The organism is Thermoactinomyces daqus (assembly GCF_000763315.1).
GTDB classification, from domain to species: domain Bacteria; phylum Bacillota; class Bacilli; order Thermoactinomycetales; family Thermoactinomycetaceae; genus Thermoactinomyces_A; species Thermoactinomyces_A daqus.
Map to the genome: position 1 here is coordinate 173,015 of NZ_JPST01000014.1, position 56,780 is coordinate 229,794.

General features: G+C 50.4%; 62 protein-coding genes, 1 tRNA gene and 1 other annotated feature (2 of these 64 running past the window's edge). Of the genes, 40 read left to right on the plus strand and 23 right to left on the minus strand.

Going from position 1 to position 56,780, the window contains the following annotated elements:
* The 8 genes from JG50_RS0107440 to JG50_RS0107475 all read right to left on the minus strand — a co-directional run.
* Window positions 1-438, minus strand: the 5' portion of a protein-coding gene (locus tag JG50_RS0107440; RefSeq protein WP_033100470.1) for a DHH family phosphoesterase. Its footprint begins 1,533 nt before the window's first position; 438 of the gene's 1,971 nt are visible here — the first part of the coding sequence; the start codon lies at window positions 436-438; the stop codon falls past the left edge of the window.
* A 132-nt stretch (window positions 439-570) separates the two neighbouring features.
* Entirely contained in the window at window positions 571-1,425 is an 855-nt protein-coding gene (locus tag JG50_RS0107445; RefSeq protein ID WP_152568512.1) for a DUF2232 domain-containing protein, read from the minus strand.
* Between the two features lie 50 nt (window positions 1,426-1,475).
* Complete coding sequence (locus JG50_RS0107450) at window positions 1,476-1,787, minus strand: MazG-like family protein (protein ID WP_033100472.1); 312 nt, start codon at window positions 1,785-1,787, stop codon at window positions 1,476-1,478.
* A 114-nt stretch (window positions 1,788-1,901) separates the two neighbouring features.
* Window positions 1,902-2,129, minus strand: a complete 228-nt coding sequence (gene rpsR / locus JG50_RS0107455) for a 30S ribosomal protein S18 (RefSeq protein ID WP_033100473.1) — start codon at window positions 2,127-2,129, stop codon at window positions 1,902-1,904.
* A gap of 40 nt (window positions 2,130-2,169) precedes the next feature.
* On the minus strand, window positions 2,170-2,634 hold the full coding sequence (gene ssb / locus JG50_RS0107460) for a single-stranded DNA-binding protein (RefSeq protein WP_033100474.1): 465 nt from the start codon (window positions 2,632-2,634) through the stop codon (window positions 2,170-2,172).
* Between the two features lie 54 nt (window positions 2,635-2,688).
* Window positions 2,689-2,982 carry a 30S ribosomal protein S6 gene (rpsF, locus tag JG50_RS0107465; protein WP_033100475.1) on the minus strand — a complete coding sequence of 98 codons (294 nt, stop codon included), beginning with the start codon at window positions 2,980-2,982 and terminating at the stop codon, window positions 2,689-2,691.
* 180 nt (window positions 2,983-3,162) lie between these two features.
* Window positions 3,163-4,263, minus strand: coding sequence for a redox-regulated ATPase YchF (ychF, locus tag JG50_RS0107470; RefSeq protein ID WP_033100476.1), 1,101 nt, complete (start codon window positions 4,261-4,263; stop codon window positions 3,163-3,165).
* 146 nt (window positions 4,264-4,409) lie between these two features.
* Window positions 4,410-4,625 carry a DUF951 domain-containing protein gene (locus tag JG50_RS0107475; protein WP_033100477.1) on the minus strand — a complete coding sequence of 72 codons (216 nt, stop codon included), beginning with the start codon at window positions 4,623-4,625 and terminating at the stop codon, window positions 4,410-4,412.
* 291 nt (window positions 4,626-4,916) lie between these two features.
* On the opposite strand from JG50_RS0107475, the gene yyaC reads away from it, so the two are divergent.
* Window positions 4,917-5,507: a spore protease YyaC gene (gene yyaC / locus JG50_RS0107480; RefSeq protein ID WP_033100478.1), complete on the plus strand. Its 591-nt coding sequence runs from the start codon at window positions 4,917-4,919 to the stop codon at window positions 5,505-5,507.
* 131 nt (window positions 5,508-5,638) lie between these two features.
* Here the strand turns inward: yyaC and JG50_RS0107485 are convergent, their stop codons facing one another.
* From JG50_RS0107485 to noc, 4 genes are all read right to left on the minus strand, one after another.
* Complete coding sequence (locus JG50_RS0107485; protein WP_033100479.1) at window positions 5,639-6,784, minus strand: aminotransferase class V-fold PLP-dependent enzyme; 1,146 nt, start codon at window positions 6,782-6,784, stop codon at window positions 5,639-5,641.
* 136 nt (window positions 6,785-6,920) lie between these two features.
* Window positions 6,921-7,790 (minus strand): ParB/RepB/Spo0J family partition protein, encoded by an 870-nt coding sequence (locus tag JG50_RS0107490; RefSeq protein ID WP_033100480.1) that lies wholly within the window; start codon window positions 7,788-7,790, stop codon window positions 6,921-6,923.
* Window positions 7,783-8,547 carry a ParA family protein gene (locus tag JG50_RS0107495; RefSeq protein ID WP_033100481.1) on the minus strand — a complete coding sequence of 255 codons (765 nt, stop codon included), beginning with the start codon at window positions 8,545-8,547 and terminating at the stop codon, window positions 7,783-7,785. Before JG50_RS0107495 ends, JG50_RS0107490 begins: the two co-directional genes overlap by 8 nt.
* Before the next feature lie 436 nt (window positions 8,548-8,983).
* Window positions 8,984-9,808, minus strand: a complete 825-nt coding sequence (noc, locus tag JG50_RS0107500) for a nucleoid occlusion protein (RefSeq protein ID WP_033100482.1) — start codon at window positions 9,806-9,808, stop codon at window positions 8,984-8,986.
* Between the two features lie 571 nt (window positions 9,809-10,379).
* Between noc and JG50_RS0107505 the strand changes: the two genes are divergently transcribed.
* Window positions 10,380-11,561, plus strand: coding sequence for a ParM/StbA family protein (locus JG50_RS0107505; protein WP_033100483.1), 1,182 nt, complete (start codon window positions 10,380-10,382; stop codon window positions 11,559-11,561).
* 143 nt (window positions 11,562-11,704) lie between these two features.
* The gene (locus JG50_RS0107510) at window positions 11,705-13,150 is read left to right on the plus strand and encodes a hypothetical protein (protein WP_033100484.1); all 1,446 of its coding nucleotides are present in this window, start codon (window positions 11,705-11,707) and stop codon (window positions 13,148-13,150) included.
* Window positions 13,151-13,215: 65 nt separating this feature from the next.
* On the opposite strand, the gene rsmG is transcribed toward JG50_RS0107510, so the two are convergent.
* From rsmG to rpmH, 8 genes are all read right to left on the minus strand, one after another.
* Window positions 13,216-13,938 carry a 16S rRNA (guanine(527)-N(7))-methyltransferase RsmG gene (gene rsmG / locus JG50_RS0107515; RefSeq protein ID WP_181735396.1) on the minus strand — a complete coding sequence of 241 codons (723 nt, stop codon included), beginning with the start codon at window positions 13,936-13,938 and terminating at the stop codon, window positions 13,216-13,218.
* Window positions 13,939-13,955: 17 nt separating this feature from the next.
* Window positions 13,956-15,839: a tRNA uridine-5-carboxymethylaminomethyl(34) synthesis enzyme MnmG gene (gene mnmG / locus JG50_RS0107520; RefSeq protein WP_033100485.1), complete on the minus strand. Its 1,884-nt coding sequence runs from the start codon at window positions 15,837-15,839 to the stop codon at window positions 13,956-13,958.
* 15 nt (window positions 15,840-15,854) lie between these two features.
* Window positions 15,855-17,231, minus strand: coding sequence for a tRNA uridine-5-carboxymethylaminomethyl(34) synthesis GTPase MnmE (gene mnmE / locus JG50_RS0107525; RefSeq protein WP_033100486.1), 1,377 nt, complete (start codon window positions 17,229-17,231; stop codon window positions 15,855-15,857).
* A gap of 160 nt (window positions 17,232-17,391) precedes the next feature.
* The gene (gene jag / locus JG50_RS0107530) at window positions 17,392-18,018 is read right to left on the minus strand and encodes an RNA-binding cell elongation regulator Jag/EloR (protein ID WP_033100487.1); all 627 of its coding nucleotides are present in this window, start codon (window positions 18,016-18,018) and stop codon (window positions 17,392-17,394) included.
* Complete coding sequence (locus JG50_RS0107535) at window positions 18,015-18,719, minus strand: YidC/Oxa1 family membrane protein insertase (RefSeq protein WP_052154118.1); 705 nt, start codon at window positions 18,717-18,719, stop codon at window positions 18,015-18,017. Before JG50_RS0107535 ends, jag begins: the two co-directional genes overlap by 4 nt.
* A gap of 70 nt (window positions 18,720-18,789) precedes the next feature.
* A complete protein-coding gene (gene yidD / locus JG50_RS0107540; protein WP_181735397.1) occupies window positions 18,790-19,050 on the minus strand; it encodes a membrane protein insertion efficiency factor YidD in 261 nt (86 codons plus the stop codon).
* A 22-nt stretch (window positions 19,051-19,072) separates the two neighbouring features.
* A complete protein-coding gene (gene rnpA, locus JG50_RS0107545) occupies window positions 19,073-19,426 on the minus strand; it encodes a ribonuclease P protein component (protein WP_033100489.1) in 354 nt (117 codons plus the stop codon).
* A gap of 124 nt (window positions 19,427-19,550) precedes the next feature.
* The gene (gene rpmH / locus JG50_RS19275) at window positions 19,551-19,685 is read right to left on the minus strand and encodes a 50S ribosomal protein L34 (RefSeq protein ID WP_081943776.1); all 135 of its coding nucleotides are present in this window, start codon (window positions 19,683-19,685) and stop codon (window positions 19,551-19,553) included.
* A gap of 576 nt (window positions 19,686-20,261) precedes the next feature.
* On the opposite strand from rpmH, the gene dnaA reads away from it, so the two are divergent.
* The 7 genes from dnaA (at window position 20,262) to gyrA (ending at window position 29,074) form a co-directional block, all read left to right on the plus strand.
* Window positions 20,262-21,611, plus strand: coding sequence for a chromosomal replication initiator protein DnaA (gene dnaA / locus JG50_RS0107550; RefSeq protein WP_033100490.1), 1,350 nt, complete (start codon window positions 20,262-20,264; stop codon window positions 21,609-21,611).
* Between the two features lie 225 nt (window positions 21,612-21,836).
* Window positions 21,837-22,970, plus strand: a complete 1,134-nt coding sequence (gene dnaN / locus JG50_RS0107555; protein ID WP_033100491.1) for a DNA polymerase III subunit beta — start codon at window positions 21,837-21,839, stop codon at window positions 22,968-22,970.
* 20 nt (window positions 22,971-22,990) lie between these two features.
* Window positions 22,991-23,206, plus strand: a complete 216-nt coding sequence (gene yaaA, locus JG50_RS0107560) for a S4 domain-containing protein YaaA (protein ID WP_033100492.1) — start codon at window positions 22,991-22,993, stop codon at window positions 23,204-23,206.
* A gap of 22 nt (window positions 23,207-23,228) precedes the next feature.
* Window positions 23,229-24,341, plus strand: coding sequence for a DNA replication/repair protein RecF (gene recF / locus JG50_RS0107565; protein WP_309485161.1), 1,113 nt, complete (start codon window positions 23,229-23,231; stop codon window positions 24,339-24,341).
* Window positions 24,342-24,345: 4 nt separating this feature from the next.
* Window positions 24,346-24,597 carry an extracellular matrix regulator RemB gene (gene remB, locus JG50_RS0107570; RefSeq protein WP_033100494.1) on the plus strand — a complete coding sequence of 84 codons (252 nt, stop codon included), beginning with the start codon at window positions 24,346-24,348 and terminating at the stop codon, window positions 24,595-24,597.
* 85 nt (window positions 24,598-24,682) lie between these two features.
* A complete protein-coding gene (gyrB, locus tag JG50_RS0107575) occupies window positions 24,683-26,593 on the plus strand; it encodes a DNA topoisomerase (ATP-hydrolyzing) subunit B (RefSeq protein ID WP_081943785.1) in 1,911 nt (636 codons plus the stop codon).
* Between the two features lie 33 nt (window positions 26,594-26,626).
* Window positions 26,627-29,074 (plus strand): DNA gyrase subunit A, encoded by a 2,448-nt coding sequence (gene gyrA / locus JG50_RS0107580; RefSeq protein ID WP_033100496.1) that lies wholly within the window; start codon window positions 26,627-26,629, stop codon window positions 29,072-29,074.
* On the opposite strand, the gene JG50_RS0107585 is transcribed toward gyrA, so the two are convergent.
* Entirely contained in the window at window positions 29,068-30,135 is a 1,068-nt protein-coding gene (locus JG50_RS0107585; protein WP_033100497.1) for a YaaC family protein, read from the minus strand. The genes gyrA and JG50_RS0107585 overlap by 7 nt on opposite strands.
* Before the next feature lie 97 nt (window positions 30,136-30,232).
* Between JG50_RS0107585 and JG50_RS0107590 the strand changes: the two genes are divergently transcribed.
* The 7 genes from JG50_RS0107590 to JG50_RS0107620 all read left to right on the plus strand — a co-directional run bounded on the left by JG50_RS0107590 (window position 30,233) and on the right by JG50_RS0107620 (window position 37,510).
* Window positions 30,233-31,084 (plus strand): alpha/beta fold hydrolase, encoded by an 852-nt coding sequence (locus tag JG50_RS0107590; protein WP_033100498.1) that lies wholly within the window; start codon window positions 30,233-30,235, stop codon window positions 31,082-31,084.
* A gap of 162 nt (window positions 31,085-31,246) precedes the next feature.
* A complete protein-coding gene (gene guaB / locus JG50_RS0107595) occupies window positions 31,247-32,704 on the plus strand; it encodes an IMP dehydrogenase (protein WP_033100499.1) in 1,458 nt (485 codons plus the stop codon).
* 194 nt (window positions 32,705-32,898) lie between these two features.
* Window positions 32,899-34,134 (plus strand): D-alanyl-D-alanine carboxypeptidase family protein, encoded by a 1,236-nt coding sequence (locus JG50_RS0107600; protein ID WP_052154100.1) that lies wholly within the window; start codon window positions 32,899-32,901, stop codon window positions 34,132-34,134.
* A 108-nt stretch (window positions 34,135-34,242) separates the two neighbouring features.
* Window positions 34,243-35,136 carry a pyridoxal 5'-phosphate synthase lyase subunit PdxS gene (gene pdxS, locus JG50_RS0107605; RefSeq protein WP_033100500.1) on the plus strand — a complete coding sequence of 298 codons (894 nt, stop codon included), beginning with the start codon at window positions 34,243-34,245 and terminating at the stop codon, window positions 35,134-35,136.
* 12 nt (window positions 35,137-35,148) lie between these two features.
* Window positions 35,149-35,739: a pyridoxal 5'-phosphate synthase glutaminase subunit PdxT gene (pdxT, locus tag JG50_RS0107610; protein WP_033100501.1), complete on the plus strand. Its 591-nt coding sequence runs from the start codon at window positions 35,149-35,151 to the stop codon at window positions 35,737-35,739.
* Window positions 35,740-35,765: 26 nt separating this feature from the next.
* Window positions 35,766-35,992: a binding site (T-box leader), on the plus strand.
* 41 nt (window positions 35,993-36,033) lie between these two features.
* Complete coding sequence (gene serS, locus JG50_RS0107615; RefSeq protein ID WP_033100502.1) at window positions 36,034-37,320, plus strand: serine--tRNA ligase; 1,287 nt, start codon at window positions 36,034-36,036, stop codon at window positions 37,318-37,320.
* A 100-nt stretch (window positions 37,321-37,420) separates the two neighbouring features.
* Window positions 37,421-37,510 (plus strand) — tRNA-Ser (locus JG50_RS0107620).
* 54 nt (window positions 37,511-37,564) lie between these two features.
* Here JG50_RS0107620 and JG50_RS0107625 read toward each other — a convergent pair.
* Both JG50_RS0107625 and JG50_RS18760 read right to left on the minus strand, forming a co-directional pair.
* Window positions 37,565-38,713: a site-specific integrase gene (locus tag JG50_RS0107625; RefSeq protein WP_033100565.1), complete on the minus strand. Its 1,149-nt coding sequence runs from the start codon at window positions 38,711-38,713 to the stop codon at window positions 37,565-37,567.
* Window positions 38,714-38,717: 4 nt separating this feature from the next.
* The gene (locus tag JG50_RS18760) at window positions 38,718-39,269 is read right to left on the minus strand and encodes a transcriptional regulator (RefSeq protein ID WP_052154101.1); all 552 of its coding nucleotides are present in this window, start codon (window positions 39,267-39,269) and stop codon (window positions 38,718-38,720) included.
* 280 nt (window positions 39,270-39,549) lie between these two features.
* On the opposite strand from JG50_RS18760, the gene JG50_RS0107635 reads away from it, so the two are divergent.
* The 23 genes from JG50_RS0107635 to JG50_RS18765 form a co-directional block, all read left to right on the plus strand.
* Window positions 39,550-39,759 (plus strand): helix-turn-helix domain-containing protein, encoded by a 210-nt coding sequence (locus JG50_RS0107635; RefSeq protein ID WP_033100503.1) that lies wholly within the window; start codon window positions 39,550-39,552, stop codon window positions 39,757-39,759.
* 13 nt (window positions 39,760-39,772) lie between these two features.
* A complete protein-coding gene (locus JG50_RS0107640) occupies window positions 39,773-40,042 on the plus strand; it encodes a helix-turn-helix domain-containing protein (protein ID WP_052154103.1) in 270 nt (89 codons plus the stop codon).
* A gap of 77 nt (window positions 40,043-40,119) precedes the next feature.
* Window positions 40,120-40,416, plus strand: a complete 297-nt coding sequence (locus JG50_RS0107645; RefSeq protein WP_052154104.1) for a hypothetical protein — start codon at window positions 40,120-40,122, stop codon at window positions 40,414-40,416.
* Window positions 40,416-41,120, plus strand: a complete 705-nt coding sequence (locus tag JG50_RS0107650; protein ID WP_052154105.1) for a DUF2800 domain-containing protein — start codon at window positions 40,416-40,418, stop codon at window positions 41,118-41,120. Before JG50_RS0107645 ends, JG50_RS0107650 begins: the two co-directional genes overlap by 1 nt.
* A gap of 27 nt (window positions 41,121-41,147) precedes the next feature.
* Window positions 41,148-41,705, plus strand: a complete 558-nt coding sequence (locus JG50_RS0107655) for a DUF2815 family protein (protein ID WP_152568518.1) — start codon at window positions 41,148-41,150, stop codon at window positions 41,703-41,705.
* Between the two features lie 60 nt (window positions 41,706-41,765).
* The gene (locus JG50_RS0107660; protein ID WP_033100505.1) at window positions 41,766-41,954 is read left to right on the plus strand and encodes a hypothetical protein; all 189 of its coding nucleotides are present in this window, start codon (window positions 41,766-41,768) and stop codon (window positions 41,952-41,954) included.
* Entirely contained in the window at window positions 41,951-43,864 is a 1,914-nt protein-coding gene (locus JG50_RS0107665) for a DNA polymerase (protein WP_033100506.1), read from the plus strand. The genes JG50_RS0107660 and JG50_RS0107665 overlap by 4 nt, the downstream gene beginning before the upstream one ends.
* Before the next feature lie 5 nt (window positions 43,865-43,869).
* A complete protein-coding gene (locus JG50_RS0107670) occupies window positions 43,870-46,260 on the plus strand; it encodes a virulence-associated E family protein (protein ID WP_052154106.1) in 2,391 nt (796 codons plus the stop codon).
* A gap of 278 nt (window positions 46,261-46,538) precedes the next feature.
* Entirely contained in the window at window positions 46,539-46,826 is a 288-nt protein-coding gene (locus tag JG50_RS0107675; RefSeq protein ID WP_033100507.1) for a VRR-NUC domain-containing protein, read from the plus strand.
* On the plus strand, window positions 46,816-48,165 hold the full coding sequence (locus tag JG50_RS0107680) for a DEAD/DEAH box helicase (protein ID WP_033100508.1): 1,350 nt from the start codon (window positions 46,816-46,818) through the stop codon (window positions 48,163-48,165). Before JG50_RS0107675 ends, JG50_RS0107680 begins: the two co-directional genes overlap by 11 nt.
* Entirely contained in the window at window positions 48,162-48,488 is a 327-nt protein-coding gene (locus JG50_RS0107685) for a nucleoside triphosphate pyrophosphohydrolase family protein (protein ID WP_033100509.1), read from the plus strand. Before JG50_RS0107680 ends, JG50_RS0107685 begins: the two co-directional genes overlap by 4 nt.
* Window positions 48,485-48,718 carry a hypothetical protein gene (locus JG50_RS0107690; RefSeq protein ID WP_033100510.1) on the plus strand — a complete coding sequence of 78 codons (234 nt, stop codon included), beginning with the start codon at window positions 48,485-48,487 and terminating at the stop codon, window positions 48,716-48,718. Before JG50_RS0107685 ends, JG50_RS0107690 begins: the two co-directional genes overlap by 4 nt.
* Before the next feature lie 110 nt (window positions 48,719-48,828).
* Entirely contained in the window at window positions 48,829-49,392 is a 564-nt protein-coding gene (locus tag JG50_RS0107695; protein WP_033100511.1) for a sigma-70 family RNA polymerase sigma factor, read from the plus strand.
* Between the two features lie 10 nt (window positions 49,393-49,402).
* Window positions 49,403-49,801, plus strand: a complete 399-nt coding sequence (locus tag JG50_RS0107700; RefSeq protein WP_033100512.1) for a hypothetical protein — start codon at window positions 49,403-49,405, stop codon at window positions 49,799-49,801.
* Between the two features lie 333 nt (window positions 49,802-50,134).
* Window positions 50,135-50,578: a hypothetical protein gene (locus JG50_RS0107705; protein WP_033100513.1), complete on the plus strand. Its 444-nt coding sequence runs from the start codon at window positions 50,135-50,137 to the stop codon at window positions 50,576-50,578.
* Entirely contained in the window at window positions 50,568-51,794 is a 1,227-nt protein-coding gene (locus JG50_RS0107710; protein WP_052154107.1) for a PBSX family phage terminase large subunit, read from the plus strand. The genes JG50_RS0107705 and JG50_RS0107710 overlap by 11 nt, the downstream gene beginning before the upstream one ends.
* Window positions 51,787-51,978, plus strand: coding sequence for a hypothetical protein (locus JG50_RS0107715; RefSeq protein WP_033100514.1), 192 nt, complete (start codon window positions 51,787-51,789; stop codon window positions 51,976-51,978). Before JG50_RS0107710 ends, JG50_RS0107715 begins: the two co-directional genes overlap by 8 nt.
* A gap of 85 nt (window positions 51,979-52,063) precedes the next feature.
* Window positions 52,064-54,034: a phage portal protein gene (locus JG50_RS0107720; RefSeq protein WP_033100515.1), complete on the plus strand. Its 1,971-nt coding sequence runs from the start codon at window positions 52,064-52,066 to the stop codon at window positions 54,032-54,034.
* On the plus strand, window positions 54,001-54,696 hold the full coding sequence (locus JG50_RS0107725) for an HK97 family phage prohead protease (protein ID WP_033100516.1): 696 nt from the start codon (window positions 54,001-54,003) through the stop codon (window positions 54,694-54,696). Before JG50_RS0107720 ends, JG50_RS0107725 begins: the two co-directional genes overlap by 34 nt.
* Window position 54,697: 1 nt before the next feature.
* On the plus strand, window positions 54,698-55,963 hold the full coding sequence (locus tag JG50_RS0107730) for a phage major capsid protein (protein ID WP_033100517.1): 1,266 nt from the start codon (window positions 54,698-54,700) through the stop codon (window positions 55,961-55,963).
* Window positions 55,964-56,008: 45 nt separating this feature from the next.
* Window positions 56,009-56,197, plus strand: coding sequence for a hypothetical protein (locus tag JG50_RS0107735; RefSeq protein ID WP_033100518.1), 189 nt, complete (start codon window positions 56,009-56,011; stop codon window positions 56,195-56,197).
* Window positions 56,198-56,207: 10 nt separating this feature from the next.
* A complete protein-coding gene (locus JG50_RS0107740; protein ID WP_033100519.1) occupies window positions 56,208-56,777 on the plus strand; it encodes a head-tail connector protein in 570 nt (189 codons plus the stop codon).
* On the plus strand, window positions 56,778-56,780 hold the 5' end (the start) of the coding sequence (locus JG50_RS18765; protein WP_052154108.1) for a phage virion morphogenesis protein. It continues 411 nt past the right edge of the window; the window shows 3 of its 414 coding nt (coding positions 1-3); it begins with the start codon at window positions 56,778-56,780; its stop codon lies off the right edge, out of view. It abuts the gene before it with no gap.

Sequence of the window (56,780 nt, forward strand, 5' to 3'; positions counted from 1 at the left end):
CACTTGGTAAACCTTATCCCCGAGTTGGATCAGAAACGTCTGATCATCCTCCTCTTTCGACCGTTTCAGTTCGGGGAAGATCTCTTCCAGACTCTCCCCCACCAAACGTTCCCGATTCACCATCCGAGGGACAAAAGGGTTGTGCCATTCTATCTGTCCGTCCCTGCCATAAAGGAGTACACCGATCGGCATCTGGTTCATCGCCGCCTGCCCCGCGTTTTTCACACGATTGGACAGCGTTAAGACATATTCGGAAAAGTCCTTGCGAAAAGCGCGTTCCGCCTTGTATAAAACCAGGGCCAGCACGGCGAAAAACACAAGGCCCATAATCCCGTAGATCCAGCGATAGGTGGAAAGCAGAGCAACTAAAATCAAACTGAAACACATGGCAAAAACCATGTGATATCCGTGCCATCGTTGTATAATAAATTTCGGCATATTCGATCCCCTCAAACTAATCCTGCAAAGGCAAATTACAGTCGCATCCAACTTTTATTTTACCCTAGTTCATTTTAAGAGCAACTCCCGCTCCCAAAACAATCTCTTCCATCTCAAATCCCCCACCGCTTGTCATTTGGATAATTTTTGACGCAGCAATGTCGCCGCATCAATCATGCCCAAAAACTGGATCAACAGCGAAATTGGCGTAATGATTGAGACTGGAACCAAAAGGATCAGCCATCCTCCGCTTTTTCCCTTGCGGTGCAACAGAAAATGAATAAATCCAAATCCCTGGATCAGGAACAGCTCATGCAAAATGGTCAAAACGCTGATCCCCCCGTGTAATCCAACCACGGAAGGAAAGAAGTATAAAGCAACAAGGGTTAATAAGTAAAAATAGAAAAACACCTTCGGTAACCGCCACTCATGAAAAGCAGGCAACGTTTTTCTCTGAAATCCCTGACGCGACAACCAGCTTCTGGCGGTATAAAAGGTGATGAGAGCCATAAGACCGATAAGGTTAAAAAACACAGGCGGGACCATGGTTCCATTCGATAAGGCCTCCAACGCCTGTGCCCCTGCTCCCGATTCCTGCAATATCTCTTCCATACGAAGCGATTCTGTCTGCCAAATCGCCTTTACCCAATCGAACAGATGAAATGATTCTCCCACATACAAAAATCCCCAGGAACCAACAGCCCCAGATGCAACCCCGCTCAACACCACATCAGCTCCTGTCGTTGCCGAATGGCGATAGCAATACCCCATGATGCTTCCCATAAACCATGCGAATAAGGCGAGCAGAGCGGAGATTGCGGGGAAAAAGACAAACGCCACGCCCAAGGGGATGAGCGAAATGATCAGCGCTGCCGAAGGCCTTTTCACGCTCAGCAAAAGAAACGGCAGCGGGAGAAGCCAAAAGGTGATCATGGGAATGAAGGAAATACTGAGCGAGGCGAGCAATAAGAGAAAAAGCCCTGACATAAGAAGGCCGTCCTTTATGATCCCTTTCAGATCCTGCGGCAAATTGAATGTCACCTCTTGTTTAAATAATCATCAAGAGAGGACAAATCGCCATACCACTCTTCCAACTGGTGGCCTTCCCTGGCGTGTTCACGCAGCTTCTGCGAAACCGCTTGATCAAGTTCCCGAAAAGAAAATCCCATTCTTCTCGCCAACACGTACACGGAAATAGCCAAACTGGATAAACTATCTATGATCATGTGCTGATTGGCATAATGAATCCCCTTAAAAAGGGTGGCAATCTGGTCCAAAACCTCGGTTTTCAACCAATCAATCACTTTTATGCTTTTGGCGAATTGCACTCCCCGTTCAGGCCGGCTCATATGGTTGCACTCCTCCAAAATACTGCAAGTTTAGGAGAAATTTCCACATAAAAGAGCCGATTTCCTGCTTATTATACAAAAACAGGGGCATCAATCTCACCCCTGTTTTTGCGATCAATCATTGGTGTATGGCAACAGAGCCATTTGACGAGCCCGTTTGATGGCACGGGTCAACTGGCGTTGGTATTTGGAGCTGGTTCCCGTTACACGGCGCGGCAGAATTTTACCACGCTCGCTGATAAACTTGCGCAGCAAGTCTACATCTTTGTAATCGATGTAATCGATTTTATTGACGGTAAAGTAGCAGACTTTGCGGCGTTTGTTTCCGCGGCGACGAGCCATTCTCTTTTCCCCCTTCCTGTTTGCGATTCAGACGTTCAGATTAGAAAGGCAGATCATCATCAGAGATATCAATCGGTTGTCCGTCATCAGCAAAGGGGTCATCCATCGGCTTGTTTCCTTTGTTGTAAGTGCTTCCCCCGCCAAAGGAGCTTCCACCAAAGCCCGGAGCAGAGGATTCACTGCGGTTTTTCGGCTCAAGAAAGCGAACATCATCGGCCACGACATCTGTCGTATAGACCGTACGCCCTTCCTGATTTTCGTATTTCCCGGTCTGCAGACGGCCGTCCACACCGACCAGAGAACCTTTTCTGAGGTAGTTGGCGCAGTTTTCGGCCAGTCCCCGCCAAGTGACGATATTGATAAAATCCGCTTCGCGTTCTCCGTTTTGATTCGTGTAGTTGCGGTTAACCGCAATGCTGAATCTCGCTACGGCCACACCGCTCGACGTATACCGAAGCTCCGGATCACGCGTCAGCCGTCCTACCAGGATGACCCGATTTATCATGGATAACCTCTCCCCTTTGCATGATCAACCTTCATTTATCGAATAAACAGGCGATTATTTTTCATCGATGTTAATGATCATATGACGCATGAAGTTATCATTGATGCGAACCACATGATCAAGTTCTTTCACAACATCGGCAGACGCACGGAATGTATAAACCGTGTAGATCCCTTCACGGTAGGAATCGATCTCGTAAGCGAGACGGCGTTTACCCATGTCATCCGCGTTGATGATTTCCCCGCCGTGTTGCGCGATGGTTGCTTGCACTTTTTCGCGGCACGCTTTCACGGTTTCTTCATCAACGTCAGGACGAACGATGAACATGATTTCATAGTTGTGAGTCATCTTCCACACCTCCTTCTGGACTGTACGGCCCTGCCTGTCGCAGAGCAAGGAGAACATGAATTCTCTCTACATGTACGATTATACATTTTAGCAAACAGCCCGGAATAAATCAATGTTTGAATCGGATTTGCTCTCTAAAAATCGTGCCGACGGCGGGAAGGGATTTTGATTGTCTCCCGCTTACACATTGAATCGGAACGTCATAATATCCCCGTCCCGGACCACATACTCTTTTCCCTCTAAACGCAATAACCCTTTTTCCCGTGCCGCCGCGAGGGAACCGGCATTCAGCAAGTCCTCGTAACCGATCACTTCCGCCCGGATAAACCCTCGTTCAAAGTCGGAATGAATCACTCCGGCCGCTTGCGGGGCTTTTGTGCCCTGGCGAATCGTCCAGGCCCGGACTTCTTTTTCGCCCGCGGTAAAATATGTGATCAGGCCGAGCAAACGGTAAGCGGCTGCTATCAAGCGATCCAGCCCTGAGGAGGAGAGACCCAATTCCTCAAGAAACATGGCCCGTTCTTCCCCTTCAAGTTCGGCGATTTCCGCTTCCACTTGCGCACTGATCGGCACCACTTCGGCTCCTTCCTCCGCAGCAATCCGTTTGACGATCTGAACATACGGATTGGCTTCCGGATTGGCCAGGTCTCCCTCATTGACATTGGCGGCATAGAGAACATTTTTGAGCGTAAGCAGATTTAAACTCTTGATCAGTTTCCTTTCATCCGGATCCAGGCTGACGGTACGGGCCGGTTTCCCTTCGGCCAGCGCTTGCTGCAAACGGGTTAAAATCCCGTGTTCGGCAATCGCCGCTTTATCCCCGCTCTTTTTCTGGCGGGCCACCCGATCAAGCCGCTTTTCCACTGTTTCCAAATCTGCCAGCACCAGCTCGAGGTTAATTGTTTCGATATCGCTGGCCGGATCAACCTTTCCGGCTACGTGCGTAATATTTTCATCTTCAAAACAGCGCACGACATGGATAATCGCATCCACTTCACGGATGTGGGACAGAAATTTGTTTCCCAACCCTTCTCCGCGGCTCGCTCCTTTGACCAGTCCGGCAATATCCACAAATTGAAATGATGTGGGAACAATCCGCTGCGGATTGACGATTTGCGCCAGTTTCATCAAACGTTCATCCGGCACGTCAACCACCCCGACATTGGGGTCAATCGTACAAAAAGGGTAATTGGCCGATTCGGCCCCCGCTTGGGTAATTGCATTAAATAATGTTGATTTTCCTACATTGGGCAAGCCCACGATCCCAGTTGCTAACGCCACTTTTTGCGTTCCTCCTCCATCGTGATCCAATTCCGAATCCCATAATCAAACCCTTGTTCATTATAGCGGAAACCACGATTTTCTTCCATGCATCCCGCCGCCTTCTTTTCCATTCGGCGGTGACCATGTTGATCTCCGCCGGAGGCTTACTCTCGTTCAGCTCGTTCTTGTGCGGCAGAAACCAGAATGCGCTTCAATCGCTTTTCAAAACGGGAACGGGGCAAAAGGACACTGTGCTCACATCCGGTGCATTTCATGCGGATATCTGCACCCATGCGGATGATTTTCCAGGCATTGGTTCCACACGGGTGCGGTTTTTTCATCTCGACAATATCCCCGAGTCCAAATTCCTTTTTTTGCAAATGCGATCCCTCTCTCCTTTTTGATTGCTAACATTATAGAAACTGGCCTGCGCCAATTCAACCATTTTACTCATTCAGGCAGCAGATTCATTATCCGCCCCCGCTGCCGGCATCTCCAATAATGACAACCCGTTTAAGCGGCTCGGGAATGTATTTCCACACCGCCTTTTTTGTTTCAGCAGGGTGTGAGAAAGCCTCGATTCTTTCTTCAGCCGTTTTCATGGGCAAATGTATATTTTTCCGAATACAGCCGTATACTATGAAAGAGTTTTTTGCGGAGGTCAAGAATAAATGAGAGAAATTCCGTCCATTCGGAAGCGGTCTCTGTCTCCTCTCCCATTTCGGGTTGAATATACTGATCCCGCGGCAGACCAGAGGTTCTCAACTCAGTTGGCACTAGCTCTTCACCGGTTTCTGCCCAGCCCGGAAATCGTTTGTGTCTGTATCGGGACAGACCGCTCTACCGGTGATGCCCTCGGACCTTTGGTCGGTACACTCCTCAAACAAAAAATGCCGGGTTCACTCACGGTTTACGGGACATTGGACGAGCCTGTCCATGCGCTCAACCTCGAACAAACCGTGCAAATGCTGCATCAGGAACATCGTACGGCTACTGTTCTGGCCATCGATGCCTGCCTGGGTCAATTGAAAAGCGTCGGACAGATTCAGTTAGGATTGGGGCCGGTCAAACCCGGGGCAGGAGTGCACAAAGAGTTGCCGGAAGTTGGCCAGATCCATATTACAGGAATTGTGAACGTGGCCGGATTTATGGAATATTTCGTTTTACAAAATACCCGCCTGAGCTTGGTCATGAAAATGGCCGAAATTATTTCCAACTCGATCGTCAGGGCGGTAAACCAAACCTCGCTCTCACTTGCATGAGAGCCTCTTTTTTCTTTCAGTCCGTTTCGCGAAAAAAGCCAAAAGATCTTCTCCGATCAACCGTCCGGGAGCGGATGGCCATTGGTTTGACTCCTCTCGCCTCCGGATTTCATCCTCCCGAAATAAATCAGTCACTCGTATTTAAAAGCGGCGGCGATTTCCCGAACCGCATCGATCACGGCTGTGATCTGCTCTTTTGTATTGAAATATCCGGGACTGACCCGAACAGCTCCATGCTCCGTCTTCAGACTTCGGTGTTTCAGCGCAGCGCAATGAAATCCGGCACGTACTGCTATCTGATAATGCTGGTCGAGGATCGTCGCCACCTCAATTCCATCCGCATTTTCCATAGTAAATGAAACAATCGGCAATGCGGGTGCAGCGGAAGTCAGAACCGTGACACCTTCAATCGCTTGCAATCCTTCCCACAGCTGACGGGTCAACTCCTGTTCATGCCGGTAAATCTCTCTCAATCCTGTTTTCATAATAAAATCGATTCCTGCCCCAAGCCCGGCAATCCCGGGGGTATTGGGAGTTCCGCTCTCATATCCGTAAGGACGTTCCAACGGCTGCTCCACTTCTTCCGAGCGATTTCCCGTCCCGCCCTGAAGCAGGGGTTGCAAGGGAACATCCGGTTTTACGTAAAGCCCGCCCGTTCCCTGCGGGCCAAACAAGCTTTTATGTCCGGGAAAAGCAAGCAGGTCGATCGGCATTTCATCCAAATGAAAAGAGAGTAATCCCGCCGTTTGCGCCGCATCAACCAAATAGAGAATGCCATGCTTTTTCGCCATCTCGCCCAGCTCCGCAATCGGTAAAACTTCCCCTGTCACATTGGAGCCGTGAATCGTAATCAGCATCCGTGTTTTCTTGCGAATTTGCTCCTCCAGCAAAGAGGTCCAGTCTGCGCGTTCATCCTTTCCGTCCACAACCGTAACCTCAACCTTTGCTTCTTTTTCCAGCCAATAGACGGGGCGTGCCACCGCATTATGCTCCCATGCCGTGATGATCACATGATCTCCCGGCTTTAAGATGCCCTTAATGGCCATATTCAGAGCATGGGTCGTATTCTGGCAAAAGAGCAGATGATTCGGATCCCGCACCCCAAACAGCCGGGCAAGTTTCTCCCTAGTCTCTTCAATCGTTTGCGCTGCTTTTACCGCCAGCTGGTGGCCTCCCCTCCCCGGATTGGCACCAAACTCATCGATGGCCTTTTTAACAGCATCAGAAACCCCTGGAGGTTTGGGCCATGTGGAAGCAGCATTATCAAGATAAATCAATGTCGGATTCCTCCTTTTCACGATGATGAAAAGTTTAAGATAAAATCATCTCCGGTCTGGTAAAAGACAGAAGGGTCCCTTCAAGGACCCGGTTAAACTCGTATTCATCAATGAAGCCGCTCACTGCCTGCGCCGCCTACCTTCCTCCGACCACTCTTTCTTGATTTAACAATTCAATCAGCCGTTCCAACTCCCGATCGGAATAATACTCGATCTCGATTTTCCCTTTTTTCCGCCCGTGCTTGATGCGAACCGGCGTACTGAAAACTTGCTGCAACAGATCTTCATAGTGTTTAATCTGCGGGTCCAATTTTTCTTTGCTCTTTTTCCGTTCTTTCTTGGGCATTGTCTGATTGAGCTGTTGCACCCATTCCTCCAGCTGGCGTACACTTGGCTTTTCTTTTTTCACCTTCTCCGCCAGCTTGATGAGCAAATCCGCATCTTTTACGCCCAGAAGCGCCCGGGCATGTCCCATTGACAATGTTCCACGTGAAACATCATCTTGAACTTGCGGCGGCAATTGCAGCAAACGCAAAAAATTGGCGACATGGGGACGGCTTTTTCCCACTCGTTCTGCCAATTCTTCCTGGGTAACCGACAAATGCTTCATCAATTTCTGATAGGCGTGGGCCACTTCCATCGGATTGAGATCTTCCCGTTGCAAATTCTCAACAAGCGCAATCTCCATCATCTGATCGTCTGTAAACTCACGAACGACCACCGGAACTTTCGTCAGCCCGGCCGCTTTGGCAGCGCGAAAACGGCGCTCTCCTGCGACAATTTCATAGCCGCGAATGCTTTTTCTCACAACCAATGGTTGGACTATTCCATGCTGTTTAATCGATTCGGTCAATTCCTGCAGCAGTTCATCATCAAAATGTTTGCGCGGCTGATAGGGATTCGGGCGCAAATCCGTTATTTCCGCCTCGTGAACATGATCCTCCTCTGTCGTCACATCCACTTGAAACAAAGCGCCAAGCCCTCGTCCGAGGCCTTTGTTACTCATTTTGCATCACCACTTCTTTCGCCAGTTCGTTATAGCATAAAGCACCACGCGATTTCGGATCATATGTGATGATCGGCTTCCCGTGGCTTGGTGCCTCACTGAGCCGAACGTTTCGCGGGATCACTGTCCGGTAAACCTTTTGCTGAAAGTACTTTTTCACTTCGTCCATCACCTGAACGGACAAATTGGTTCTGCTATCGAACATGGTCAGCAGAACGCCTTCCACTCCCAGGTTTTTGTTTAAGTGTTTTTGCACAATGCGAATCGTATTCAACAGCTGTCCCAATCCTTCCAGAGCATAAAACTCACACTGAATCGGAATGAGGACAGATTCGGCTGCGGTTAACGCATTTAATGTAATAATCCCCAGTGATGGAGGACAATCGATAAAAATATAATCAAAATCCTGTTTCACTGATTGCAATGCCCGTTTCAGCCGCAGTTCCCGTGAGATGGCCTGCGATAATTCAATTTCAACCCCCGCCAGTTGAATAGTCGCCGGAATCACATAGAGATTTTCGACGATCGATGGAATCAGCACTTCCTCGACCGGTGCCTCGTTCATCAAAACATCATAGACACAGCGTTCGACATCGCCCTTATTGATGCCAAGTCCACTGGTCGTATTTCCCTGCGGATCAATATCAACAATTAAAACCCGTTTTCCGAGAGAGGCGATGCCGGCAGACAAATTGATCGACGTCGTCGTTTTTCCGACGCCCCCTTTCTGATTCGCAATCGCAATCACTTTCCCCATTTTTCCACCTCTTTTCCTTTAACCAGACCCCAAACCGCTCTTGCATTCCATCTCCGAGGCGACATCGGAACTGCGGCCTCTTCCTTTTCTGAAAGTTTTTGCAGTCGAGGGCGCAGGGTTCCCCCCCTGACCTTCCCGCGTTTCAAATGGCCATCAGCGAAGCACCAATCCCCTCCTGGTTTTGTCCCATCCAAATCCCGGGGGTGGTGTTTGACAAATGATGCCCTTTTCCCGAACGGATTCATTCAGACACCTGACTCAACAAGAAGAAAATGATCCGCTGAACGGCTCCTCCCCTTCTCCCGAAACAAGCAGGGAGCAGCGCAAAAATAAAGAAAAAGAGGCGTTTTTGCCTCAATATTACATTTCGATCCTTTCTTTATTTTAATGAACGTTTTTCTCCAACGGAAGGAAAAAATCAGACAAGTGAACCAAATTATTTGGGAATACGGATGACAAGTTCCACATAATCCTGATGATCCTTCTCATCAGTCAACACATCCATCCCCGTCTGCTTTACCATATCGATCGATTGGCGAATGGTATTGATGGCAATCCGGAAATCGCGAGAGACGGACTTTCGTTTCCCTTTCTTTTTCGGTGCGGCCGGCTCCTTCTCCAGCAACCGCCGAACCCGTTCCTCGGTCTGTTTCACATTTAAGTCCCGTTCCAAAATCTCTTTCAGCACTTCCAATTGCCGGCTCGGTTCTTTCAAGGCCAACAGGGAGCGGGCATGCCGTTCGGTTATGGTCCGTTTCAGCAATTCCTCCTGAACGGCTTGGGGAAGTTGCAACAAGCGCAACTTGTTCGCAATCGTGGACTGTCCTTTGCCGAGGCGTTGCGCCAGGCTCTCCTGCGTCAATTGGTGCAGCTCAATCAGTTTTTGATAGGCATGAGCCTCTTCAATCGCAGTCAACCCTTCCCGCTGAAGATTTTCAATCAGTGCGGCAGAAGCCGCCTGGCTGTCGGACATATCCCGGATCACTGCGGGCACGGTCGTCATCCCCAACTTTTTAACCGCCCGCAGCCGCCTTTCTCCCGCAATCAATTCATATCCCTGACCCTTGCGGCGAACGACAATCGGCTGAATCACACCATGGACACGAATCGTTTGACAGAGCTCATCTATCCGTTCTTCGTGAAACAATGTGCGAGGCTGATAAGGGCTAGGGACAATTGCCTCCACAGAAATTTGTTTAATCTGGTCGGTTTCCTTCTCAACCAGACCAAACAGTCGCGAAAACGACTCTTTCATCAACACAGCCACCACCTTAGTCTGGAAACCTATTTCAAAACGGGCGTAAATGGATGGCGTAAAACGATGGACGCACGTATTTTCCAGGATTCAAAGACCCAACCTTACCGCCGATGATTTGAATTCCGCACCTTTCTGACGCCGGGCCACTTATTATTACCATTTCGCTGCCGATTACCATCTACCTCCTAATCTCCTGATCAAGATCGAAAATCAAGATATGAACTGTCATCGTTTTGTAAGAATATGCCCATCCGGCTCCCGTTCCTGCATTTGGACTGATCCGCACAACAGAGTTCTTTGTTCCACGTGGAACATTAACCATTCATCTGCGTTCCCCGGCTGAAACGCGTCAAATTTTCGAGGATTGTCACAGACCGGAAACTCGGCAGTTTAAGGGGGATCGCGCCCGGTCTGCAAATACTTTCACAGCCCAAACTTCTTCTCTGATCCGAAAATCGACGATATTTGAAGAACTTTGTCGTTATTGGTCATTCTATGTTGACCCTTGGGCTTCACAATTGATAGAATCGTGGGAAGAAGGGGATTTCATTCACTTGAGGAGGATATCTGAAAAATGAGTGCACCTGTATACATAGGGAATGACCAGGGTTATTACGGAACAAAAGTGGTTACCCGTGCCAACGGAAAGTTTTATAAAATGTTTATCCGTAACATGGTCGTACCAAACCGTGTCGGTGAAATCACTTATAATAATGACCCTCACAATATTATGTACCGCGAGCGCGAAGGGGATCGCGAATGGTTCTGCGGCAAGCTGGCCATCGAGCAAGCCGGCGATGACGAATTGTTCGACTCCCACAAGCGTCGTCTGTTCAGCCCAACCTGGTTCCGTGAACAAGAATATCTGATCATGTTCCGCGTCAGCACCGGCCTCATGCTGCAAGGAAGCACCGAACCGGTTGTATCCGTCGCATTGCCAACCGACAGCTACATCGACTACAAAGATGAGTTGAAACGCCGTCTGGTGGGCAAACACAGTTTTGAAGTGAAACAAGGAAACCTCCCCTGGCGCAAAATCGAATTTGAAATTAAGCGGGAAAATCTCTTCGTAATCAGCCAGCCGATGGCCACCTTGTTCCATATCGCCCTCGACCGTGAAGGCAAACTGTTAAACGAAGATTTGTTCATTCAAAAAGTAAGCATCAACGACCTTGGCTTTGGCACATCCGATATCGAAACATTGCACGGAGAAACGATCATTAAACGCCAAAGCTTCACGTCGCGTCACGCGATGCTGAATGTTTATCACACCCTGGCAAAACGCCTGCTCGATTTTACACGCAATGCAGACCCGGACGGTCACGGGAAGGAATATCCGATCTGGAGCCTGCCGCGCATTGTTCGTTCAGGTGAAATCAGCTTCAAAGGAAAAACGCACGACGTCAGCCCCATCGTCCAGGAATGCATCAGGGAAGTCGGGGAAGCTTTGGTGGAAGAAGTTTGGAACCGGCTCGACTACGGCGATGACATTACCTATATCATCCTGACCGGCGGTGCTTCGATTCCGTTTAAACCTTTCTACCGCGAACGCTTCGGCGACAAGCTCATCTTTGCTGAAGATTATGGCATTGAAGCACAATTTGCCAATGGTTTCGGACTTTGCAAGTTCGCCCAATCCAAAGCGCGAACCGTTCCGACTAAAGAAATGCTTGAAGCAGCTGCTTCGATTCAACAAGAATTCTCCGTCCCAGATGCCCTGGGTGAAAGCAAAAAAGAGGCGAAAGCGAAAAAGTAATCCCTGTTCCCCCCATGGGTGACCCTGGGGGGCTCACTTCTTATCAACCATTCGGGGAAAATTTTGACAAATGAGTGCTGTGCCCCTTCCAATGCAAATGGAACAACAGGCACAGCCGGAGTCAGCAAAAGGAGGGGGAGTGTATGTCACAGTTTGAATCCCGGTATGATTGTATTGTGATCGGTACGGGAAAATCAGGCCAGGCATCAGTCGAAGCCTTGAAGGAAAAGGGGTTGAACCCCCTTTATATTCATTTGACAGCAGAGATGCTGACGACGATGGTCAGCCAGCAAATAGGCCAGCAAACCAGTCCGGACGGCGATTCCTCCTCACAGACCGGCGGCTTTATGCACGCGAATGCGGACGGATGCATTTATTCCCAAAAGCAGACTTTGCAAACGCCTTTTGGTGAAACGACCACTTATACGTTCCAAGTGCAGCAACCCGCCTTGGGAGAATCGGTACAGGAGAGCAAAACCTCCACCCCTGAACCTTTCTCCCCGATCGGTTCACTGTCCGACGGAGAAGATCCGGAAGTGCTGGAAGCACAACAGGTGGAGTATGTATCCCCTTACCCGTTTCTTAATGAACGATCCCGGAGAAAAAAAGCATTCAGACGCCACAAAAACAGATTCTCTTTTCAAGAGCAACCGGAGATGGAAGAAGAATATCCCATCTATCATCTTGAGCGAATCAAGTTAGAGGATGAGGAGAGCAAGGATGAACCCGTTTCCGGTTGGCAAGAAACCCCTTATTACGACGGGAGAAATGGCCTCCAGGAAGATTTTGAACAAAAAGACGAAGTGGTTGATTCAGAGACTCCCCCGGTTTATCGGGAACGGGAATTGAAATTGCGCAAACGGTTGACTGAAAACCATCGCATGCAAGGAGTCAGTGAATCCGACCACGAGGAAGAAGAAGCGGAAGACTCCATTTCCAAAAGCTTCGACAATGATTTCTTCCAAGACTCCGGCTTTTTTCAGGACCCGATGTTCAAGCCGTTTGCCTATCCGGGCGAAAGAAACCAGCCAAACCAAACGGGGCAGCAAACATTTGAATCGCAGCAATATGAACAAAATGGTTATGATCCATCCTTTGAGCCACGCCCGTTTTCAAGCCGGACATCCTTTGATTCCGACTCATACGAATCGGACAAAAATGAACAAGCCAACCAGGAACAAGATGTTTTCCCGCTGGAACCGTTCTCTCCCAGACGGCGTTCCCGCAACCAAAAAAAAGCGCGTCTGCAATCTTTGACTGAGCAAAGGGAAAAAAAAGAACTTAACCGTCCCGCCAGCATTTTTTGGGAAGAGACACCCCAGGAAGAAGATCACAGCCTGTTCCCCAACGGACAGCCTACGATTCAGCCGTTTGGCCGCGAGCCCGAAGATGAACCCGAGAAAGAGGGGGATTCCAGTTTAAAAAGGGACGATATTGAATTCGAGGATGCTTATGGCGGCTATAATTCCTGGGAGGAATTCATGACCCCATTCTCGCAAAACAGCCGCAAACGGCAGGAGATCGACAAGGTCGAAAAAAGGAAAATCGCTTTGCGCGGACTGCACAATCTGATCAATAACCTCGGATAAAAAAGGAAGCCGTCGTCTCTGAACAAAGGGAGATCCGGCTTCCTTTTTTAAAAGCGAATGTGAACTTAAACCAGCGGTTGCTTTGCGGGCGTTCCTGCTTTACGCGGATACGCCTTGGGCGTCTGATCCCGCTTTTTCATGATCAGAATATTCCTCGTCCCCATTCCCTCCGGCAACTGAAACTCTTCTCTCTCCACCGTTGTCTTGCCCAAGATAAACAGCGCCCGTTTGGCTTCCGTTATCTCCTCGCCCACGGAAGGCCCTTTCATCGATACGAAATATCCTCCGACTTTGACAAATGGCAAACAGTACTCCGCCAGAACATTTAATCTGGCCACGGCCCTCGCCGTCACCAAATCAAAAGACTGGCGATACCCCTTCTGTTTTGCCAGGTCTTCCGCACGGCCATGAACGCATTCCACTTCTTTCAGGCCGAGTGCGTCGGCCGTTTCCCGCAAAAACTGAACGCGCTTTTTGAGCGAATCCAACAGCACCAGCCGGAGATGGGGAAATGCGATTTTCAGCGGAATCCCCGGAAAGCCTGCACCGGTCCCCACATCGATCAGCGAATCAACCTCTTTTATATCCAAACTCTTCGCCAACAGCAAAGAATCATAAAAATGCTTGACATAAACCTCCCGCGGTTCAGTGATCGCCGTCAGATTCATCACTTTGTTGGTCTCCACGAGTCGCTCGAAATACTGCGCAAACTGCCTGAGCTGTTGATCCGAAAGGATAAGCCCCCATTCCGAGACCGCCTGCTGCAACCACTCTCCATGTTCCTGCACCGTGTTCCCTCCAAGTTTCACTTCGCATAAGCCTTTCCATTTTGCTCGATATGCACCATCAAAATGGAGATATCCGCAGGGTTGACTCCGGAAATGCGCGACGCTTGCCCCAGCGAGATCGGACGCACTTGTTCCAGCTTTTCCCGCGCCTCAGAGGAAATGCCGGCAATTTTCCCGTAATCCACCCAATCCGGAATCCGCTTTTCCTCCATGCGGCGCATTTTCTCTACCTGTTGCAACGCCTTTTTGATGTAACCTTCGTATTTCAGCTGGATTTCCACCTGTTCCGCCACATCCGGCGCAACCGGTTCCGGTGGCGGAGACATCCGGGCGATTTCCTTGTAGCCGAGCTCCGGCCGTTTGATCAGCATGGCCAGCGGCACGGCATTGTTGATTCTCGAGGTTCCCATCTCTTCCAAAATCGATTGAACCTCTTCGGTCGGACGTACCTTCGTTTCGCGCAAACGGGCAATTTCTTTTTCGATCGCTTCACATTTGGCGGTAAAGCGGCGATACCGTTCCTCAGAAATCAAACCGAGCTCATAGCCGAGATCGGTGAGGCGAAGATCAGCGTTATCATGCCTCAAGAGCAGACGGTACTCCGCCCTTGATGTCAAAAGGCGATAAGGCTCATTGGTCCCTTTGGTGACCAGGTCATCGATCAGGACGCCGATATAGGCCTGGGACCGGTCGAGAATCACCGGATCTTTCCCCTGAACTTTTCTGGCTGCATTGATTCCGGCCATAATGCCTTGCGCAGCTGCCTCTTCATATCCGGACGTGCCGTTGAGCTGCCCGGCGGTAAACAGTCCTTCCACCCGCTTGGTTTCCAGCGATGGCCAAAGCTGCGTGGGAACGATGGCGTCATATTCAATCGCATAACCGGTACGCATCATTTCCGCTTTTTCCAATCCCTTGATGGTGTGGAGCATCTTCAGCTGGACATCTTCCGGCAGACTGGTGGATAAGCCCTGCACATACATCTCTTCGGTCTCCCGGCCCTCCGGTTCGATAAAGATCTGATGGCGGCCCTTGTCGGCGAAGCGCACGATTTTGTCCTCAATCGAAGGGCAGTAGCGGGGGCCGCGACCCTCGATCGTTCCGGAGTACATCGGGGCACGATGGAGATTCTCCTGGATGAGACGATGGGTTTTTTCATTGGTATAGGTCAGCCAACAAGGCAGTTGGTCTGTGATAAACCGGGTCGTCTCATAAGAGAAAGCACGCGGCTCTTCATCGCCGGGCTGAATTTCCATCTGGCTGGTGTCAATCGATTTCCGGTTTACCCGGGGCGGTGTTCCCGTTTTAAACCGCACCATTTCAAATCCCAGCTCTATGAGATGATGGGCCAGATTAACCGACGGCTGCTGGTTATTGGGCCCGCTCTCATACGAGAGATCCCCGATAATCACCTTTCCGCGCAGATAGGTTCCGGTTGTGAGCACCACTGCCTTGGAGGTATAATGGGCGCCGGTGCGCGTCACCACCCCTTTGCAGACCCCGTTTTCCACGATCAGCCTCTCCACCATGCCCTGGATCAGCTCAAGATTTGGCGTGGTTTCCAGCGTTTTTTTCATCTCCCGCTGGTACAAAACTTTATCTGCCTGCGCCCGCAGTGCATAAACGGCCGGTCCTTTTCCCGTATTCAACATGCGCATTTGAATATGGGTTTTATCGATATTTTTCCCCATTTCACCGCCCAGCGCATCGATTTCCCTGACGACATGCCCCTTGGCCGGGCCGCCGATCGACGGATTGCATGGCATATAGGCGATCATGTCGAGGCTGATCGTCAACAGCAAGGTGGAGCACCCCATTCGCGCGGCTGCCAATGCCGCTTCACATCCCGCATGTCCGGCTCCGACCACAATCACATCATAACTCCCCGCATGGTAGGACATCCTTGATTCACCTCTTTATTTACCCAAGCAAAACTGGGAGAAAATCTGATCAATCAAATCTTCGGCCACCGCATCGCCAATCACTTCACCCAGAAACTGCCAGGCGTTTTTCAAGTCTATTTCCACCATATCCAACGGCATGCCGGCATCAATTCCATTCAAAACTTCCCGCACGCTCTCCAGCGCTTTTTTGAGGAGATGGATATGGCGGGCATTGCTGACATAAGTTCCATCCGCCATGTCGACTTTTCCCAACTTAAACAGCCGTGAAATCGCTTCTTCCAAATCTTCGATTCCGCGTTCTTCCTTTAATGAGGTCGTAATGATCGGCAGATCCCCGGACAGCTCCCTTACCTGATCAAGATCCAATTTCCGCGGCAGGTCCGTTTTATTGACAATAACCAGTGCCGTATGATTCCGCACCCATTGGAGCAGCCGGCGATCCTCTTCGTTCAACGGTTCCGCGTAATTGAGAACCAACAGGATCAGGTCGGCCTGTTCCAGCGCCTGCCGGGAACGCTCCACACCGATCCGTTCAACCACATCCTCGGTTTCGCGAATTCCGGCAGTATCCAATAAACGCAGCGGAATTCCCCTGACATTGACATATTCTTCGATCACGTCCCGGGTGGTCCCGGGGATATCGGTTACAATCGCCTTGTTCTCCTGCGTCAGGGCGTTCATGAGCGAAGATTTGCCGACATTGGGTCTGCCCACGATCGCAGTGTGGATTCCTTCACGAATGATTTTGCCCTGGCGCGCGGTACTCAACAGGCGCTCGATCTCCCGTTCGATCTCTTGCGCCCGTTCGCGCAACAGCTTCGCCGTCATTTCCTCGGCATCATATTCGGGATAATCCACATTGACCGCCAGATGAGCCAGCACTTCCAAAATTTCGTTGCGCAGCCGGTTGATCATCCGCGACAGCCTGCCTTCATGCTGGCCCAACGCCATTTTGGCAGCGCGATCCGTTTTGGCCCGAATCAGATCCATCACTGCTTCTGCCTGTGAAAGATCGATTCTCCCGTTTAAAAAGGCCCTTTTTGTAAATTCGCCCGGTTCGGCCAGGCGGGCCCCTGTCGCCAGCAGCGCCTCAAGAGTCCGCTCGACGGGAATCATTCCGCCATGGCAGCTGATTTCCACCACATCTTCCCGGGTAAATGTACGCGGGGCTCTCATCACGGTTACCAAAACCTCATCAATTCTCTCTTTCGATTCCGGGTCAATGATAAAACCGTAATTTACCGTATGGCTCGGCACACTGGCCAAACTCTTCTTTCCCTTATATATTTTATCCGCGATCGACACCGCCTCCGGTCCGCTGACACGGATGACCGCGATGCCCCCTTCGCCCATCGGGGTTGAGATCGCAGCAATCGTATCGGTATCCATAGTGTCACCTCGAATCTAATCTTAGCACACCGCCAACTGCCAGGCAAAAACAGGGTATGAAAAAACTCCCCTGAAACAGGGGAGATACCGGGCCGGATTTACCCGACGTTTGTATCCTGAAGTAAGTGGCAGTCCAGAGACAACCAATTCCTTCATCAGGTTAGTCCTGCCAATAGATCACCACCGAGCGGTTGGGTTCTTCTCCACGGCTCACCGTTTTCAGATTCGGTTCTTTCTTGATCGTCTGGTGAACCCACTTCCGTTCATTGGCCGGCATCGGGGATAACCGGACCTCCTGGCGTGTCTGCCTTGCCTTGGCCGCCATCTTCATCACATACTCAGCCAACGCTTTGCGTCTCCGCTCCCGATAGCCGTCGATATCCAATTCAAATCGCACCGGCTTCTCCTCACGGCGATTGGCTGCGAGGTTGACGAGGAGTTCCATTGCTTCCAGTGTCTGTCCATGCCGGCCGATGAGCGCACCTGTCTGCTCCTCCCGAGCCGTGATGGTGACAAACCCCTTTTTCGCTGAAGTCGTGATTTCCACCGTTGCGTCCGCCCCCATCCGTTGCAGCAACCCCTGCAAAAAGGCACGGGCTTTTTCCGCCGGATCTTCCATCACTTCCACTTCAACTTTAGCCGGGCGACGGCCAAACAACCCCAAAAAACCCCTGCTCGCCTCTTCCACCACCCGAACGCGAAGACGCTCACGAGAAACGCCTAACTGTTTGAGCGCCTGGGCGACGGCTTCTTCAACCGTTCCCGCCTCGACGATCAGTTTGTTCAACGGACGGTTCCTTCCTGGGTCACGTTGCTTTTCTTCATCTTATTGAAAAACAGCAGGTACGTCAGAATCGTAAAGATGTTTCCGCCCACCCAGTACAGGGAAAGCGCTGCAGGGAACTGATAAGCGAGGAAGAAAATCATTACCGGCATCACCCAGACCATTACTTTCATCTGCGGATTGGCACCGGCGCCGGTCGAAATAAATTGCAAATATGTCGTCACGGCGGCGAGCAGCGGCAAAATATAAAAAGGATCCGCTTTGCCCAGCTGCAGATACAAAAAGCTGGAATGGGCGATATGTGCGTTTCCGATGATGGCACGATAAAAAGCCAGCAATACGGGAATCTGGATCAGCAACGGCAAACAACCGGCCATCGGATTCACATTGTGCTTCTGGAACAGCTTCATCGTCTCTTCTTGCAGTTTCTGCTGGTTGTTTTTATATTTCTCCCGCAGTTTGGTCAGCTGCGGCTGCAATTCCTGCATGGCCTTGGCGCTTTTCTGCTGCTTCCACGTCAGCGGGAGAATCACCAGGCGAACCAGAAAGGTTACAACCAGAATGGATAATCCGTAGTTCCCGAGCCAGTCTTTAAACAAATCTAACAAGTCGGATAACGGAATGACCAAGATCTGTTCAAACCAAGATGGATGCGCGCGGTCAATTTTGTATTGTCCCGGGTTCGTCGAACACCCCGACAGCATCACCACAGAAAGCACGAGCAGCAGTACTGCGGCGATCCAACGCCTGCGTTTTAACAAGGGAATTCCCTCCTCATTTTGAGCTTCGATCACTGTGGAATCTATCTGGCCGTTTCTGTCGTTTTTCCGGCACATAATCAAATCCCCCCGGGTGAAAGGGATGACATTTGAGAAGCCGCCTCAGCGTCAACCAACCTCCGTAAACAAAACCATGCCTTTGAATGGCGATCAGCGCATACTCCGAACAAGTGGGCACAAACCGGCATACGGGCGGTTTCAGCGGTGAAAGAAAGCGTCGGTAAAAATGGATGAGACCGAGGGCAATCCATTTCATTGCCATTCCCCCTTGATGCGGTTTACTTCGGGGGTTTCGTGACAAAGCACTTCCCCTTCTGGAAAACGTGAAGGAGGCTCGCTTTCACTTGCTTATAATCCATTTGCGCCGCCGGAATGCGGGCGATAATCACATAATCCGTTTTCGGATGGAGATAAGGGATAAAATGCCGGGTTACTTCCTTGACCAAACGCTTAATGCGATTGCGCACAACCGCTTTCCCCACTTTTTTGCTGACAGAGATCCCGATCCGCGGCGGCCCCTCCGCCTTGCGGCCGAGCATCACAACGACAAACTGCCGATTGGCGACGGATTGCCCCGCTTGAAATACCTTTCTGAAATCGTTTCGTCTTTTCAGACGATATTCCTTTTGCAAAGATCGGCTCCTTCCCTACTAAAAAATACAAGTCCATCAACAATTATAGAGCAAAACCCGGGAGAATAAACTACCAAAATTGCGTATAGGAAAAAAGGCCACATCAGAAAGTGGCCTCGACAAATTAAGCGGATAATACTTTTCTTCCTTTTCTTCTGCGTCTAGCCAGCACTTTACGGCCATTCTTGCTGCTCATGCGAGCGCGGAAACCGTGAACATTTTTGCGTCTGCGGTTGCTGGGTTGATAAGTTCTCTTCATATCGCCACCTGGCCGCCAAATCACCCTGAGAACCATCTGACTCTTCCGGTCCTTTGCAAAGCCGGTCGAACACAGGGGAACGCGTCCAGGAGAAACCTCCCTTCTTGCGTTGAATTTCCGTACGTAAACCCCGACGGACAATCTCTATCATTATATCCGGGATGTTTCCATCATGTCAAGAAAGAGGAAATCCACAGACCTGTTTATCCACATGTGGATATTTTTTTCGTTATCCACCGGTTATCCCGACATTATCCTCCGTTTTTCCACAATATCCACACCTGTGGATAACTGTTTTTCATCTTCCTGTGGATTGTGGATAACTAACTATTTTTCATTGTAAATACTGGTTTGTTTTGATATTCTATTGGTGTTTTCTTGTGGATAAATTTTACGGTTTCATCCGGTTATCCACAGATTGTGGATAACTCCCTCATAAAGAATCCACAGGCTGTGAATAAAAGATATCCACAGGCTGTGGAAATTGTAGATATATGCCTTCATCTGTCAAAGGGCAAGGGAATTCCCTGTGGATAACAATGTTCAAGAATTAGTCAAGGGAAAGGAGGTTCTTTGATGATCCACATCCAAGAATTATGGGCGAAAACGCTGGATTCCATTCAGGACAAAATCAGCAAACCCAGCTTCGAGACATGGCTGAAAACGACGGAAGCCATCCAACTTCGCGAGGACATTCTCGTCGTTTCCACCCCCAACGATTTTGCCCGCGACTGGCTGGAATCGCGTTACGCCGATCTCGTTCGCGATGCCTTGAAGGAAATAACCGGTTCCCCTCTCGGCGTGAAATTTGTCAGCCAAAGTTCTGAAAAAAACCAGGCGGATTCCGAAAAGAAAGCAGACACCGCGGAGGCTGAAGAGGAAACGGAGGAGGAGCCGCCGCGCACACAGCTCAATCCGCGTTACACCTTTGATACATTTGTGATCGGCTCCGGCAACCGCTTTGCCCACGCCGCATCGCTCGCAGTGGCGGAAGCACCGGCCAAAGCCTATAATCCGCTGTTTATCTATGGCGGCGTCGGACTGGGCAAAACGCACCTGATGCATGCGATCGGGCATTATGTCCTCGATCACACGCCCTCCAGCCGCGTGGTCTACATCTCATCGGAAAAATTCACGAATGAATTTATCAATTCGATCCGCGACAACAAGACGATCCAGTTTCGGAACAAGTACCGGTCCGTGGATATCCTGTTAATTGACGATATTCAGTTTCTGGCGGGAAAAGAACAAACCCAGGAAGAATTCTTCCATACATTTAATGCCCTTCATGAGGCCAATAAGCAAATCATCATCTCCAGCGATCGTCCGCCCAAGGAAATCCCGACGCTGGAAGACCGGTTGCGTTCACGATTTGAATGGGGACTGATCACCGATGTGCAACCCCCCGATTTGGAGACGAGGATCGCTATCTTGCGCAAGAAATCAATCGCTGATAACTTAGATGTTCCGAGTGAAGTATTGGCTTTCATCGCCGATCGTGTCGATACCAACATTCGCGAACTGGAAGGGGCGCTGATCCGCGTGGTCGCCTTTTCGGCTCTGATGAATCAGCCCGTCACGCCGGAACTGGCCGCAGAAGCGCTAAAGGACATCATGCCGCAATCGCGCCCCCGGGTGATCAGCATCCATGATATCCAGCAGGCTGTCGCCAATTACTATCGCTTGCGGGTGGAAGATTTAAAAAGCAAGAAACGGACGAAGTCTGTCGCCTTTCCCCGTCAAATCGCCATGTACCTTTGCCGGGAACTCACAGATTTCTCCCTTCCGAAAATCGGGGAAGACTTCGGCGGAAGAGACCACACCACTGTCATCCACGCTCACGAGAAAATCAGCCGCAATCTGAAGCAAGATCCTCAGCTGGAACAAGCAATCAGCCAATTGAAGCAGAGAATCAACCGCGGCTGATTTCATGTTCCTGTGGGTATTGTGGATAACCGGATACAGCTTATGCACATCTTTTCCACAGGCCGGATTGCCCGGCTTGTCCGGGCTCGGACCACTTTTCCACATTATCCACAGCTCTTACTACTACTACTGCTGTCTTCTTTAAAAAAATATATATATGCAAAGCCGTTCCGGTTTATGTCTACTTTTTCATTTGTTTTTTGACTCATACTAAGGAGGATGAATATGAAGTTTCGCGTGATCAAATCAGCGCTGGTGGATGCCGTTTCCCAAGTGTCCAAAGCAGTTTCCTCCAAGACGACCATTCCGATTCTGACCGGAATCAAAGTGACGGCGGATGAAAACGGACTTTTGCTCACCGGCAGCAATTCCGACATCACGATTCAGGTGCGGGTTCCGAAACGGAAAGACGACTTGGAGCAGGTATTTGTGGAAAAGCTGGGAAGTGTCGTTCTCCCCGGACGCATCTTCGGCGATCTGGTAAGAAAACTCCCAGGAAAAGAAGTGGAATGGTTTGCCAATGAGAAGTTTCAAACCACGATCCGCTCGGAAACATCCGAATTTCATCTGAACGGATTTGACCCTGTGGAATATCCGCGTTTGCCGATGTTATCCACAGAACAGCTCTTCAGCGTGTCAGCCGATACCCTGAAAACTTTGATTCGGCAAACCGGATTTGCCGTTGCCACCAATGAGGCGCGCGGCGTTCTGACGGGTGTCCTGATGCAGCTGGAAGGCGGTGTGCTCACATGCGTGGCGACGGACAGCCATCGTCTGTCCAGGCAACAGGCCCATGTGGAAGGATCGGAAGAACTCACTTTGAAAAACGTGATCATTCCCGGCAAAAGTTTGACCGAACTCGCCAAAACGCTGGCAGATTATACGGGAATTGTGGATATTATCGTGGCGGAAAACCAAATACTGGTAAAAACGGATGAGTGGGAATTTTATTCCCGCCTGCTCGAAGGAACGTATCCCGACACCAACCGGGTTATTCCGGACGGCGGGGAAACGGAACTCATCTCTTCGACCAAGGAATTGTTACAATCCGTTGATCGTGCATCACTCATCAGTCGGGATGGACGGGATAATGTGATAAAATGGACTTTGAAAGACGGGAAGGTAGAGGTGAATTCTGCCGCACAGGATATCGGAAGCGTGACGGAGGAAGTCATCGCGAAGGTAAATGGGCCGGAACTCGGCATTTCCTTTAATGCCCGGTATATGATGGAAGCCCTCCGCTCCATTGAAAGCGATGAGATTCGCATTCAATTTACCGGTCCGATGCGGCCTTTTTTGATTCAACCGACCGATCGAGAGGATTCCCTGCACTTAATCGTCCCGATCCGCACCCGCTAATCCCGAAGGAGGGAGCTTTGTTGCAGCAGGTTAAAATCGACGGCCCGTACATCACGCTCGGGCAGTTGCTGAAAAAACTCGATCTCGCTCACAGCGGGGGCTTTGTGAAAATCTTTTTGCAGGAAGTGGAAGTAAGGGTAAATCGGGAGCCGGAATCGAGAAGGGGACGAAAGCTTTATCCACAGGATATTGTGGATATCGCCGGATACGGTTCGGTACAAGTGATCGGGGAGTAAGGGAGGGCCCTCAATCTTGAGAGTGGAAAATTTAAACCTGAAGCAATTCCGCAATATTGCGGAACTCGACCTCCATTGCCCCGAGGAACTCCATCTGTTTGTCGGACCGAATGCCCAGGGAAAAACCAATATTCTCGAATCCCTCTATCTCCTGGCGCTGGGGAAATCCCATCGCACGCGAACGCACAGGGAATTGATCCGCTTCGGCGAGAAAAGGGCTGTTGCCAAAGCCAGCGTCAGAAAAGGGGAACAAAAGCTCCGGCTGGAAGTGCAAATGACGGAAAAAGGGAAAAAGGTGAGTCGAAACGGAATTGAGCAGCCACGGCTCAGCCAGTATATCGGCTCCCTCCCCGCCGTTTTATTCGCTCCGGAAGACCTGGCGCTCGTCAAAGGAAGTCCGCAGATTCGCAGGCGCTTTTTGGATATGGAGATCGGACAGGTCAGCCCCGCTTATGTTCATCATCTTACGCAATTGAACAAGTTATTGACGCAGCGCAACAGTTTGCTAAAACAGTTAGGCCAGAAAGGGACATTCCAGTCCGCACTCTTAAATGTGCTGGATGAGCAGTTCATCCAGTTTTCCATAGATCTGTGGAAGAAACGGCTCGCTTTTCTTTCTTCTCTCAAGAAATGGGCAAGAGGGATTCACCAGGCAATCACGCGCGGCCTGGAAGAGCTGGAGATCGAATACCTCCCGTCTCTGCCGTCGCTGCTCGACACGGATCCGGGGGAATGGCCCCTGCTTTTGCAGAGGGAATTGGAAAAAAAACGCGAAAAAGAGATTAGACGCGGAACCACCCTGATTGGCCCGCAGCGGGACGACTTGCGTTTGACAGCCAACGGACTTGATCTGCACCTGTACGGTTCACAGGGGCAGCAGCGAACGGCCGCTTTATCTCTGAAATTGGCTGAAATTGAACTGATTTATCAGGAGACCGGCTATTATCCTGTTCTATTATTGGATGATGTTTTATCTGAACTTGATGATTCCCGAAAAACGCACCTACTGGAGGCGATTCGCGGCCGTGTGCAAACCTTTGTCACCACGACCAATCTGGAGGGGATTGATCAGGAAACACTGGCGAAGGCGCGGATTTACCAGGTGCGGCAAGGGCGTATAACGGAACTGGGGTGATCAGGTGTTTATTCACCTAGGGGGAAGCCGCACGCTCCGCATTCGCGAGGTGATCGCCATCCTGGATGCGGATGTGCTGGAAGAATCCGGAGACTGCACTTTCCTCGAAATGGCCAGACGAAAGGGGAAGGTGGAACGGATTTCGCCTGAAGCAGTAAAATCTTACGTGATCACAAAGAATGGTGTGTTCGCTTCGCCGATCTCGTCAACCACATTAAAAAAAAGGGCGGATGACAGCCAGATTCCGGGGAAATAAGCGGTTGACCAACCCTGATTGGCCTTGAAGTCAATCGGTTGTTTTTGTTTTACGTTAGTTTTGGATAAGGAAGCAGGTGACCGAATTGTCCGTACAAAATACCAATTACGATGAAACTCAGATTCAGGTACTGGAAGGATTAGAGGCTGTTCGTAAACGCCCGGGAATGTATATCGGGTCCACATCGAGCCGCGGTTTGCACCACCTCGTATGGGAAGTGGTGGATAACAGCATCGATGAAGCATTGGCCGGGCGGTGTGACACGATTGAGGTGATCGTCAACCCGGATAACAGCGTAACGGTCACTGACAACGGAAGCGGGATTCCGGTCGGAATTCATCCGAAAATGGGGCGGCCGGCCGTTGAAGTCGTGATGACGGTTCTCCATGCCGGCGGAAAATTCGGCGGTGATGGCTACAAATTTTCCGGCGGCTTGCACGGAGTGGGCGTGTCGGTGGTGAATGCCCTGTCGGAATGGCTGGAAGTGGAAGTGAGACGGGAAGGAAAAATTCACCGCCAACGTTACACCCGGGGCGTGCCCGATTATGACCTGCAAGTGATCGGGGAAACGGATGAAACAGGAACGAAGGTTACGTTCAAACCCGACCCGGAAATCTTTACCGAAACGACGGAATACGATTATGACATTTTGCAAAACCGCCTGCGTGAGCTCGCTTTCCTGAACAAGGGGATCAAAATCATATTGGAGGATCGGCGCGAAAAAGAGAGAAAGGCGGAATTCCAATATGACGGCGGCATTCGATCCTTTGTGGAATATCTGAACCGCAACCGCGAAGTGCTGCATGAGCCCCCGATCTATATCGAAGGCGAACGGGATTCCATCCCGATTGAAATTTCGCTTCAGTATAATGATTCTTTCTCATCGAACATTTATTCGTATGCCAACAATATTCACACGCATGAGGGCGGAACGCATGAAGCCGGCTTCAAATCGGCGCTTACCCGGGTGATCAACGATTATGCCCGGCGGAACAACCTGTTGAAAGAAAACCAAAGCAACCTGACCGGCGATGATGTGCGGGAAGGGTTGACGGCCATTATCAGTGTGAAAATCGGTGATCCGCAGTTTGAAGGGCAAACGAAAACCAAGCTGGGAAACAGTGAAGCCCGCTCGGCCACGGAACAATTATTTGCCGAGGAGTTCCAGATCTTTCTGGAGGAAAACCCGGCGGTGGCCAAAAAGATCATCGGAAAAGCGGTAATGGCTGCACGCGCAAGGGAGGCTGCCCGCAAAGCCCGGGAATTGACGCGTCGGAAAAATGCACTGGAAGTCAGTTCATTGCCCGGGAAATTGGCGGATTGCACCTCCAAAAACGCTGCCGACAGCGAACTGTTCATCGTTGAAGGGGATTCCGCGGGCGGTACTGCCAAGCAGGGGCGTGACCGCATGTTCCAGGCGATCCTCCCCCTCAAGGGAAAAATTATCAACGTAGAGAAAGCGCGGTTGGACAAGGCACTTTCCAACGATGAAATCCGGACGATCATCACTGCGCTCGGCACGGGGATCGGCGGTGACTTCAATCTCGACAAGGCGCGGTACCACAAGATCATCATCATGACCGATGCCGATGTGGACGGCGCGCATATCCGCACGTTATTGCTGACCTTCTTCTACCGCTATATGCGGCCGCTGATTGAAAACGGCTATGTTTATATCGCGCAGCCTCCGCTTTATAAAGTGACGCAAGGGAAAACGGTTCGCTATGCCTACAATGACCGCATGAAAGAGGAAATTCTCAAGGAACTGGAAGGAAAGGGCAAAGTGGAGATCCAGCGGTACAAAGGGCTGGGAGAAATGAACGCGACCCAGCTCTGGGAAACGACGATGGACCCTGAAAGCCGCACATTGCTGCAAGTTTCCCTTGCCGATGCGATGGATGCTGACGAGGTATTTGAGATGCTGATGGGCGACCGGGTTGAGCCGCGGCGCGTTTTCATCCAGGAATATGCGAACCAGGCTACCTTGGATGTGTAACCGGCAGGCAGTAGGAAGCAGGGAGATGAAACGATGCCAGATATGCAAAGAATTCAAGAAGTGAATATCAGTAAGGAAATGAAGTCTTCGTTTCTGGACTATGCGATGAGCGTAATTGTCAGCCGCGCCCTCCCGGACGTACGCGACGGCCTGAAACCCGTTCATCGCCGGATTTTGTACACTTTGTATGAACTGGGGATGACTCCGGACAAACCGTACAAAAAATCGTCCCGCGTCGTCGGAAACGTTACGGCGAACTATCATCCGCACGGGGATGTGGCGGTATACGATGCGATGGTTCGGATGGCGCAGGATTTCTCTTATCGGTATCCGCTGGTGGACGGACACGGAAACTTCGGGTCAATCGACGGCGATTCGCCCGCGGCCATGCGGTATACCGAAGCGCGGATGGCTCCGATCACGATGGAGTTGTTGCGCGATATCCAGAAGGATACGATCGACTTTGGCCCCAACTATGACGGACAGCAGGAAGAGCCGTTGGTGCTGCCTTCCCGCTTTCCCAATCTGATCGTTAACGGGGCATCCGGGATTGCCGTCGGCATGGCGACCAATATCCCGCCGCATAACCTGTCTGAAGTGATCGACGGAATCCTTCTCCTCCTGGATAATCCAGAGGCGACGATTGAAGATTTGATGCGGATCATCAAGGGTCCTGATTTTCCCACGGGGGGAATCATCCTCGGGCATGACGGGATTCGCAAATCGTACCGCACCGGGCGGGGCAGCATCCGGATCCGGGCGAAAACGCGGATCGAAGAAGCGGGCAGCGGAAAGATGCGCATCGTCGTGGAAGAATTGCCGTACCAAGTGAACAAAGCCAAGCTGGTGGAAAAGATCGCCGAGCTCGTACGCGACAAAAAAATCGACGGAATCACCGACCTGCGCGACGAATCAGACCGGAACGGAATGCGTGTGGTCATTGAACTGCGTCGGGATGTAAACCCAAGGGTCATCCTTAACAATTTGTACAAGCATACCAGCCTGCAATCGAGCTTTGGCGTTAACATGCTGGCGTTGGTTGACGGCCAGCCGCAGGTACTCAACATTAAATCCATTCTTTCCCACTATATCGACCACCAGGTGGAAGTGATCCGCCGGCGCACCCAGTATGATTTGAACAAAGCGGAAGAACGGGCTCACATCCTGGAAGGCTTGCGCATTGCCCTTGACCAGATCGACGAAGTGATCGCCCTCATCCGCGCTTCCGCCACCACTGCCGAAGCTCGTACCGGTTTGATGGAAAAGTTCGGTCTCAGTGAAAAACAAGCCCAGGCGATTCTCGATATGCGTTTGCATCGCCTGACCGGACTGGAACGCGAAAAAATCGAGGCGGAATACGGAGAACTTCAGAAATTGATCGCCAAATTGAAAGACATTCTCGCCGATGAGGCCAAAATCCGCGGCGTCGTGCGGGATGAGCTGAAGGAGATCAAAGAACGGTATGGCGATGAACGCCGCACGATGATTAAAGCCGATGAGGACGAAATTGAGGACGAGGATTTGATCCCCGAAGATGAGGTCGCCATTTTGTTGACCCAGCGTGGATATATCAAGCGGATGCCTTTGTCCACCTACCGGGCGCAACGAAGAGGCGGCAAGGGAATCACGGGGATGGGAACCCGGGAAGACGACTTGGTGCAGCATATGTTTGTCACCCATTCCCATAATCATTTGCTCTTCTTCTCAAACAAGGGGAAAGTGTACCGCCTGAAGGCGTACGAAGTGCCGGAGCTCGGCAGAACCGCGCGCGGGACTCCCGTGATCAACCTGATTCAGATCGACCAGGGCGAGCGCATCGAGGCGGTCATCCCGGTGAAAGAATTCCTGGATAATCAGTTCCTTTTCTTTGCCACGGCTGAAGGCATTGTGAAGAAGACCGCACTCAGCGAATTTGAAAACATTCGCCGCAACGGCCTGTTTGCCATCAATCTTCGTGACGGGGATGAACTGGTTGGCGTCCGCCTGACCGATGGAAATCAGGAAGTCCTGATGGGAACGCGCCAGGGAATGTCGATTCGCTTCCACGAAATGGACGTCAGGGAAATGGGACGTTCGGCCACAGGCGTGAAAGGCATCACGTTAGGTGAAGATGACCGCGTAATCGATATGGATATCGTGATCCCGGACAAATATGTCCTGATCGTCACTCGCAACGGATATGGCAAACGGACGCCGATGGAGGAATACCGCATTCAATCACGCGGCGGTAAAGGGATCAAGACCTTAAGCCTCACAGAGAAAAAAGGAGATGTGGTCGCCCACAAAGTGGTGTCCGAAGATGAAGATCTGATGATCGTGACTCAATCCGGCATTGTCATTCGTCTGAAGATCGCCGAGATTTCCGTGATGGGCCGGTATGCGCAAGGAGTGAAACTGATTTCGCTCGACGAGGACGAAGTATCGGCCGTCGCCCGCGTCCACCGCGAAGAGGAGGAAGACGGAGAAGACGGTAATCAATAAAGGCGAATGATCGATTTTTGACCGTGGAGAAGGTTTAAGACCAGATGGGGGACCTTTCGCGGGATGAGACGGAGCAGTCCGCATACCAGGATTTGCTCTTCTCCGGTGTGATCCAGCATTATCTCCCCCCATAGCGGTGGTTCATAGCGACACAGCATACTCAGCGCAAACAGCAACATGAAATGAACCAGCAATTCATCAACAGGGGTTCCAAGGCAATCATTACCGAACCACAGGTAATGGTTTCCTTTTTTATCTTCATAAAACCAAGGATGGTGAAATCCTTTCTCCCAGTCATTCACATGCCGGACATCGGGATGGCTCCAACGAAGTTGCAGGAGACCGGACCGGATCACCGGAGTGCCAAGGGAGAAGAGTGCCCCTTTGCTGTAATGATTCAGACGGGAAACAAAAGCTTCGGGGGTGAGATGGATCCGGTCGAGAACGGTTTCGGCGATTTCCAGCGGCATCGCCTCGTCTGCATAAAGCGAGGTCTGCCGGCCAACCGTAACCGGAATCAGCGGCGTTTCACCCATAATGCGCTCATAACTGGCGGACAAGTCAGATAGGAAGGAAAACAATGTCTTGAGCCGATATGAGTCTCCCGCATCGGGAGGATTCCCCAATAACCCGGCGACCAGTGGATAAAGCCCTTCTTTTTGTATCCGGACTTCATCCTCGAGCAAACGATAAGATTCACGCTTTCGTTTTCGGGTGGATAACCCATGGCGCAAGACTGAAGTATTTTGCGGATAGTCCGGCACCCGGGTCAGAATCCATGCTTTAATCAAGCTCATCATTCCATAGTAGTCGAGGACAGGCTGCATCCAGATATTTTCTTCCCGTCCCGGCCGGAAAATGGAAAGAGCCTGCCGGATGTAGGCGGAAAACGCTGCCGCATTACGAAAGGCCATCTTTTCCGGTTGCGGGGTTCCGCTTTTTTGGTAAGCGTTCAACAGAAATCTTTGTGCCGACTTTTCGTTGGCAAGCAGGAAATATTGGTCACGGATCCATTCCTCCGGCGATTCGCAATAGATGATGTTTACCGGTTTTGCTTCCAACCCGTTCCCTCCCGTTTTAATCTTCTGCCCTTTATTGTGCTGAAAAGGCGGGAATGATATAACAGAGGTGATTTTTCAGGAGGATCGTAAGGCAGATATGAAAAAGAGATGGATTTGGTGTTTATGCATTCTCCTGTTGTTCGTCTGGGGGACGATTCCTCCGAAGAAGCAAGCACTTCCCGAGAAAAACTCGGATTTGGTTCTTATCCATGGTTTTAACAACCGCCATCAGTGGGGAGAAGCATTTTTAAACACATTGGTCGCTCATTGGAAGTCCGGGCATATTTATGTCCTGTATACCAATCGGTCAGACCGGGTCTGGACGATGCGGATCAATGGAAAGATCGTGACGTTTGCGGGAGAAAATGATCATCAAGCCGGAAACGGCTCAATCGACGCCCAGGCGAAAATTGCCGCGCATAAAATTGATCTCCTGCAAGCAAAATATGGACTTGATCCCCGTTTTGCGGTGATCGCTCACAGCATGGGCGGTCTGGTTGCCCGGGAATTGGTCTACTTGCGGCCGGGCCGGGTGGCGGACCTGGTGACGATTGCCTCACCGCACCATGGAACCCCGCTTGCCAGGGAATACAGTTGGCTGGGGATGTTTGTGCATGGACAAGCGGCTATGGCAGATCTTACTCCTGAGGCGGTGGCGCGGTTTAACCAAAAATATCCCGTACAGGGAAGTTCGTTTGCAAAAGGCGGACACCTTTTTACCATAGCCGGGGATGCGGATGGATGGGGAAACCGCGGATGGCATGGGGAATTGGCGGTCGGATGGACGCTTCTAGCCCTGAAGTACGGTTCGGACAGCGATGGTGTTGTACGTGACGGAGAAGCGACGATCAAAGGGGCCATTCATGTTAAAACGTTCCCGGATGATGACCATCTGCAGCTGATTCAGAAACCAGAGGTAGCGGAAACCATTAGCAGCATCCTTCCCTGAACCGTTGGTTATCCACAGAAAAGTTTAGTTATGCACAAGATCCTGTGGATAACTTGTGAATGATTGTGGACAACTTTTTGGCAAAAAATGAAAAATCTTGACGACTTGGCAAGGATACTGTTACACTTGCTAGAAAAAATTTGGGCCAAAGGGGAAAGCGATATGTGGGATCAGAAGTTTGCCAAGGAAGGTTTTACCTTTGACGATGTTTTATTGGTCCCGGCGAAATCGGAAATTTTGCCGCGAGACGTCGAGACCGGCACCACGCTGACGGATCGGGTGAAACTCAATATTCCGCTGATCAGTGCGGGGATGGATACCGTGACCGAATCAGCCTTGGCCATTGCGATTGCCCGGCAGGGAGGCATCGGTGTCATTCACAAAAACATGAAAGTGGAAGAGCAGGCTGAAGAAGTAGACCGGGTCAAGCGCTCTGAGAGCGGAGTCATCACCAATCCGTTTTACTTGACACCTGAGCACAAAGTTCATGATGCGGAAGAACTGATGGCGAAATACCGGATTTCCGGTGTGCCGATTGTCGATGAAAACCGCCGCCTGATGGGGATTATCACCAACCGTGACCTGCGTTTTGTCCGTGATTATTCCACCCCGATCGCCGAAGTGATGACCAAGGAAAAATTGGTGACGGCACCGGTGGGAACGACCCTGAAAGAGGCGGAAGCGATTCTGCAACAACATAAGATCGAGAAATTGCCTTTGGTCGACGAAGAAGGCATTTTAAAAGGACTCATTACCATCAAGGATATTGAAAAAGCGGAGCTGTTCCCGCAAGCGGCCAAAGATGCCCACGGAAGGTTACTCGTCGGGGCGGCTGTCGGGGTGACCAAGGATACGATGCGCCGGGTGGCGGCATTGGTGGAAGCAGAAGCGGATATGATCGTCGTTGATACTGCTCACGGCCACTCCCAGGGTGTGTTGGACATGGTGCGGGAGATCAGAAGACAGTATCCCGACCTGGTGATCGTTGCCGGTAACGTCGCCACGGGAGAAGGCACCCGCGATTTGATTGAAGCCGGGGCCAGTGTGGTCAAAGTGGGAATCGGTCCGGGCTCGATTTGTACAACCCGTGTCGTTGCAGGAATCGGTGTGCCGCAGATTACAGCCATCTACGACTGTGCCACCGTTGCGCGCCAATATGGCGTTCCGATTATCGCCGATGGCGGCATCCGTTTCTCCGGGGATATTGTCAAAGCGATCGCGGCCGGGGCAGATGCAGTCATGCTGGGCAGCCTTTTCGCCGGAACGGAAGAAGCACCGGGAGAATCGGAGATTTATCAGGGCCGCCGCTTCAAGGTGTACCGCGGGATGGGATCAATCGGTGCGATGCAGGCAGGCAGCAAGGACCGCTATTTCCAAGAAAATGTGCAAAAGTTGGTTCCGGAAGGCATTGAGGGACGCGTTCCGTACAAAGGGCCGCTTGCCGATACCATTTACCAATTGATCGGAGGCCTGCGCGCAGGCATGGGCTATTGCGGAACCAGAACATTGGCCGAATTAAAAGAGAAATCCCGTTTTATTCGCATTTCCAGCGCTTCGCTCAGGGAAAGCCATCCTCATGATGTTCAGATTACCAAAGAAGCTCCAAACTACCATATGTGACCAATTTCTTTCACCGAACAAGCAGAAAAACGCTTCTGCTTGTTCATTTCTTTTTTCCCGTTCCTCTTCTATACTGGATTAAGGGGTCGGGAAATTTCCGACATTTGGCCGGCCGTGGCCCGAACCGGATTTACATAAATATGTCAGTCTTGTCAATGTTTTGCAGCAAATGAGGGAGAATGGAGAATGACCTGATGAAAAACAAAATAAACATCTGCTGTTGTCTTTGTTTGCTTGTCTTCATGAGTTGGATTACGAATCCGGCAATGGCAGCTGCCGCGGGGATGAAACCGGATGTTCAGGCAAAGTCCTATATCCTGATCGATTTTCAGTCCGGGGAGATTCTTGATGAGAAAAATGCCGAAGTGCCGTACCCGCCTGCCAGCATGACCAAAATGATGACCGTGTTCGTTGTACTGGACCAGATTAAAAGCGGGAAGATTCACTGGGATGATCTCGTCACCATAAGCCCGCGGGTGGCTGCGATCAATGAAGCGCAGATCAACCTTACACCCGGAGAAAAAATCACTGTGCGTGAGCTGTTTATCGCCGCTCTGGTCGAATCGGCCAATGATGCGGCTGTGGCCTTGGCAGAATATGTGGGGGGGACGGAAGAAAACTTTGTCGCCATGATGAATCAAAAGGCGAAGGAACTGGGAATGAACCATACACATTTCAATTGCGCGTCCGGCCTTGATTTCCGCCTTTATCCCGACCCGCCGAAAGTTTCCGGGCCAAACGTGATGTCCGCTCATGATACGGCCATCCTGGCGACCAAGCTGATTCAAACGTATCCCGAAATCCTGAAAACGACGTCCATCCCTTACTATACATTTTTTATAGGAACGAAGAAGCAACTGAAGGTGACCAACTGGGATTTGATGCTGCCCGGGCTCAAGTATTCCTACCCGGGAGTGGATGGACTGAAAACGGGGCATACCAACACGGCGGGTTATTGTTTTACGGGGACCGCCCAGCGTGGTGATCTTCGTCTGATTTCCGTTGTCATGGGAACCCGTTCCGACGATCACCGGTTTTTGGAGACGAAAAAGTTGTTTGACTACGGTTTTCAGGAATTCGTCCCGCAAGTGCTGGTGAAAAAGGGAGGTCAGATCCCGGGAACAAAAGAGCTGGCCTTGCCTGACGGAGTGGAACGCACCGTTCCGGTAACCGTGGACAAGGCGGTTAAACTTCCCGTGCATAAAGGGGAGAGTGCCCGTTACCAGGTGAAGGTAACGTTCAAGCCCCGATTGAATGCTCCGCTCAAGCAAGGGGAAGTGGTCGGCACAGCTCAAGTGCTCTATAACGGAAAACCGGTCCAAGGGGTGGAACCGACTCCGGTCGTGACGGCCAAAGCGGTGGAAAAAGCGAGCTGGATTCGCCTGTTTTTCCGGGAAATAGGGGATACCGTAAAGAATTGGTTTAATTAAATTTATTTTTCAAATGGATTTTTTCAACTATAATAAAATGGGGAGGAGAGCAAGGAATTCCGATTGCTCTCCCGGTTTTTAGCTGGTACATCAAGGGGGTTATCCGAAATGAGTGAAGTGCGTAAAGTCGGAACAGATCGCGTCAAACGCGGGATGGCCGAAATGCAAAAAGGCGGCGTCATCATGGACGTTGTCAATGCTGAACAAGCGAAAATTGCGGAACAAGCCGGAGCAGTGGCCGTTATGGCACTGGAACGCGTTCCGTCCGATATTCGTGCAGCCGGCGGTGTCGCCCGCATGGCAGACCCGCGTGTGATCGAGGAAGTGATGGGAGCCGTATCGATTCCGGTTATGGCCAAAGCACGGATCGGTCATTTTGTGGAAGCGCGCCTGCTTGAAGCGATGGGCGTCGATTACATCGATGAAAGTGAAGTTTTGACACCGGCAGATGATCTGTACCATATCGATAAATCGCAATTTACCGTTCCGTTTGTTTGCGGTGCGCGTGACCTCGGGGAAGCATTGCGCCGGATCGGGGAAGGGGCGTCCATGATCCGCACCAAAGGGGAACCGGGCACCGGAAACATCGTTGAAGCGGTTCGCCATATGCGCATGATGCAAAGCCAGATTCGCAAGGTGCAAAGCATGTCCCGCGATGAGCTGATGGCTGAGGCGAAAAAACTGGGGGCTCCGTACGACTTGCTCTTGCAAGTGCATGAAACGGGCAAACTGCCTGTGGTCAACTTTGCCGCCGGCGGTGTGGCAACGCCTGCCGACGCTGCTCTGATGATGCATCTTGGTGCAGACGGTGTCTTTGTCGGCTCCGGGATCTTCAAATCGGAAAATCCGGAGAAATATGCACGCGCCATCGTTCAGGCCACCACGCACTATGAAGATTTCGGCCTGATTGCCGAAGTGTCCAAAGATCTTGGCACACCGATGACCGGAATTGAAATTTCCAAACTGCGTGCGGAAGAACGGATGCAGGAGCGCGGCTGGTAGGAGGTTGGAGCGATGAAAATTGGCGTACTGGCTTTACAAGGAGCGGTGCGCGAACATGTGCGCTTGCTGGAACAGGCTGGAGCCGAGGCAGTAGCGGTGAAACGGGTCGAGCAGCTGAGCGATTTGGATGGCCTGGTGATTCCGGGCGGCGAGTCGACCACCATCAGCAAATTGATGAATGAGTATCAGATGACTGAGCCGATCCGCCAGATGTACCAGAGCGGCAAACCGATCTTTGGCACTTGCGCCGGAATGATCCTGATTGCCAGCCGCATAGAAGGCCGGGACGAGCCACATCTCGGCCTGATGGATATCACGGTGAAGCGAAACGCCTTTGGCCGGCAACGGGAGAGCTTTGAGGCGAGCCTTGATGTCAAAGGGATCGGCGATCAGTTTCAAGCGGTTTTTATCCGTGCACCATACATTGAAGAAGTGGGGCCGGGTGTGGAAATCCTGGCCGAAGTGGATGGGAAAATTGTCGCTGCCCGGCAAGGTCATCTTCTGGCGGCCGCTTTCCATCCTGAACTGACAGATGATGTGCGTTTCCATGCCTATTTTATCGAAATGGTTCGCGAATCGATGGTTACAAATGCAGAAGTTTAGGATATAATATGTAGTAAACTTTTGATATCGACGCGAAGAAGAGGCTAGTAGCTGCCGGCAGTTCGGTTCAGAGAGGCGATGGCTGGTGCGAATCGCTCCGGACGGGCGGCGAATCCACCTCGGAGCGAGGCGTGAAGGGAACAAACCCGAAGCGCATTCGGTTACGAGCCGTTATTTCGGAAGAGCGGGTTTATCCTGTCACAGCGACAGGCAGACCAATAAGGGTGGCAACGCGGAACCTTCCGTCCCTTTGGGGAGTGGGAGGTTTTTATTATGGTTAGGAGGTGCAGACCCGTGTTGGACAACAAGTTGTTGCGCAGCAATATGGATGAGGTGAAACAACGGCTTTCCACCAGACAGGGAGAATGGCCGGGGCTCGATACCTTCCTGCAGCTGGATGAGCGCCGCCGCGAAGGGATCAGGAGGGCGGAACAGCTCAAGAATAAGCGCAATGTCGTTTCCAAAGAAATTGCCCAAAAGAAAAAGAACAAAGAAGATGCCGAAGCGGATATACTGGAAATGCGCCGGGTCGGGGATGAGATCAAGCAATTGGATGAGGAATTGAGACAATTGGATGCACAGTTGGAAGAAATATTGCTCAGCCTTCCCAATTTGCCGCATGAGAGCGTGCCCGTCGGGGCTTCCGAAGAGGAAAATGTCCCTGTGCGCAAATGGGGCGAGCCGCCGCAACCCGATTTTGTCATCAAACCGCACTGGGAGATTGCCGAAGAACTCGACATCCTCGATTTTGAACGGGCGGCGAAAGTGACCGGCTCCCGTTTCGTCTTTTACAAAGGTTTGGGAGCGCGTCTCGAACGGGCCTTGATCAACTTCATGCTCGACCTGCATATCCAGGAACACGGCTATACGGAAATGATGCCCCCTTACATCGTCAACCGGCAGGCCATGACCGGAACCGGACAACTGCCCAAGTTTGAAGAAGACGCTTTCAAGCTGGCGGATAATGAGGATTACTTCCTCATCCCGACCGCGGAAGTGCCTGTAACCAATTATCATGCGGGTGAGATTCTGGCAGCTGAGGAACTCCCCAAATATTACACCGCCTTCAGCAGTTGTTTCCGTTCCGAAGCCGGTTCGGCCGGACGGGATACACGCGGACTGATTCGTGTGCATCAATTTAACAAAGTCGAAATGATCAAATTGGTGAGACCGGAAGATTCTTATGACGAGCTCGAACTGATGGTGCAAAATGCCGAAGAAGTGTTGAAGCGCCTTGAACTTCCCTATCGCGTCGTCGCTCTCTGTACAGGAGACCTCGGTTTCAGTGCGGCCAAAACATACGATCTTGAGGTTTGGATGCCGAGCTACAATACTTACCGGGAAATCTCGTCCTGCAGCAACTGCGAGGATTTCCAAGCCCGCCGCGCCAACATCCGCTTTCGCCGCGATGCCAAGGCAAAACCGGAGTTTGTGCACACGCTCAACGGGTCCGGTCTTGCCGTCGGCCGCACCGTCGCCGCCATCCTGGAAAACGGCCAGGAAGCCAACGGGAGCGTCCGCATTCCCAAAGCTCTGCAACCTTACATGGGCGGACTTGAACGGATCAGCAAAAAGGGATGAGAAGCAGTTGCGGGTTCCGGGTAATTGCCGGACCCGCTCTCTCCTCGTTGACAAAAGGAAAAAAATCAGTATAATTAGATTCTGTAACGAAATAGATCGTGGAGAGGTGGTCGAGTGGTTTAAGGCAGCGGTCTTGAAAACCGCCGAGGGTTCACGCCCTCCGTGGGTTCGAATCCCACCCTCTCCGCCACTTTTGAGGATCGCGAGTACATAAAAAAGAAAGGTTTGCAAACAGATTGCAAACCTAATCCCCGAATAGGAGGTTGTCCAGTTTTTGGGCAGCTTCTTTTTGCATGTTGGGCATTACGTGACTGTATAAGTCCATGGTGATGGTAATTGTGGAGTGGCCTAGGCGCTCTGATACAACTTTGGGGTGTTCGCCTTGTTGGAGTAGTAGGGTGGCGTGGGTATGCCGGAGATCATGAAATCGGATCGGGGGGAGGTTGGCCTTCCGAATAAATTGGCCAAATGCTTTTGAGAGGTAATCAAGATCAAAAGGCGTTCCGTCTGGTCTGCAAAAGATCAGATCATGATCCTGGTATGCAGGGCCCAATGCCATTTTTTGCTCAAGTTGTTTCCGCTTTATCTTCTTGAGCATTTTGACTACCGAGTCTGAAACTGCGATAGATCGTCGGCTTCCGTCTGTTTTAGCGCTGTCCCGGAATACAAATCCGCTGTCTTTGGTTCTGTGCAAGGTGCGTCTTATACTAATAAGTTGATTTTCAAAATCAACATCCGACCATCGAAGCGCGAATATTTCACCTCGACGCATTCCGGTATTAACGGCAAAGAAGATCGGCTCATAGAGTTTTGAATTTTCCGCCGCCTTTAATAAGAGTAAGACTTCATCCCGAGTGAGTACTTGGATTTGTTTCCTTTTTGGTTTAGGCGGTGAAACAGCTCGCACTGGGTTAACTGTGATCACTTGCCATTTCACCGCTTGTTCTAATGCTTTGTGTAATAGCCTGTGGTGATGGTGTACGGTTCGAGCCGACAGTCCGCCTTTTTTATCCGATCTGCCATGATCTAACTTATCCGAGTAATACTTTTGAATGTGCATCGGTTTGAGTCGATCCAGCGTGATCTTGCCGAGAGACGGGATTAAATGGTTTCTAATAATAGACTCGTAACCCTCATAGGTTCGAGGAGCGCAATTTGTTAACGCGTAGTCTTGTAACCACCGCTTGAGGTAATCTTCCAGGGTGATCTTTGACGGCTCAATAAAAACTCCCTGATTAAGTTCATGGATCTTTGTGGCCATCGCGCGCTCGGCTTCTTTTTTGGTATTAAAACCGGAAAACCATTTTTGCTTTCTTTTCCCCGTCTCGGGATCACGGCCAAGATCAATAATGAAACACCATTTAGAACCCCGTTTCCGCACGTGACCCTTCAATATATCACCTCTGTTCCTCATCCATCAGGGCCTCTACATGAGCTAATAAGGGGCGTAACTGATATTCTGGCAACGTTTCCCCGTCTGATCCTAATAATAAGCCTTCTTTTAAAATGGCCCGCAGTTGCGAGACGTTGAGCGCTTTAACTGGTTTAGACTCGCTTAAGATTAAAGATAATTTCTCTTTCTTTTTAGCTCCGTCCAGGACTGCTTTCAGGGCGCTTTCAACGTCCCCGGTTTCTTTTAATTTGGACGTGAAATCATCAGTTAAGTCGTCCATATTGCTAAGGTATTTATAAACGTCAAGCTCCTCTTTGATGTCATCCGGAATCTTTTCGATGTACCCCTTTATAATTAGCCGTTGCGCATCTCCTCCTGTAACTTCGGCCAGCACTCTGGAGATTTCCTCTGAGGGTGCTGGCCGTTTTCCGAGTCGAAGCTTACTTATATAAGTTGGGTGAATTTTGACTCCCCTTTTTCCGCACTCCTCGGCGATGCGTTCCAGCGTCATTCCTGAGTTTTTAATATATTCTTGTAGAAGTTCTGCGTAAGTCATGTAATTTTCACCTCCTTCACTTGAAATAATATCTTTTCTAGACAAAAACGTCAATACAAAAGGATAAAATTGCTTGACCGCGAATGTATGTTTGTATTATAATCCTCGAATCTGACGCGAAAGTCTATAGACAAAAAAGTCTTGACGACTGAAAATCGACTGGGCTATAATAGCTATACCGGCGGAAACGCCGGGAAAAAAGTCCTTGACAAAATAGTCTGGACGGTATATCATGGATTTAAGCAAGACAGACAAGACAGTCTTGGGGAGGAGGCCTCAGATGCAAAACAGAATCCGGGAGATCCGCAAAGCCAAAGGCTTAACACAGCATCAGTTAGCATTTCTGTTTCACGAACCGTTACATCCCACAGTAATCTCAAGATGGGAGCGAGGCGTTTCCTCGCCATCGTCCGAGAACTTGTTCGAGCTAGCGCGAATTCTTGAGGTAAAACCGGATGAGCTTTTCATCGAGACAGACAGTCAGTCATGAAAGGGTGGGGCCCATGGAGCCGATGGTAAATCTGCTGAAGGCGATTGCCGATCTTAATGAGGAGGTAATCCGGTTGGCGGCCCGGTTTGACCAAAGCTCTTCTGAGTCTTTGGTCTACAGCGTGGAACAGGCCGCCGAAGTCTTGGGAGTATCAAGGAGCAAAATGTATGACCTGCTCCACCGGCCAGACTTTCCGGTCGTGGACTTGGGCCATCGGCGAGTGATCCCAAGAAAGCAGTTATCGGCTTGGTTGGATCAACAATGCATGAAAAAAGCCCGGTAAAACCGGGGCCCAGAGAAAAATACAGGTTTGAGACCATGATACCAGAAAGCTCTAAAATTGCAAGGGAGGTTTTAAACTTGAAAATCACTATCGAACTCCCTGATGAGTTGGCAAAAGCGCTTTTAGACATCGCGAAGGTTTTGGCGCAACATATCAAAATCGAAGAAGAGCCGAAAGCCGAAGAGCATCCGAAAGCCGAAGAGCATCCGAAAGTGAAGCTCGAAGAAGTACGCGCCAAACTGGCCGAGTTATCAAGAGCCGGTAAACGCGATGCAGTTAAAGATTTGATCCAGTCTTTCGGTGTTCAGCGCTTGACAGACATACCAAAAGAAAAATTGCCTGCTGTGCTTGAGAAGGCAAAGGAGATCGCCTGATGAAGCATGCCATACTATCCGCCTCTGGCGCTCACCGGTGGCTCAAGTGTACGCCGAGCGCCAGGCTCGAACAGAACATAAAAGATGAAACCAGTCCATATGCACAGGAAGGTACAAGAGCCCACGCACTCGCTGAACATTGGCTCCAATATGAATTAGGCCTACGGCTTGACGCTCCGCAAGGTGAGCCGGAAATGATGAGCTACGTAAAAATCTACGTTGACACTGTACTGGATCGTATAACCCCTGATTCGATGGTCATGCTCGAACGCCGGTTAGACTTTAGCAATTGGGTTCCTCACGGTTTTGGGACTGGTGATGCAGTCATTGTGAATGATCGGCGCTTAGAGATCGTCGATCTAAAGTATGGGAAGGGCGTTCCAGTGTCAGCCGAGAACAATCCGCAACTTCGACTTTATGCATTAGGCGCTGTTTATGAGTTTGGGTTATTGTACGATTTTACAGTCGTGAGGATGACGATTGTACAGCCTCGATTAGATATCATCTCGACGGAAGAATTGACGACCAGTGAACTCTTGGAATGGGGAGACTCAATAGAGCCTTTAGCTCGGGAGGCCTTCGCTGGTAAAGGCGAGCTAAACCCAGGAGATCATTGCCGATTTTGTAAAGTTCGGTCAACGTGTGAAGCTCGGTCAGAAGCGAATCTGAGACAAGCAAGACTTGATTTCCAACAAAATGACTAAAAAGGGAGAATGATCAAAATGGCTCAAATGGTTAAAAGTGCTCAAACGACGAAAGTAGTTACCGGGAAAGTCCGTTTCTCTTATGTGAACGCGTTCCAACCTCGTGCCGCTGTGGAAGGCCAAGATCCGAAATACTCTGTGTGCGTCTTGATTCCGAAAACCGATAAGAGAACGCTGGCCCGCATCAAAGCCGCTATCGAAGCCGCGAAAGAGAAAGGCAAAGAACGTTGGGGTGGGAAAGTGCCGGCGATGCTTAAAACCCCGCTCCGTGACGGAGATGTAGAGCGCCCGGATCAACCGGAATTCGCTGGCTGCTATTTCCTGAACGCCTCCAGCAAATTCAAACCGGGAGTTGTGGACGCCGACTTGAACCCAGTTTTAGACCCTTCGGAATTTTACTCCGGCTGCTATGGACGCGCTTCTCTCAACTTCTATCCTTACAGCGTCTCTGGTAATCGCGGGATCGCAGCAGGTTTGAATAACCTTCAAAAACTGGAAGACGGCGAGCCGCTTGGCGGGCGTGTCAGCGCTCAAAGCGAGTTCGGCAGCTTTGAAGACGATGAAGAAGATGATTTCTTAGGATAAGCGCAACAGGGAGAAGGCCCAACGCCTTCTCCTTCAATCGCAAAAAGGGGTAGATGGACGATGGAACTGAAACTCGGTAAAAAAGTTCAGATTAAGATGGGTTATTATGAAGCCTTGAAGCTGTTTGATGAGCTATGCGCCATTTTGAATTTTTGCGAGGAGCAAGGATTTGAAGGGACGCCTTACGCTGAGGAGTTATATGGGGCTTTGGAAGCAGTCGATGAAGCGAAAAAGGCGGGCTTGATATGATCCTTAGCATCGACGTAGAAACCTATTCCAGTGTAGATTTGAAGACTCACGGCGTTTACCGTTATGTAGAAGCTGACGACTTTGAAATACTTCTTTTTGCTTATTCCTTCGACGACGGCCCGGTACGGGTTGTCGATCTTGCACAAGGGGAGGAGTTGCCTGCCGAAGTACGGCGGGCCCTCACTGATCCCGACATTGTTAAATCTGCTTTTAACGCGAATTTCGAGCGGGTAACGATTGGAAAGCATTTCGGTATAAACACATCACCGGATCAATGGGCTTGTACAATGGTTCATGCAATGTCTTTAGGATTACCGAGAAGCCTGGAAGATGTGGCGAAAGCCTTAAAACTCGAACATCAGAAAGACACAGCCGGCGAACGGCTGATTAAATATTTCAGCGTCCCGTGCAAGCCTACACAAGTTAACGGCGGACGGACGCGGAACCTGCCGGAGCATGACCCGGAGAAATGGCAACGGTTCTTAGAGTACTGCCGCCAGGACGTTGAAGTGGAAAGAGCGATTCGGAAGAAACTCTCACGGTATCCCTTCGGGGAACAGGACTTATGGGCTTTAGATCAACGGATTATAGACCGAGGAATTAACCTGGACTTAGAACTGGTTCATCATGCGATTCAATGCGACGGGCAGTATCGCCGCCGGCTGGAAGATGAAGCCGCAAGGCTGACAGGCTTGGAGAACCCGAACAGCCTGGTACAGCTGAAAAATTGGCTACTTAGCGAAGGAGTCAAGACAGACAGTCTGTCTAAGAATTCGATTCCGAAGTTGCTAAAAGAGGCAAACGGTACAGCCAAGCGGGTTTTAGAGATCAGACAAGAACTGTCTAAAACCAGCGTTAAGAAGTACGAGACGATGAAACGGACGGTCTGCCATGACGGGCGAGTCCGGGGCCTGCTCCAATTTTACGGCGCGAACCGTACCGGGAGATGGGCCGGGCGGTTGGTTCAAGTCCAGAACCTCCCGAGGAGCGATTTAAAAGACTTGGACTTGGCCCGGCAGCTTTTGAAAGCTGGCCTATATGAGGACTTGGAACTTCTTTATGGAAATGTGCCGGACACTTTATCTCAACTGATTCGCACGGCCTTTATTCCGTCTCCTGGCTGCCGATTCCTGGTTGCGGACTTCTCAGCCATCGAGGCCCGAGTCATCGCCTGGCTGGCCGGCGAGAAATGGCGGCTCGATGTCTTCAATACCCACGGGAAGATTTACGAAGCTTCGGCAAGTCAGATGTTCGGTGTCCCCATAGAGCAGATCACGAAGGGTAGCGAACTGCGGCAGAAAGGGAAAGTTGCCGAATTGGCTTTGGGCTACCAAGGCGGTAAAGGGGCGCTGATCCAAATGGGTGCGCTGGATCAAGGCCTGACGGAGGATGAACTTCCCGATCTCGTTTCCTCTTGGCGGGCCGCAAACCCGCGCATCGTCAACTTCTGGTATGACATGGAGCGGGCAGCATTAGAGGCGGTGAGATATAAGAAGGCCGTCCGGCTCCAACACGGACTCGCTTTTATCTATCGGCCAGGTATTTTGTTCCTTCAATTACCGTCCGGCCGACAAATTGCCTATGTAAGACCAAAGATTGAGCTTGATGAGCAGTTTGGTAAAGAGACACTCACATATGAGTCAAACGGCAAGCGAACGAAAACATACGGCGGAAAGTTGGTAGAGAATTGCGTCCAGGCTGTTGCAAGGGATTGTCTGGCAGAGGCTATGCGCCGGCTGGATGACGCAGGTTATCAGATAGCCTTTCACGTCCACGACGAAGTGGTTTGTGACCAAGCACATGGATCAGTGGAAGAGATGGCCCGGATCATGTCTGAGCCTATCCCCTGGGCTCCAGGGCTACCACTGGACGCTGATGCATTCGAGTCGGAATATTACACGAAGGGGTGAACCTTTTGGAAGAGCAAAGCCCTAAAACTCATGAGATCACTATATATGTAGGCGCTGGCCGGGACGCTCGGGAGTGGTCACCGGAAAGCCTGACTTGGAATGAGCTTGTAAAGCGCTTGTCAGACGTAACCCGGACGCATGAAACCTTTAACGACTATCAGAACATGCCAAAGTCGAAAAAGGACGCCATTAAGGACGTTGGGGGTTTTGTTGGTGGTGTACTGAAAGGCGGGCGGCGCCGGGCTGAAAATGTAGCCTGGCGTAGCTTGATCACTTTAGATTTTGACTTTGCCCCCAGGCTGCTCGAACAATCAGAGATTGAGTTTGCAGCGGCTTTATACACAACACACTCTCACGCACCTGATAAACCCCGTTTCCGCCTGGTTGCGCCGCTGAAATACAATATCAGCCCGGATAAATACCCGGCGGTGGCCCGCTGGGTTGCAAAGAGCATCGGCGGACTGGAATGGGTTGATCCAACAACCTTTGAAATTAACCGCCTGATGTTCTGGCCAAGTGCATCGAAGGATGGAGAGTTTATATTCTGGGAAAAACAAGGCCCTTGGATTGATCCGGAAGAGATTTTAGCCCAGTACGACGACTGGACAGACGCCGCACAGTGGCCGAGATCGAGCAGAGAGGATAAAAGCATCAAAAGGCAGGCAAAGAAACAAGGTGATCCATACGAGAAACCGGGGGTAATTGGGGCCTTCTGCCGCACATATGACGTTAAAACAGCCATCGAAGTATTCTTAGAGGATGTTTACGAGCCTTTTGGGGAAGACCGCTACACCTATAAACAGGGTTCAACGGCTGGCGGTGTAGTGGTTTATGACGATGGAAAGTTTGTCTATAGCTTCCACGCCACCGATCCCATCGGCGGAAAGTTGGTCAACTCTTTCGACTTGGTGCGGATTCACCTGTACGGAGACCGAGACGAGGTGGCCGAGCCGGGAACACCTGTTAACCGCTTGCCTTCCTATCAGGCCATGCTGGCTTTAGCCTCCGAGGATGAAGAAGTGAAGCAAACGATCGGCCTTGAGCAGTTAGGTTTGGCTAAAGCTGATTTTAAAGATGATATGGAGTGGCTCTCCAAGCTGGAGCGGTACCCGAAAACAGGCGAGCTACGGATTACTTTTCGTAACTTTGAACTGATCCTCGAAAATGACCCGAATTTAAAAGGCCGGTTTGGTTATGACTTATTTGCAAATCGAGTAGCGGTATTGAAGCCGCTCCCGTGGAGGCAAGATTCCGGCCAGTTTGAGAATGTAGATGACGCAGCACTTCGCGGCTACATTGAAAACACTTACGGTATCCGGCATAAAGAGCGTTTAATGGATGCACTAATGACGGTATCCCGGAAAAACTCTTTCCACCCGGTGCGGGATTACCTGAACAGTCTGGACTGGGACGGCGTCCCCCGGCTGGAAACCGTGTTTATAGACTATGTGGGCGCTGAAGATAACCCACACGTTCGGAAGCTGACGAAAAAAGCACTCGTGGCGGCGGTGAAACGGATATTCGAGCCCGGGGCTAAGTTTGATGAGATGATTACACTTGTCGGGCCGCAAGGGATCGGAAAAAGCCGGATCATTCATCGGTTATCAAAAGGCTGGTTTACCGATTCATTGGATAGCTTGAACGGAAAGGATGCTTACGAATCCATTCAAGGCGTGTGGTTGGTCGAAATGGCCGAGATGTCAGCCATCAAGAGGGCCGCTGATGTGGAAATGGTGAAGAAATTCCTTTCAAAACAATATGACCGCTATCGGCCGCCTTACGCCCGAATGATCGAAGAATACCCGAGGCAGTGTATTTTCATCGGCTCTACAAATACTTTTGAATTCCTTGTCGATAAGACCGGAAACCGGCGGTTTTGGCCCTTCCGCTGTGGTGTGACACCTCAGAGGCCCTGGGAGGAGTTGACCGAAGAAGAAGTAGATCAGATTTGGGCGGAGGCGTTGGTTTACTATCGGGAAGGCTACCCGACCTATCTGAAAAAAGATGAAGACGCGGACACGATCGAATGGGTAACGGGCCGGCAACAGGAACATACAGAGGAGAACTCACTCACCGGCATGATCCAGGAGTTTTTGGATCGGCCACTTCCCGATGATTGGGATGATAGAGATTTATTCAGCCGCAGGGCCTACCTGGAAGGTGTGGAAGCGGCCCCATCATCAGGCCAACCAAGAAATAAGGTTTGTGTTATGGAAGTTTGGGCGGAACTGCTCGGAAACGATCCTGCGAAACTGGATCGGCGTGCTTCAAGAGAGATCGGCGCGATTATCGAGAGCCTTGGGTGGAAACGAAACCCTGCACTCCGGTTTAAAAATTATGGCCGTCAGCGCGCCTTCGTTCGCGGGGTGTCAACAAAAGGTGTCAACAAAGTCTAAGAGTTTGTTGACACCTAGAATTTTCCAATGTTGTCTTTGTTGACACCTATTTCATACTTTGTTGACACCCTCAAACCCTTGATATATCTACTATTATCCCTTCTATGACAACAAAGATAACAAAGATAACAATAAGAAAAAAGTATGAGACAGGAGAGAGGATAGAGAGGATAGAGGGGTAAAAACGGCCTCTCTATCCTCTCTATACCGCCTACTGGTAGGTACTTTTATTCCCCATGTTGACATTGTTGACTTTGTTGACGGGAGGATAGGTGAGCATGAGAGAGAGGCAAATTGAGCAGAGGCTAAAGCGAGAAGTAGAAAAACGCGGAGGTTTAGCCCTTAAATTTGCTCCGCTCGGGTGGGCAGGAGCACCTGACCGCATTGTATTAATGCCCGGCGGGCGGATCGCCTTTATTGAACTGAAAGCACCGGGCGGCAAGGTTCGGCCTTTACAGCAGAAACGTTTAAGCCAGCTTCGAGCTTTGGGCTTCCAAACGGAAGTAATTGCTTCGATTGATCAGATAGAGGCTTTTCTCGAGAGGTGGTTAGCTGATGGAGTTTAAACCTCACGGATACCAAAAACATGCCGTTCGACACCTTATTGAGAAACCGGCGGCGGCCCTCTTTCTCGATATGGGCCTTGGGAAAACCGCCATTACTCTAACGGCTCTTAATACGCTGATGTTTGACTACTTTGAGGTATCAAAGCCGCTCATCGTCGCGCCCAAGCGTGTCGCTGAATCGACTTGGGACAGGGAAGCGGAAAAATGGGATCACCTGAAACACCTGAGATTCTCCAAAATCCTCGGAACGCAGCGGCAGCGCTTGAAGGCTTTAGACGCGGATGCTGATGTCTATGTGATTAACCGTGAGAATGTAGAATGGCTAGTCACTCATTACGGTAGAAAATGGCCTTTTGACATGCTGATCATTGACGAGTTGTCCAGCTTTAAATCATCAGCCTCGCGCCGATTCCGGGCTTTAAAGAAGGTTCGGCCGCTCATTAAGCGAGTTGTGGGGCTGACCGGGACGCCAGCCCCGAACGGCTTGATTGACTTATGGCCCCAGATTTATTTGCTTGACCGGGGCGAGAGGTTGGGCCAGACCATTACAGGCTACCGTACCCGGTATTTCATTCCAGGAAGGCGCAGAGATCACATTGTTTTTGAGTGGATTCCAGTGTCAGAAGAAGCCATTTACAAAAAAATATCGGACATCTGCATCAGCATGAAAGCGGCTGACTGGCTGGAAATGCCGGAGCGGATCGACCGGACGGTTAAGGTTACCCTTCCGGCGAAGGCAAAAGCCGCTTATAAGCAACTTGAGCGGGAGTATTTACTCCCGTTCTCAGATGGAGATATTACCGCAAGTACAGCGGCGGTCTTAACGGGCAAGCTGCTGCAACTGGCAAACGGCGCAGTCTATGACGAGGACAGCAAAGTGAGAGAGATTCACGACGCCAAGCTGGAAGCCCTGGCGGATGTGATCGAAGCAGCAAACGGACGCCCGGTCTTGGTGTTCTATACTTACCGGCACGACTTGGAACGCATTCGCCGCCGTTTTACTGTGAGAACGCTGGATTCACCTAAAGATATTGATGACTGGAACGCTGGCCGGATTCCGATTCTGTTGACCCATCCAGCCAGCGCAGGCCACGGCTTGAACCTCCAGGCAGGAGGAAACATTATCGTCTGGTTCGGTCTGCCTCACAGTTTAGAGCTATATGAGCAAGCAAACGCCCGGTTACACCGACAAGGGCAGAAGAACAAGGTGATTATCCACCATTTGGTAACAGAACAGACGATTGATGAGAACGTAATGAGAGCACTGGCCCGGAAGTCCATGACACAAAACGATCTTATGCGGGCCGTGAAGGCCAGACTGGAGGAGATGAAAAGATGAACTCAAGCGAATACCGGAAACTGGCTCGACGGACGATGAATCAAAGCCTAACAAAGCGCGAACAATTGACTATGCTGGCTCTTGGCCTGGGCGGCGAAGCAGGTGAAGTAGCCGACTTGATTAAAAAGGTCGTATTTCACGGCCATGAAATGGATCGAGATAAGCTGATCAAAGAATCTGGAGATGTTATTTGGTATATGGAGAATTTACTCGACTACTTTGATATTCCGATGAGCGAAGTCTATGAGACGAATATCCAAAAACTCCTCAGCCGATACCCTGATGGGTTTTCTGAGGAAGCGAGTAGGGGGCGCAAGGAATGACTAAAGGGATTTTATCAAAAGCGGGTTTTTACTATGAATCTTACCTTTCCGCTTATAACTACGTGGTTCGAGAAGGCGGCCCCACGGGCCGCTATATCGGCCAAGTAACGAAAATCGGAACTCAGTGGCGGGCCTCGCTCGGCTTCGGGGTTGTGGCTAAAGGCCCATCAAAAGATAAGGCGGTTCTTAAAGCCTTAAAAATCAAGGAGGAGAGAGCGGCCAATGCGTAAGAAAGGCATAACTTATCGCTGCCCGAGGTGCAGAAAATCCATAGGTGTCTGTGTTCCAGTCGTCGTGATCGTCTGCGGCTGCGGCCGAAGAATGGAAAAGGAGTGAAAGCATGACCGAGCAGCAGAAACAAATGATCGTCGAAAATATGAACCTCGTCCCCTTTGTGCTCCATAAGTTTTACCCGAGTTTCCGTCATTCGTCGGAGTATGAGGATATTATGGGTTGCGGTTACCTCGGCCTGACAAGAGCAGCGCTAAAGTATAACGGCAAATTTAAGTTTTCCACTTTTGCGGTCTATCATATCCGGTCAGAAATCAGCGCCTATTTAAAACGCCGCCGAGCCATTAAAAGGCAAGCGGATGTGGTCTCACTGGACGCGCCAGTGGATTTTTTGGAAGAAGAGGGTAACCTTCACGCGGTAATAGGCCATTCAAGTCCAGATATCCTAAACGCTGAAGTCAAATTGATTGTACGAGGGTTGCTTTCCAGCGCAGGCGAGCGCGAAAGGGCTATTCTCAAAATGCACTTTTTCGATGGTTTGACAGCAGAGGAAATTGGAAAACGGTTCAACCTGTCGAGGGCCCGGATTCAACAGATTATCAAAAAAGAACTAAACCGATTGAACCGCCGACTTAGAACCCAGCGGATCAAAAAATCCGATTTAATCGCGTAGGAGGGGTTATATGGTAGGCCAATTATATAACGACCTTTGCGCCGAGATTGACATATTGGAAACGAGAATCAGTGATCTGGAATTTGAATATTGGTATTGGTACAAGGCCTGTTTTGGCGCTCGGATTAATCGGGCGATTCCGCTAGACGTTTGTTTAAACCGCATGAAGGTTATTTGTGACCAAGTGGAAGTATATAGCACGATCTTGGAAGAAAAAGAGAAGGCCCGAAAAGAGATAGAGAAGAGGATGGCCGATATTGAAAGCATTGAGGGCAAAGTGGCTTATATGCGAGATGTGAAGGGGATGACTTTGGCGGAGATCGCCGCCGATCTCAATTTTAGTTATAGCTGGATCAAGAAGCTGAGCATGCGGACATCAAAAGGAACCAGGAAGGAACTGACGGGTTGAGATAATGAGATATAATGATAGTAGTAAGCGTATGTAATCAGGCCGAGGGGTTATGCTAGACCCGGAGGTGAAAAGTCCGGTCTCGGTATATAGTTGCCGCCTTCGGTCTGAATTTCTGTTTTGAATCAGGGAAGGGATAAACCAAGTGAAAGTGCGGTAAACGATCCCCTTTCTGGTTGCAAATTCCCATCTTCCGCCCTTCCCTGATTCAAGCCAGGAAAAACTAAAAAGGGAGCGTGAACTCCCTCCATCGTCCCCCGCCTGGCTTGCACACTGGGCAGAGTAGGAACCATTCCCACTCTGCCCAGTGTGTTTTTATTGGAGGTGATACGAATGGCCCGGAGAGGGCAGAAGATAGACGATAAGTTAAGAGAAGAAATCCGGGCTTATTTTGCATCCTGCGGCAACAAGAAAGAGACGGCCCGGAAATTTGGTGTGTCTGACTCTACTGTTAGGAAGGTTGTCAGTGAGTCTGACGAATTCGCGGAGCTACGTGCCCAAAAAAAGCGTGAACACATTGAAAAAGCATGGGCTATCATAAATACCTATATGGATAGGGTTTTAGACCCCGAAGTCGTAGAGCGGACGAACGCCAGGGACTCCGCCATAGTGATGGGGACGTTGTGGGACAAGATCAACAAAGAGAAAGAGTTGGGACTTAAACAGGAAGAATTAACTTTGAGGCGCTTAGAGCTTGAGAGGGCCGAGGAGACTGACGGCGGCGAGTTGGATGCCGTTGCCGAAGCCCTGAAAAAGGTGGTCAGTAATGACGACTAATTGGGTATTTTCGGACAAACAGGCCGCCTCGATCATGAACGCTCAAGCCCGGATCAATCTGTGGGAAGGCGCAGTAAGATCAGGAAAGACCATTGCCTCTATTATCCGCTGGCTGCTCTATATCAAAGATGGGCCGCCTGGCGCTCTCGCCATGATTGGTAAAACGGAGCGCACACTTAAACGGAACATCTTGGACGAAGTGGAGCGCATCGCTGGCAGAAAGCATTTTAAATATAACCGGGGTACTGGTGAAGCAAAGATATTCGGCCGCACGGTTCATATCATAGGCGCTAACGACGAACGGGCCGAGTCGAAAATACGCGGGATGACGCTGGCCGGCTCTTATGGTGATGAGATCACGTTATGGCCTGAAAGTTTCTTCCGCCAATTAATGCTCCGCCACTCAATCACCGGCAGCAAGTTTTTCGGAACCACGAACCCCGATTCGCCTTATCATTGGCTGAAAAGCGAATATATTGATAAAGCCCATGAGCTTGATATGCGAGTTTTCCATTTTGAGTTAACGGACAATCTGGCGTTAGACCCTTCCTATATAGAATCGCTTAAGAAAGAGTATACAGGCTTATGGTATAAGCGGTTTATTCTTGGCCTATGGGTGATGGCCGAGGGTGTTATTTACGACATGTGGGATGAAGATAAGCATTTATTCACCAAAGCGCCTGAAAAGATTGATGAATATCAGGTATGGTGCGACTACGGGACTCATAACCCCTGCGTCTTCCTGCTGGTTGCCAGAGAGCAGGGCTCGCGCTACTGGGTATTAAAGGAGTATTATTACAATTCCCGCGAGACTGGCCGGCAGAAGACAGACAGACAGTACTGTGAGGACTTACTGGCTTTCGTCGGTGATAAACCGATCAGCCGAGTAATCATAGACCCATCGGCGGCAAGTTTTATAACCGAGTTGCAGCAAAGCACCCGACTCCCTGTTGTCAAAGCTAAGAATGATGTGCTGGACGGCATCCGGGAGACGGCCAAGGCGCTCGAGAATGGCCGATTGTTGATACAAGAATCATGCCGAAATGTCCGGCGTGAGTTTGCCTCTTATGTATGGGACGAGAAAAGCCAAAAAAGCGGCGAAGATAAGCCGCTGAAGGTAAACGACCATGCGATGGATGCCATTAGGTATGGCATCATGACCCAGGGAAGCGGCGGAATCCGCGTGATCGAATGGGAGGACGAGGAGGATGAGTGATAAATTGACTAAGCGCCAAGTACGCGAACTACTCTTAAAGGCCTTAAATTGGCTTGATGACGCTAAAGAATATGAAGTCAGATTATCGCAAGGTTTAACAGAAGAGCCATCGGAGGATGGTATCTGGCAATCAATGAGGCCAACAGGTGAAAAAGTACTATATTTTCGTTTTTGGAATCGCTGAAAACCCTTGATTTTACTGGGTTTTCAGCGATTCGATTATAAGGTTACAAAACCCGGCTTTTGTAACGTTCAAAGGAGGTGAGCTAATGGGGCTGATGTCCAAGATGGCCGCTTTATTCCGCCGGGGCCAAAAGTCGCCGCTCGATGTACCGGCCTATCTCGACGGCAAGCCTTACTCTTATCAAGACCCGACAGACCCGGCCATGATGCTAAGAATTAGCTGGGTTTATGCTTGCGTTCGCATTATCGCCCAATCAGTGAAGCGGACACCGCTCCGAGTCTACCAAGGCAAAACGGACAATGAAATGGAATCGGGCCCGCTGCCACAAATCTTGAAACGGCCGAATCAGTTCATGAGCGGCAAGCAACTGTTAGAAGGTACGGCAACGTGGCTTGAGCTTCACGGAAACGCCTTCTGGTATTTGTCCGAAATAGACGGGCGGGGCCAACCTAAAGAGATTTGGTTATTGGATAGCCGCCACGTCCAAGTGGTTCCAGACGTGAAAGAGTTCATAACCGGCTATGTCTACGACGTGAACGGTAAGCTGATTCCCTTGGAACGGCGCGAGGTTATCCACTTCAAAACGTTCAATCCCTTTAATCCGTTTTATGGCCTGGGTACGCTTCAAGCGATGGCCGGGCTATTGGAGCTTGAAGACTTGCGGAATACTTACGATAAAACATTTTTTGAGAATGGGGCCATTATTAAAGGGGTGTTGAAAACTCCCAACACCTTGTCAGATGCAGCCTTTAAGCGGATCACAAGAGATTGGCGGCGAACCTACGGCGGAGCCAAGAACGCTAATAAAATTGCCATTATGGAGGAAGGGTTGGAGTTTCAGCCTATCACCCTTTCACAAGCCGACATGGAATTCCTCTCAATGGCTAAATTTAACCGAGATCGAATCCTGGCAGCTTTTGGCGTACCGCCGGCCAAGCTCGGGATCATGGAGAACGCCAACTATAGCAATAGTGAGGAGCAAGACCGAACTTTTTGGTCTGAAACCATGGCCCCAAAATTGGCCGACATCGAGGAACGACTAAACAATGAACTGGCTCCGAGGTATGGGAATCTCACTATCGCTTTTGATCCGGTAGTGCAAGAGGATGAAAGTCAGCGGGTTCAAGAGGTGGTGGATTTGGCGAATACCGGAATCCTCACGGTCGATGAGTTACGTGAGCGGTTAGGGTATGCGCCACTGAAACAAGATCAACAGCAGCAGGATCAACAGCAGAACAATCAGCAGGCCAATGAGGAAGCAGCGAAAGCGGCCAAGGGAATCCGCGATACTTTCCAGCGCTCCAGGACAGCGTACCTTGCCCGAGTGGTCAAAGAGTTTGAACCTGATCTCGTTAAATTCTTTGAGGAGCAGGAAAACCGGGTGTTAGAAAAGCTCATCATGACCGGAAAAACAGGAAAGCAATACAATTTTATACCTGATGAGCTTTGGGACAGCTATACCGAAGATGAAAAACTGTTAGCGATCCTCTCCGTCCTACACATCACAGTTGCACGCGCCGCTTATGAGAAAGCGGGGGCGTTTTTTGATACTGATTTACGCTTTGATTTAGAGAATCCGGCCAATGCTGAACTTATTAAAACGCTTGGGCAGAAGATCACCCGGATTAATGAGACGACCAGGGAGGCGATAGTGAAGGAAGTCCTGGAAGGAATGCGCCGGGGCTATTCCATTAATCAAATCGCCTACGGGTATCCTGACGAGAACTATAAAGGAATCGCCGGGGTATTTGAGCAGGCCCGAGGTTATCGAGCCCGGACAATTGCCAGATCAGAAAGTGCGGACGCCTATAATGCGGCCAACCTGAAAGCTTATATCGACTTAGGGCAAGAAAAGGTGGAAGTGCTGGACGGAGTCGATTGGGATGAGGATTGCCGAAGGGCTAACGGCCAGATATGGACGATTCAGAAGGCCCAGGCGAATCTAAAAGCTCACCCCAACTGTGTCAGGGCCTTCGCCCCATATATCGACTTGGAGAAAATGTATAGAAAGGAGGGCCCCGAATGGGCGAACAGGCTAAAAAAGAAACTTTTGTAGAAAAACGCTTTAACATGCTGGCTGAATTCCAGGATGTGAAGCAAGCCGATGACGGTTATGTCTACATTGAGGGCTATGCGTCGACTTTCAATGAGGACTTAGACGGCGAAACAGTCGCTAAGGATGCTTTTAGTGAGACGCTGAATGACTATAAATTGAATCCGGTCGTTTTGGCAAATCACACTAACAGCGTTGAGTCTGTGGTTGGCCAGACGGTCGACGCTAAAGTCGATGAAGCCGGTCTCTGGGTTCGCGTTAAGCTCTCGAACTCTCCTGACCCGTTTACTTCGATGGTCAGAGAGAAAGTGAAAGAAGGGACGCTCAGGGCCTTTAGTATTGGGGGCCTGTTTCAATACGATTATCCGATTATCAAGAAAGTCAAATTGTTGGAAATCTCCATTGTGGGCATTCCGGCCAATCCTTACGCGCTCTTTTCGATGGCGAAAGCCTGGAAAGGGCTTGAGATTGAAGAGAGGAAAACCGTTCTGGACACGAATGGCGATCAGGCCGAGGAGCCCGGCCAGAAGGAACTGGGCGAACCGGAGCCCTTTGATGCTATTGGTGATCCGGCCATTGAGGAACAAGTTGATTATAGACAACAGGCTTTTGAGGAATTGACTAAAACCCAATTGGAAATCAACCAAATCTTAGGAGGTTTGTAAAATGGCAGTTGAAAAAAACCAAGTGCAAGAACTGCACGAAATGATTAGTGACATGAAGCAGGAGCTTGATAAATTCCGCGCCGAAAAGCGCGCCGCAGAGATGATGAAAAAGGCAGAGGAGGAAGCAGAGGCTCGGGCTAAACGCTTGGCCGAAGCTGAGGCGAAAGAATCTGAAACGATCAAAGATATTGTCGAGAAGCTGACCGCTGAAAAGCTGGAAAAGATTCGCAGCGAGAAGAAAATTGAATTCCCGGTAGGGCTTCGCGCTGGTAACTTGAGCAAAGCAGATAAGCAATTACTTGACGTTATCAAAGGGACTAAAACTTTGAAGTATGACGGCGCTAAATCGGTAATTACCACGACCGTAGGTGCTGAGTGGAACCCCACCGAATTGGCCAATGAAATCATTCGGGCTAAAGAGGCGCTTGTACGGGTTCGGACTTCCGGTATCCGTGTCATCAACATGCCGAGCAACCCCTTCAAAGTCCCTGTACGCACTGGCCCGGCTGATGTATCGGCTCCGGGTGAAGGTGCGGCAATTGCTGAAAACACCACTGATTTCATCGACAACGTGACGTTGACCGCTTCCAAGCTGGCCGCAAATGTGCCGGTGTCGACCGAGGAAGGCGAAGATGCCATTATCGCGGTTTTGCCTGAAATCCGGGCCGCTATTGCCGAAGGTTTGGCTAAAAACGAGGAAGAATTCTTCCTGAATGGTACAATCAACGGCGGCATGGCTGTTAGCGGTACGGGGATTATCGGCGGCGCTGGTGTGACCAAGGAAGCCGGTTCGGCGAATACTAGCGCCACTGCCGCAACTCAACAAGAGTTTGACACAGCCCTTTCCGATGCCCTGAAAGCAATGGGCGTTTACGGTATTGATCCGGCTGAGTTGCTCTTCTTTGTCGGGATTAACACCTACTATGACTATCTGTACAACAACCCGAACATCCAACAAATCAGCCAATACGGCAGCAACGCTGTACTGGTCAGCGGTGAAGTTGGCCGTTATAAAGGTATGCCGATTCTCGTTACCTCCGGTGTACGCAAAATCGCTGACGGCGGGGAAAACACGACCAGCAGCGAAAGTAACTTAATCGTAAACAAACGTTCTGTCCTGCTCGGTGATCGTCGCACCTTGACGATTAAGTCCCAGGACTATATCGACCAAGACATTACAAAACTGGTTGGTACGCAGCGTATCGCTTATGCTGTACCGGCCGGTTTGAATGCTGGTGTAGCTGTCGTAAAAGTTCATATGGCTTAATAGGAGGGCTTCGGCTCTCCTATTACTTTTTAAGGAGGTTTTGGAATGTGGCTTAAATATCTTGGCCATTCTGGCCCAAATGGTGAGGAGAAAAACGAAGTACGCGAATACAAGGATGAATACGCCGAGTATTTGTTGCACTCATGGCCGAACCATTTTGTAAAAGCAAGTGACGATGAGATTCCACAAAAAGCCAGACAGAACAAAAAGGCAGAGGTTAAGGCTACAAAGTGAGGGGTAGCAAATGACCCTACAAACAAACGCCCTGTTGGATGTTGAAGATGTTTTCGATTATATGAAAAAGGACTTGCCCGTTTCCACTGACCCTAATTACGTTCTGATCGAATCGCTGATCAATCGGGCCAGCGATTTTTGCGAGACTTATATAAACGGCCCAATTATCAATAAATCAGCTACTATCGCGCTTGACGGTGACGGCTCGGACGAACTCGCCTTGCCATATTATCCGATTCAATCCGTTTCCTCCGTCTTGGTGGATGGTGTGGACGCCACGGACAACATTGACTTTTACCCGGAAGGATTTATTTACTACACGACCGGAGATGCATTCCCAAAAGGCCGAAAAAACATTCAAGTAACATTCACTGCGGGCCTGGGAGCAGATAAGAACGCTATTCCGCAAGACATCAAACAGGCCGCATTACTAATTACCCATTATTGGTATAAGCGCGATAGCCTAGACTACTCGCAGACTTACGGAGAATCAGAGGTAATCGTCGGTCAGTGGCGGTTTCCTTCAATAGCGGCCCAGATGCTTGATCGTTATCGGCGGCCTAATATGGCGGTGATCTAAATG

Bases quoted from the DNA above. Each gene is read 5' to 3' on its own strand.
- dnaN (WP_033100491.1), top strand. From the start codon at position 21,837: ATGAAGTTTCGCGTGATCAAATCAGCGCTGGTGGATGCCGTTTCCCAA.
- JG50_RS0107705 (WP_033100513.1), top strand. From the start codon at position 50,135: ATGGCCCGGAGAGGGCAGAAGATAGACGATAAGTTAAGAGAAGAAATC.
- guaB (WP_033100499.1), top strand. From the start codon at position 31,247: ATGTGGGATCAGAAGTTTGCCAAGGAAGGTTTTACCTTTGACGATGTT.
- rpsR (WP_033100473.1), bottom strand. From the start codon at position 2,129: ATGGCTCGTCGCCGCGGAAACAAACGCCGCAAAGTCTGCTACTTTACC.
- pdxS (WP_033100500.1), top strand. From the start codon at position 34,243: ATGAGTGAAGTGCGTAAAGTCGGAACAGATCGCGTCAAACGCGGGATG.
- JG50_RS0107600 (WP_052154100.1), top strand. From the start codon at position 32,899: ATGAAAAACAAAATAAACATCTGCTGTTGTCTTTGTTTGCTTGTCTTC.
- JG50_RS0107660 (WP_033100505.1), top strand. From the start codon at position 41,766: ATGGAACTGAAACTCGGTAAAAAAGTTCAGATTAAGATGGGTTATTAT.
- mnmE (WP_033100486.1), bottom strand. From the start codon at position 17,231: ATGGATACCGATACGATTGCTGCGATCTCAACCCCGATGGGCGAAGGG.
- JG50_RS0107710 (WP_052154107.1), top strand. From the start codon at position 50,568: ATGACGACTAATTGGGTATTTTCGGACAAACAGGCCGCCTCGATCATG.
- gyrA (WP_033100496.1), top strand. From the start codon at position 26,627: ATGCCAGATATGCAAAGAATTCAAGAAGTGAATATCAGTAAGGAAATG.
- ssb (WP_033100474.1), bottom strand. From the start codon at position 2,634: ATGATAAATCGGGTCATCCTGGTAGGACGGCTGACGCGTGATCCGGAG.
- JG50_RS0107510 (WP_033100484.1), top strand. From the start codon at position 11,705: ATGTCACAGTTTGAATCCCGGTATGATTGTATTGTGATCGGTACGGGA.
- dnaA (WP_033100490.1), top strand. From the start codon at position 20,262: ATGATCCACATCCAAGAATTATGGGCGAAAACGCTGGATTCCATTCAG.
- JG50_RS0107725 (WP_033100516.1), top strand. From the start codon at position 54,001: ATGGGCGAACAGGCTAAAAAAGAAACTTTTGTAGAAAAACGCTTTAAC.
- JG50_RS0107715 (WP_033100514.1), top strand. From the start codon at position 51,787: ATGAGTGATAAATTGACTAAGCGCCAAGTACGCGAACTACTCTTAAAG.
- rpmH (WP_081943776.1), bottom strand. From the start codon at position 19,685: ATGAAGAGAACTTATCAACCCAGCAACCGCAGACGCAAAAATGTTCAC.
- JG50_RS0107690 (WP_033100510.1), top strand. From the start codon at position 48,485: ATGACTAAAGGGATTTTATCAAAAGCGGGTTTTTACTATGAATCTTAC.
- JG50_RS0107445 (WP_152568512.1), bottom strand. From the start codon at position 1,425: ATGTCAGGGCTTTTTCTCTTATTGCTCGCCTCGCTCAGTATTTCCTTC.
- JG50_RS0107665 (WP_033100506.1), top strand. From the start codon at position 41,951: ATGATCCTTAGCATCGACGTAGAAACCTATTCCAGTGTAGATTTGAAG.
- yidD (WP_181735397.1), bottom strand. From the start codon at position 19,050: ATGAAATGGATTGCCCTCGGTCTCATCCATTTTTACCGACGCTTTCTT.
- JG50_RS0107450 (WP_033100472.1), bottom strand. From the start codon at position 1,787: ATGAGCCGGCCTGAACGGGGAGTGCAATTCGCCAAAAGCATAAAAGTG.
- JG50_RS0107590 (WP_033100498.1), top strand. From the start codon at position 30,233: ATGAAAAAGAGATGGATTTGGTGTTTATGCATTCTCCTGTTGTTCGTC.
- JG50_RS0107720 (WP_033100515.1), top strand. From the start codon at position 52,064: ATGGGGCTGATGTCCAAGATGGCCGCTTTATTCCGCCGGGGCCAAAAG.
- mnmG (WP_033100485.1), bottom strand. From the start codon at position 15,839: ATGTCCTACCATGCGGGGAGTTATGATGTGATTGTGGTCGGAGCCGGA.
- JG50_RS0107740 (WP_033100519.1), top strand. From the start codon at position 56,208: ATGACCCTACAAACAAACGCCCTGTTGGATGTTGAAGATGTTTTCGAT.
- JG50_RS18760 (WP_052154101.1), bottom strand. From the start codon at position 39,269: ATGACTTACGCAGAACTTCTACAAGAATATATTAAAAACTCAGGAATG.
- rpsF (WP_033100475.1), bottom strand. From the start codon at position 2,982: ATGACTCACAACTATGAAATCATGTTCATCGTTCGTCCTGACGTTGAT.
- JG50_RS0107635 (WP_033100503.1), top strand. From the start codon at position 39,550: ATGCAAAACAGAATCCGGGAGATCCGCAAAGCCAAAGGCTTAACACAG.
- JG50_RS0107730 (WP_033100517.1), top strand. From the start codon at position 54,698: ATGGCAGTTGAAAAAAACCAAGTGCAAGAACTGCACGAAATGATTAGT.
- JG50_RS0107505 (WP_033100483.1), top strand. From the start codon at position 10,380: ATGAGTGCACCTGTATACATAGGGAATGACCAGGGTTATTACGGAACA.
- JG50_RS0107695 (WP_033100511.1), top strand. From the start codon at position 48,829: ATGACCGAGCAGCAGAAACAAATGATCGTCGAAAATATGAACCTCGTC.
- JG50_RS0107655 (WP_152568518.1), top strand. From the start codon at position 41,148: ATGGTTAAAAGTGCTCAAACGACGAAAGTAGTTACCGGGAAAGTCCGT.
- JG50_RS0107490 (WP_033100480.1), bottom strand. From the start codon at position 7,790: ATGAGTAACAAAGGCCTCGGACGAGGGCTTGGCGCTTTGTTTCAAGTG.
- JG50_RS0107700 (WP_033100512.1), top strand. From the start codon at position 49,403: ATGGTAGGCCAATTATATAACGACCTTTGCGCCGAGATTGACATATTG.
- JG50_RS0107640 (WP_052154103.1), top strand. From the start codon at position 39,773: ATGGAGCCGATGGTAAATCTGCTGAAGGCGATTGCCGATCTTAATGAG.
- JG50_RS0107685 (WP_033100509.1), top strand. From the start codon at position 48,162: ATGAACTCAAGCGAATACCGGAAACTGGCTCGACGGACGATGAATCAA.
- JG50_RS0107675 (WP_033100507.1), top strand. From the start codon at position 46,539: ATGAGAGAGAGGCAAATTGAGCAGAGGCTAAAGCGAGAAGTAGAAAAA.
- JG50_RS0107735 (WP_033100518.1), top strand. From the start codon at position 56,009: ATGTGGCTTAAATATCTTGGCCATTCTGGCCCAAATGGTGAGGAGAAA.
- pdxT (WP_033100501.1), top strand. From the start codon at position 35,149: ATGAAAATTGGCGTACTGGCTTTACAAGGAGCGGTGCGCGAACATGTG.
- JG50_RS0107535 (WP_052154118.1), bottom strand. From the start codon at position 18,719: ATGCTGTCGGGGTGTTCGACGAACCCGGGACAATACAAAATTGACCGC.
- yyaC (WP_033100478.1), top strand. From the start codon at position 4,917: ATGAGAGAAATTCCGTCCATTCGGAAGCGGTCTCTGTCTCCTCTCCCA.
- JG50_RS0107680 (WP_033100508.1), top strand. From the start codon at position 46,816: ATGGAGTTTAAACCTCACGGATACCAAAAACATGCCGTTCGACACCTT.
- JG50_RS0107650 (WP_052154105.1), top strand. From the start codon at position 40,416: ATGAAGCATGCCATACTATCCGCCTCTGGCGCTCACCGGTGGCTCAAG.
- JG50_RS0107495 (WP_033100481.1), bottom strand. From the start codon at position 8,547: ATGGGGAAAGTGATTGCGATTGCGAATCAGAAAGGGGGCGTCGGAAAA.